This window comes from Pseudomonas sp. fls2-241-TYG-175 (genome assembly GCF_030209155.1).
GTDB classification, from domain to species: domain Bacteria; phylum Pseudomonadota; class Gammaproteobacteria; order Pseudomonadales; family Pseudomonadaceae; genus Aquipseudomonas; species Aquipseudomonas viridiflava.
Genome location: NZ_JARVSO010000006.1, coordinates 1 through 55,931, shown reverse-complemented (window position 1 = coordinate 55,931; position 55,931 = coordinate 1). Strand labels below are relative to the sequence as shown.

Annotated in this window: 56 protein-coding genes and 1 riboswitch (1 of these 57 running past the window's edge); of the genes, 30 read left to right on the top strand and 26 right to left on the bottom strand. The window is 59.5% G+C overall.

What is annotated here, in order from left to right; genetic code table 11:
* The 4 genes in view from QRN20_RS06235 to QRN20_RS06220 are tightly spaced (at most 34 nt apart) and all read left to right on the top strand, a layout consistent with a single transcriptional unit that may run on beyond the window.
* Positions 1 to 209, top strand: partial view of a cellulose biosynthesis cyclic di-GMP-binding regulatory protein BcsB gene (locus QRN20_RS06235; protein ID WP_058432184.1) — the final stretch only. Its footprint begins 2,008 nt before the window's first position; 209 of the gene's 2,217 nt are visible here — the last part of the coding sequence; the start codon falls outside the window, past its left edge; its stop codon occupies positions 207 to 209.
* A gap of 12 nt (positions 210 to 221) precedes the next feature.
* Complete coding sequence (locus tag QRN20_RS06230) at positions 222 to 2,342, top strand: glycosyl transferase family protein (RefSeq protein WP_058432183.1); 2,121 nt, start codon at positions 222 to 224, stop codon at positions 2,340 to 2,342.
* Positions 2,339 to 4,303 (top strand): NfrA family protein, encoded by a 1,965-nt coding sequence (locus QRN20_RS06225; protein WP_285360036.1) that lies wholly within the window; start codon positions 2,339 to 2,341, stop codon positions 4,301 to 4,303. Before QRN20_RS06230 ends, QRN20_RS06225 begins: the two co-directional genes overlap by 4 nt.
* Positions 4,304 to 4,337: 34 nt before the next feature.
* Positions 4,338 to 5,210, top strand: a complete 873-nt coding sequence (locus tag QRN20_RS06220; RefSeq protein WP_025994809.1) for an alpha-amylase family protein — start codon at positions 4,338 to 4,340, stop codon at positions 5,208 to 5,210.
* A gap of 55 nt (positions 5,211 to 5,265) precedes the next feature.
* On the opposite strand, the gene QRN20_RS06215 is transcribed toward QRN20_RS06220, so the two are convergent.
* The gene (locus tag QRN20_RS06215; RefSeq protein WP_004885112.1) at positions 5,266 to 6,285 is read right to left on the bottom strand and encodes a Leu/Phe/Val dehydrogenase; all 1,020 of its coding nucleotides are present in this window, start codon (positions 6,283 to 6,285) and stop codon (positions 5,266 to 5,268) included.
* Between the two features lie 163 nt (positions 6,286 to 6,448).
* On the opposite strand from QRN20_RS06215, the gene QRN20_RS06210 reads away from it, so the two are divergent.
* A complete protein-coding gene (locus QRN20_RS06210) occupies positions 6,449 to 7,252 on the top strand; it encodes a SirB1 family protein (RefSeq protein WP_004885113.1) in 804 nt (267 codons plus the stop codon).
* A gap of 214 nt (positions 7,253 to 7,466) precedes the next feature.
* On the opposite strand, the gene QRN20_RS06205 is transcribed toward QRN20_RS06210, so the two are convergent.
* From QRN20_RS06205 to QRN20_RS06195, 3 genes are all read right to left on the bottom strand, one after another.
* Complete coding sequence (locus QRN20_RS06205) at positions 7,467 to 8,024, bottom strand: hypothetical protein (RefSeq protein WP_004885114.1); 558 nt, start codon at positions 8,022 to 8,024, stop codon at positions 7,467 to 7,469.
* 242 nt (positions 8,025 to 8,266) lie between these two features.
* A complete protein-coding gene (locus QRN20_RS06200; protein ID WP_058432181.1) occupies positions 8,267 to 9,178 on the bottom strand; it encodes an SDR family oxidoreductase in 912 nt (303 codons plus the stop codon).
* A 112-nt stretch (positions 9,179 to 9,290) separates the two neighbouring features.
* Complete coding sequence (locus QRN20_RS06195) at positions 9,291 to 9,743, bottom strand: flavodoxin (RefSeq protein WP_029242258.1); 453 nt, start codon at positions 9,741 to 9,743, stop codon at positions 9,291 to 9,293.
* Between the two features lie 145 nt (positions 9,744 to 9,888).
* Between QRN20_RS06195 and QRN20_RS06190 the strand changes: the two genes are divergently transcribed.
* Together QRN20_RS06190 and QRN20_RS06185 are read left to right on the top strand one after the other, a co-directional pair.
* Positions 9,889 to 10,344 (top strand): PAS domain-containing protein, encoded by a 456-nt coding sequence (locus QRN20_RS06190; RefSeq protein ID WP_004885117.1) that lies wholly within the window; start codon positions 9,889 to 9,891, stop codon positions 10,342 to 10,344.
* Positions 10,345 to 10,421: 77 nt separating this feature from the next.
* Positions 10,422 to 11,027, top strand: a complete 606-nt coding sequence (locus QRN20_RS06185) for a hypothetical protein (protein WP_004885118.1) — start codon at positions 10,422 to 10,424, stop codon at positions 11,025 to 11,027.
* Positions 11,028 to 11,054: 27 nt separating this feature from the next.
* Here QRN20_RS06185 and QRN20_RS06180 read toward each other — a convergent pair whose 3' ends face one another.
* The gene (locus QRN20_RS06180; RefSeq protein WP_122517102.1) at positions 11,055 to 12,017 is read right to left on the bottom strand and encodes a MerR family transcriptional regulator; all 963 of its coding nucleotides are present in this window, start codon (positions 12,015 to 12,017) and stop codon (positions 11,055 to 11,057) included.
* A 235-nt stretch (positions 12,018 to 12,252) separates the two neighbouring features.
* On the opposite strand from QRN20_RS06180, the gene QRN20_RS06175 reads away from it, so the two are divergent.
* From QRN20_RS06175 to QRN20_RS06150, 6 genes are all read left to right on the top strand, one after another.
* Positions 12,253 to 12,822, top strand: coding sequence for a putative antibiotic biosynthesis monooxygenase (locus QRN20_RS06175; protein WP_004885120.1), 570 nt, complete (start codon positions 12,253 to 12,255; stop codon positions 12,820 to 12,822).
* Positions 12,823 to 13,080: 258 nt separating this feature from the next.
* Positions 13,081 to 13,785 carry a dihydromonapterin reductase gene (gene folM, locus QRN20_RS06170; protein ID WP_162877008.1) on the top strand — a complete coding sequence of 235 codons (705 nt, stop codon included), beginning with the start codon at positions 13,081 to 13,083 and terminating at the stop codon, positions 13,783 to 13,785.
* A 21-nt stretch (positions 13,786 to 13,806) separates the two neighbouring features.
* The gene (folE, locus tag QRN20_RS06165; RefSeq protein ID WP_004885122.1) at positions 13,807 to 14,367 is read left to right on the top strand and encodes a GTP cyclohydrolase I FolE; all 561 of its coding nucleotides are present in this window, start codon (positions 13,807 to 13,809) and stop codon (positions 14,365 to 14,367) included.
* 2 nt (positions 14,368 to 14,369) lie between these two features.
* Entirely contained in the window at positions 14,370 to 14,741 is a 372-nt protein-coding gene (gene folX, locus QRN20_RS06160; protein WP_004885123.1) for a dihydroneopterin triphosphate 2'-epimerase, read from the top strand.
* 44 nt (positions 14,742 to 14,785) lie between these two features.
* On the top strand, positions 14,786 to 15,082 hold the full coding sequence (locus tag QRN20_RS06155) for a DUF1244 domain-containing protein (RefSeq protein WP_007252642.1): 297 nt from the start codon (positions 14,786 to 14,788) through the stop codon (positions 15,080 to 15,082).
* Positions 15,075 to 15,416: a HopJ type III effector protein gene (locus QRN20_RS06150; RefSeq protein ID WP_122575688.1), complete on the top strand. Its 342-nt coding sequence runs from the start codon at positions 15,075 to 15,077 to the stop codon at positions 15,414 to 15,416. Before QRN20_RS06155 ends, QRN20_RS06150 begins: the two co-directional genes overlap by 8 nt.
* Positions 15,417 to 15,868: 452 nt before the next feature.
* Here QRN20_RS06150 and trxB read toward each other — a convergent pair whose 3' ends face one another.
* Positions 15,869 to 16,831, bottom strand: coding sequence for a thioredoxin-disulfide reductase (trxB, locus tag QRN20_RS06145; protein ID WP_004885126.1), 963 nt, complete (start codon positions 16,829 to 16,831; stop codon positions 15,869 to 15,871).
* Positions 16,832 to 16,963: 132 nt separating this feature from the next.
* Entirely contained in the window at positions 16,964 to 17,563 is a 600-nt protein-coding gene (locus QRN20_RS06140; RefSeq protein WP_122575690.1) for a peroxiredoxin, read from the bottom strand.
* 288 nt (positions 17,564 to 17,851) lie between these two features.
* On the opposite strand from QRN20_RS06140, the gene cysZ reads away from it, so the two are divergent.
* The 3 genes from cysZ to QRN20_RS06125 all read left to right on the top strand — a co-directional run bounded on the left by cysZ (position 17,852) and on the right by QRN20_RS06125 (position 20,239).
* On the top strand, positions 17,852 to 18,613 hold the full coding sequence (gene cysZ, locus QRN20_RS06135) for a sulfate transporter CysZ (RefSeq protein WP_122606753.1): 762 nt from the start codon (positions 17,852 to 17,854) through the stop codon (positions 18,611 to 18,613).
* A gap of 181 nt (positions 18,614 to 18,794) precedes the next feature.
* Entirely contained in the window at positions 18,795 to 19,151 is a 357-nt protein-coding gene (locus QRN20_RS06130) for a hypothetical protein (RefSeq protein ID WP_029242251.1), read from the top strand.
* A 347-nt stretch (positions 19,152 to 19,498) separates the two neighbouring features.
* The gene (locus QRN20_RS06125; protein ID WP_217384754.1) at positions 19,499 to 20,239 is read left to right on the top strand and encodes a hypothetical protein; all 741 of its coding nucleotides are present in this window, start codon (positions 19,499 to 19,501) and stop codon (positions 20,237 to 20,239) included.
* Between the two features lie 40 nt (positions 20,240 to 20,279).
* On the opposite strand, the gene QRN20_RS06120 is transcribed toward QRN20_RS06125, so the two are convergent.
* Positions 20,280 to 20,702, bottom strand: coding sequence for a flagellar protein FlhE (locus tag QRN20_RS06120; protein ID WP_231500883.1), 423 nt, complete (start codon positions 20,700 to 20,702; stop codon positions 20,280 to 20,282).
* Between the two features lie 326 nt (positions 20,703 to 21,028).
* Between QRN20_RS06120 and QRN20_RS06115 the strand changes: the two genes are divergently transcribed.
* Positions 21,029 to 22,249, top strand: coding sequence for a glycosyltransferase family 4 protein (locus QRN20_RS06115; RefSeq protein ID WP_096768020.1), 1,221 nt, complete (start codon positions 21,029 to 21,031; stop codon positions 22,247 to 22,249).
* On the opposite strand, the gene QRN20_RS06110 is transcribed toward QRN20_RS06115, so the two are convergent.
* The 3 genes from QRN20_RS06110 to QRN20_RS06100 all read right to left on the bottom strand — a co-directional run bounded on the left by QRN20_RS06110 (position 22,218) and on the right by QRN20_RS06100 (position 24,602).
* A complete protein-coding gene (locus QRN20_RS06110) occupies positions 22,218 to 23,321 on the bottom strand; it encodes an NADH:flavin oxidoreductase (protein ID WP_122434127.1) in 1,104 nt (367 codons plus the stop codon). The genes QRN20_RS06115 and QRN20_RS06110 overlap by 32 nt on opposite strands.
* 176 nt (positions 23,322 to 23,497) lie before the next feature.
* Positions 23,498 to 23,986, bottom strand: coding sequence for a glutathione peroxidase (locus tag QRN20_RS06105; RefSeq protein WP_122588105.1), 489 nt, complete (start codon positions 23,984 to 23,986; stop codon positions 23,498 to 23,500).
* 130 nt (positions 23,987 to 24,116) lie between these two features.
* Entirely contained in the window at positions 24,117 to 24,602 is a 486-nt protein-coding gene (locus QRN20_RS06100) for an FKBP-type peptidyl-prolyl cis-trans isomerase (protein ID WP_029242247.1), read from the bottom strand.
* Between the two features lie 13 nt (positions 24,603 to 24,615).
* Here QRN20_RS06100 and QRN20_RS06095 point away from each other — a divergent pair, with 13 nt between their 5' ends.
* From QRN20_RS06095 to yihG, 3 genes are all read left to right on the top strand, one after another.
* Positions 24,616 to 24,921, top strand: a complete 306-nt coding sequence (locus QRN20_RS06095) for a DUF3565 domain-containing protein (protein WP_122414972.1) — start codon at positions 24,616 to 24,618, stop codon at positions 24,919 to 24,921.
* Positions 24,922 to 24,998: 77 nt separating this feature from the next.
* Positions 24,999 to 27,092, top strand: coding sequence for a phosphate acetyltransferase (gene pta / locus QRN20_RS06090; RefSeq protein WP_096768022.1), 2,094 nt, complete (start codon positions 24,999 to 25,001; stop codon positions 27,090 to 27,092).
* A 60-nt stretch (positions 27,093 to 27,152) separates the two neighbouring features.
* Positions 27,153 to 28,052: a 1-acylglycerol-3-phosphate O-acyltransferase, YihG family gene (gene yihG, locus QRN20_RS06085; RefSeq protein ID WP_004885137.1), complete on the top strand. Its 900-nt coding sequence runs from the start codon at positions 27,153 to 27,155 to the stop codon at positions 28,050 to 28,052.
* 98 nt (positions 28,053 to 28,150) lie between these two features.
* On the opposite strand, the gene QRN20_RS06080 is transcribed toward yihG, so the two are convergent.
* The 6 genes from QRN20_RS06080 to rutR form a co-directional block, all read right to left on the bottom strand.
* The gene (locus QRN20_RS06080; protein ID WP_285360035.1) at positions 28,151 to 28,855 is read right to left on the bottom strand and encodes a YiaD family glycine zipper/OmpA-like lipoprotein; all 705 of its coding nucleotides are present in this window, start codon (positions 28,853 to 28,855) and stop codon (positions 28,151 to 28,153) included.
* Positions 28,856 to 28,951: 96 nt separating this feature from the next.
* On the bottom strand, positions 28,952 to 29,878 hold the full coding sequence (locus QRN20_RS06075; RefSeq protein ID WP_029242245.1) for an ABC transporter permease: 927 nt from the start codon (positions 29,876 to 29,878) through the stop codon (positions 28,952 to 28,954).
* Positions 29,878 to 30,993: an ABC transporter permease gene (locus tag QRN20_RS06070; RefSeq protein WP_285360034.1), complete on the bottom strand. Its 1,116-nt coding sequence runs from the start codon at positions 30,991 to 30,993 to the stop codon at positions 29,878 to 29,880. The genes QRN20_RS06075 and QRN20_RS06070 overlap by 1 nt, the downstream gene beginning before the upstream one ends.
* Positions 30,986 to 32,500, bottom strand: a complete 1,515-nt coding sequence (locus QRN20_RS06065; protein WP_122434126.1) for an ABC transporter ATP-binding protein — start codon at positions 32,498 to 32,500, stop codon at positions 30,986 to 30,988. Before QRN20_RS06065 ends, QRN20_RS06070 begins: the two co-directional genes overlap by 8 nt.
* Positions 32,497 to 33,588, bottom strand: a complete 1,092-nt coding sequence (locus tag QRN20_RS06060) for a BMP family ABC transporter substrate-binding protein (protein ID WP_285360033.1) — start codon at positions 33,586 to 33,588, stop codon at positions 32,497 to 32,499. The genes QRN20_RS06065 and QRN20_RS06060 overlap by 4 nt, the downstream gene beginning before the upstream one ends.
* Before the next feature lie 507 nt (positions 33,589 to 34,095).
* Positions 34,096 to 34,839: a pyrimidine utilization regulatory protein R gene (gene rutR, locus QRN20_RS06055; protein ID WP_004885143.1), complete on the bottom strand. Its 744-nt coding sequence runs from the start codon at positions 34,837 to 34,839 to the stop codon at positions 34,096 to 34,098.
* 284 nt (positions 34,840 to 35,123) lie between these two features.
* On the opposite strand from rutR, the gene rutA reads away from it, so the two are divergent.
* From rutA to QRN20_RS06025, 6 genes are all read left to right on the top strand, one after another.
* Entirely contained in the window at positions 35,124 to 36,206 is a 1,083-nt protein-coding gene (gene rutA, locus QRN20_RS06050) for a pyrimidine utilization protein A (protein ID WP_004885144.1), read from the top strand.
* Positions 36,206 to 36,946 (top strand): pyrimidine utilization protein B, encoded by a 741-nt coding sequence (gene rutB / locus QRN20_RS06045; protein WP_122425710.1) that lies wholly within the window; start codon positions 36,206 to 36,208, stop codon positions 36,944 to 36,946. Before rutA ends, rutB begins: the two co-directional genes overlap by 1 nt.
* 10 nt (positions 36,947 to 36,956) lie before the next feature.
* Complete coding sequence (gene rutC, locus QRN20_RS06040) at positions 36,957 to 37,340, top strand: pyrimidine utilization protein C (RefSeq protein ID WP_004885146.1); 384 nt, start codon at positions 36,957 to 36,959, stop codon at positions 37,338 to 37,340.
* A 41-nt stretch (positions 37,341 to 37,381) separates the two neighbouring features.
* Positions 37,382 to 38,161, top strand: a complete 780-nt coding sequence (rutD, locus tag QRN20_RS06035) for a pyrimidine utilization protein D (protein WP_088235898.1) — start codon at positions 37,382 to 37,384, stop codon at positions 38,159 to 38,161.
* Between the two features lie 12 nt (positions 38,162 to 38,173).
* Entirely contained in the window at positions 38,174 to 38,707 is a 534-nt protein-coding gene (rutF, locus tag QRN20_RS06030) for an NADH-dependent FMN reductase RutF (protein ID WP_058431006.1), read from the top strand.
* Positions 38,708 to 39,031: 324 nt separating this feature from the next.
* Positions 39,032 to 40,231 (top strand): cyclic di-GMP phosphodiesterase, encoded by a 1,200-nt coding sequence (locus QRN20_RS06025; protein ID WP_122425709.1) that lies wholly within the window; start codon positions 39,032 to 39,034, stop codon positions 40,229 to 40,231.
* Here QRN20_RS06025 and QRN20_RS06020 read toward each other — a convergent pair.
* From QRN20_RS06020 to QRN20_RS06000, 5 genes are all read right to left on the bottom strand, one after another.
* A complete protein-coding gene (locus QRN20_RS06020) occupies positions 40,228 to 42,960 on the bottom strand; it encodes a winged helix-turn-helix domain-containing protein (RefSeq protein WP_122569578.1) in 2,733 nt (910 codons plus the stop codon). The two genes, QRN20_RS06025 and QRN20_RS06020, sit on opposite strands and share 4 nt — an antisense overlap.
* Before the next feature lie 221 nt (positions 42,961 to 43,181).
* Complete coding sequence (locus QRN20_RS06015; RefSeq protein WP_025996330.1) at positions 43,182 to 44,546, bottom strand: DUF1329 domain-containing protein; 1,365 nt, start codon at positions 44,544 to 44,546, stop codon at positions 43,182 to 43,184.
* A 30-nt stretch (positions 44,547 to 44,576) separates the two neighbouring features.
* A complete protein-coding gene (locus QRN20_RS06010) occupies positions 44,577 to 46,514 on the bottom strand; it encodes a DUF1302 domain-containing protein (RefSeq protein ID WP_004885152.1) in 1,938 nt (645 codons plus the stop codon).
* 362 nt (positions 46,515 to 46,876) lie between these two features.
* Positions 46,877 to 48,559 carry a fatty acid--CoA ligase gene (locus QRN20_RS06005; RefSeq protein ID WP_029242111.1) on the bottom strand — a complete coding sequence of 561 codons (1,683 nt, stop codon included), beginning with the start codon at positions 48,557 to 48,559 and terminating at the stop codon, positions 46,877 to 46,879.
* A gap of 183 nt (positions 48,560 to 48,742) precedes the next feature.
* Positions 48,743 to 49,372 (bottom strand): LysE family translocator, encoded by a 630-nt coding sequence (locus QRN20_RS06000; protein WP_004885154.1) that lies wholly within the window; start codon positions 49,370 to 49,372, stop codon positions 48,743 to 48,745.
* 87 nt (positions 49,373 to 49,459) lie between these two features.
* Between QRN20_RS06000 and QRN20_RS05995 the strand changes: the two genes are divergently transcribed.
* The 3 genes from QRN20_RS05995 to QRN20_RS05985 all read left to right on the top strand — a co-directional run bounded on the left by QRN20_RS05995 (position 49,460) and on the right by QRN20_RS05985 (position 52,441).
* Positions 49,460 to 50,428 carry a 2-hydroxyacid dehydrogenase gene (locus QRN20_RS05995; protein WP_029242109.1) on the top strand — a complete coding sequence of 323 codons (969 nt, stop codon included), beginning with the start codon at positions 49,460 to 49,462 and terminating at the stop codon, positions 50,426 to 50,428.
* 183 nt (positions 50,429 to 50,611) lie between these two features.
* Positions 50,612 to 51,610: a methyltransferase gene (locus tag QRN20_RS05990; protein ID WP_029242108.1), complete on the top strand. Its 999-nt coding sequence runs from the start codon at positions 50,612 to 50,614 to the stop codon at positions 51,608 to 51,610.
* Positions 51,611 to 51,648: 38 nt separating this feature from the next.
* Positions 51,649 to 51,787: riboswitch (yybP-ykoY riboswitch) on the top strand.
* A gap of 69 nt (positions 51,788 to 51,856) precedes the next feature.
* Complete coding sequence (locus QRN20_RS05985) at positions 51,857 to 52,441, top strand: TMEM165/GDT1 family protein (protein ID WP_004885157.1); 585 nt, start codon at positions 51,857 to 51,859, stop codon at positions 52,439 to 52,441.
* A 60-nt stretch (positions 52,442 to 52,501) separates the two neighbouring features.
* Here the strand turns inward: QRN20_RS05985 and QRN20_RS05980 are convergent, their stop codons facing one another.
* From QRN20_RS05980 to QRN20_RS05965, 4 genes are all read right to left on the bottom strand, one after another.
* Positions 52,502 to 53,320 carry a M48 family metallopeptidase gene (locus tag QRN20_RS05980; protein ID WP_029242107.1) on the bottom strand — a complete coding sequence of 273 codons (819 nt, stop codon included), beginning with the start codon at positions 53,318 to 53,320 and terminating at the stop codon, positions 52,502 to 52,504.
* A gap of 155 nt (positions 53,321 to 53,475) precedes the next feature.
* Positions 53,476 to 54,105, bottom strand: a complete 630-nt coding sequence (locus QRN20_RS05975) for an SOS response-associated peptidase (protein WP_029242106.1) — start codon at positions 54,103 to 54,105, stop codon at positions 53,476 to 53,478.
* Positions 54,106 to 54,136: 31 nt separating this feature from the next.
* A complete protein-coding gene (locus QRN20_RS05970; RefSeq protein ID WP_004885160.1) occupies positions 54,137 to 54,400 on the bottom strand; it encodes a putative signal transducing protein in 264 nt (87 codons plus the stop codon).
* Positions 54,400 to 54,582: a CPXCG motif-containing cysteine-rich protein gene (locus QRN20_RS05965; RefSeq protein WP_025996322.1), complete on the bottom strand. Its 183-nt coding sequence runs from the start codon at positions 54,580 to 54,582 to the stop codon at positions 54,400 to 54,402. Before QRN20_RS05965 ends, QRN20_RS05970 begins: the two co-directional genes overlap by 1 nt.
* A gap of 105 nt (positions 54,583 to 54,687) precedes the next feature.
* Here QRN20_RS05965 and QRN20_RS05960 point away from each other — a divergent pair, with 105 nt between their 5' ends.
* Entirely contained in the window at positions 54,688 to 55,851 is a 1,164-nt protein-coding gene (locus QRN20_RS05960; protein ID WP_058431000.1) for a 1-acyl-sn-glycerol-3-phosphate acyltransferase, read from the top strand.
* Positions 55,852 to 55,931 lie beyond the last annotated feature (80 nt).

Genomic DNA, 55,931 nt, shown 5'->3' with positions numbered 1-55,931 from the left:
GCGGCAACGCCACGCTCTTGGCTGACAGCGGTTCGCTGGTGACCTTCGATACCAAGGACCCGACCGGCAGCCAGATGATCGAGGACAACGAACCCACCGGACTGGACGCGTGGCGCACGCCTTCGCTGCTGTGGCTGATCCCCGGCGCAATCGTGGTGTTTCTTCTGCTGTTGCTGGCTGGCCGTCGCGCCCGTCGCAATCGTTCGTAACGGGACGCCACAATGACGTCGCTTTATTGGCCATATTGGCTGGCCCATTACTACAGCGTGCTGGAAGTCGCGACCATCGTCGTCGGTCTGATCATTCTGGTGTCGAGCATCGATGACCTGATCATCGATGTCTGGTACTGGGCCAGACGCCTGTACCGCAAGTTCACCGCCGAACGCCGCTACCGGCCACTGACTGCCGAGCAGTTGATGGCCCGTGACGAACAGCCGCTGGCGATCATGGTGCCGGCGTGGCTGGAATACGACGTCATTGCGCCGATGATCGAGAACATGGTGTCGACCCTCGACTATCAGAACTACGTGGTGTTCGTCGGCACCTACATCAACGATCAGCGCACCATCGATGAAGTGGAGCGCATGCGTCGTCGCTACAAGCAACTGCACCGCGTTGAGGTGCCTCATGACGGCCCGACCTGCAAGGCCGACTGCCTGAACTGGGTGATCCAGGCGATCTTTCTCTACGAGAAAACCCATGCCATGCAGTTCGCCGGGACCATCCTGCATGACAGCGAAGACGTGCTGCACCCGCTGGAGCTGCGCCTGTTCAACTACCTGCTGCCACGCAAGGACATGATCCAGTTGCCAGTCGTGTCGCTGGAACGCAACTGGTACGAATGGGTGGCGGGCACCTACATGGACGAGTTCGCCGAGTGGCACGGCAAGGATCTGGTGGTGCGTGAAAGCATGACCGATACCGTCCCGTCCGCAGGCGTGGGCACGTGTTTCTCGCGTCGCGCCTTGATGGTGCTGGCCGATGAAAACCAGAATCAGCCGTTCAACACCGAAAGCCTGACCGAGGATTACGACGTCGGCGCGCGTCTGGCGAAGTACGGCATGCAGGCGATTTTCGTACGCTTCCCGGTGCAGTTTCGCGTCTTGCGCAAATCCTGGTTTCGCAAGCCGTATGAGTCGACGCTGGAAATGCCGCTGTGTGTTCGCGAGTTTTTCCCGGACACCTTTCGCACAGCGTTTCGCCAGAAGGCTCGCTGGACGCTGGGCATCGGCCTGCAAGGCTGGGAGCAGATGGGCTGGAGCGGTTCGCTTGCCAACCGCTACCTGTTGTTTCGCGACCGCAAGGGCGTGGTGACCTCGTTTATCAGCATCATTGCCTACCTCATTCTGGTGCAGTTGGTGGCGCTGATCGTGTTGCGCGCCAGCGGGCTGTGGAACACCAGTTTCCCGACGCCATTCGAAACCAATGGCCTCATCAAATACCTGCTGGTGGCCAACGGCATTGCGCTGCTCTGGCGCATGGTGCACCGCTTCTATTTCACGACGATTCTGTACGGCTGGCAACACGGCCTGCTGTCACTGCCGCGCATGGTGGTCGGTAATTTCGTCAACTTCATGGCTGCGGCGCGGGCCTGGCGGATGTTTCTGGTGGGCAAGCTGCTCAATCGCAAGCTGGCGTGGGACAAGACCATGCACGACTTCCCGTCCACCGACCTGGTCGCCATCGCGCCGCGTCGGCTGGGCAGCGTGCTGCTGTCGTGGCAAGCCATCAACGACGAGAAACTGCAGACCGCGCTGGTCGAACAACAGACCCGCAGGCTGCCGTTGGGCCGCATCCTGTTGAGCCACGGCTGGCTCGACGATGAAACCCTGGCTGAAGCGATTGCCTTTCAGAGCGACCTGCCCCGGGTGTTTGACATCGCGAGCAAACGCGCTGCCGACTCGCCTCTCGCAGACGAATTCTGTCTGCGCTGGCGCGCCGTGCCGCTGTCTGGCGGCATTCAGGGGCGACAGGAAATCGCCGTTGCCAGCCCGCTGACCGAAGAAGGCCTGCAACAGATCACCGAACAACTGGGCGCAGAGCCTGTGCAGTTGATCGCCCGTGAAAGCGAGATCGTCGCGCAACTGCGCCTGCTGCAAGCCGTCGGTGGTCAGCCGCTGCCTGCCGCCACGCCGTTGCTGGGCGACCTGCTGATCGAGCAGGGATTGCTGGACCGCGACGTGTTCAGCAAGGCCATGCTCGGCTACAAACCGCATGTCCACGGCCGGATCGGTGATTACCTGGTGGACATCGGCGTGCTGCCTCGCGAAACCATCGAGCAGGCAGTGGCACGTCAGCACGACCTTTACCGAACTGACGCACTCCCGGAGCAGCCGCTATGAAGCGCCCGTTGATTCTGTCGCTGATGACGACTGGCCTGAGCCTGTGTTCGCCGTTCAGTCAGGCCGAAATCCTGCCGCTGCCGTTGACCGGCCCTGCCTACGCCGTCGCCAACGAAGCGTATGCCGCCTACAACCGCAAGGATTACGACCTGGCCATCGCCAAGGCCCGCGAAGCCTTGCGTCAGCGTGAGGATGCCGATCAGTTGCGCACGCTGATCGCGCTGGCCGAGCGTGACAAGGAACGACGCGATCACCCGCAACGCTACCCTGCCGCCCGACCAAAACCCGGTTATCTGGAAGGCAATCTCGCCCTGCGCGCCTACGCCAACCGAAACTACGCGGGTTCGGCGCTGCATGCCCGCAAGGCCATCGGTCAGGCACCGAAGAACCTCGATTACCACATGATGCTGATCGAAGCGCTGCAACGTCAACAGCGCCTAGAAGAGGCTCAAGTGGCAATCGACGACGCCGTTCAGGCTGTCGGACCGCAACCGGCGTTGGACCGACGTCGACAGGCGATCGAGGAGCAGCTTGCAGCCAATACGGCTGCCCGTGGCTATGCCGCATTGGCCCGAGACGACAACGAAACAGCGTTGAGCGAAGCCCGTGATGCCGTGCGCCGCTTCCCGCAACAAGTGGCTTATCGAAAACTGCTGGTCAGCGCGCTGATTGCCCAACAGCAATATGGCGAGGCACGTTCTGCGGCGACTGAAGCGCTGGCGCTCAATGGCAACGATGCGACCCTGCTCGTTCAGCGCGGGCAGATGCGCCAGCGACTGGGCGACAGCTCTGGAGCGCGCCAGGATTTTGCCCAGGCACTGGCCGTCGGCAATCTGCCTCTGCGCGAACAGGCTTCGTTGTATGCCGCGATGGGACAACCCAACGAGGCCATGCAGCGAATGCAGCAGGCCCGCGACTCGGGACAGTTGCAACCGGGTGACGAAGTGCAGCTTGCCTACCTGCTCAGCCAGGCAGGCGATGATCGCGGTGCGTTGAACGAGTTCAAGCGTGTGGACCGGCAGGTCGGGCTCAAGCCTAAGGAAGTTCAGGACGCCGCCTACACGGCCATGCGTAACTCGGATGACGCACAGGCGATTGCCTATTTCCGACGCGTGCTGGATTACCAACAGACCGGTGATCTGCAGATGCCGGACCAGCAGGTGTTCGACACCCGCCGGGCGGTGTCCGACCTGTCCCGCGAATGGGGCGTGACCAACACCACGACTTATCGCGGTGCCAGCACTTCCAGCGGCCTGAATGGCGCGCCGAGCAGCAACAGTGACAGCGTGCAGAACAGCACCGAAGTCTTCTGGCGGCCGTTCGGCTACCGCAACGCGCGCTTTGTCGAGCTGTACGGCCGCGTGACCGATACGCTGTGGAGCAAGGAAAGCAGTGCCGACACCGGCGCGGATGCCTTGCAAGGCGCGCTCGGGGTGCGGGTCAAGCCGTTCAGCAGTGTCAACGTGATCGGCGCGCTGGAACGGACCTTTCCGCTTGGCAGTTCCAATATCGACGGCGACTGGCTGGTGCGGCTGGGCTACGGTTCCAGCATCGGCACCGATCTGCGAGTGGATGTGCCGAGTTGGTGGACCTCACAGCTGTACATGGAAGGCGGTCGCTATCTGCAGGACAAGCGCAATTACTTCAACAGCGAATGGCAGGTCGGCCGCAGTTTCCGCATCGACAGCATCAGCCCAAGGCTGGTTGTGTTCCCGCATGTGGTCGCCGCCGTTGACTACGACTCGAAGATGCGCAGCGAAGTCGATGCACTGGGTCGCAACCGCACCTCGTCCGATAATGCGGGCGGGCTGGGTGTCGGCACAGGCGTGCGCTACTGGTTCCGTGAGGACAAGTACAAGGCGCCGCAGTCCTATGTCGACGTCTCCGTGCAGTACCGGGAGAAGGTATTTGGCGATGACCGCGCTCAGGGTGTGTTCGCACGCATGACATTCTCATGGTGATCGTACTGGCGCAAAGTGCAACGAGGAACAATGCTTGAAGGGTCTGATTTCGCTGTTACAGGGAAGGCCCTTGATCAAGACCTCGCTGGTGGCTCTGCTGATCGGTGCGCTCGGTATTGTGACGGGCGAATTGGGTCAGCTGTTTCCTTCCAAAGGCTCGCAGATTGTCGGCATCGTCTGGCAGCCGGACAACGCAACGGTGGACATCGAGGGAGACTGGGACAGGCTTGGCGCACGGGAGCTGCTGGTGCAATGGACGGCGGTGGATAACCAGGCATTCATTCCCGGTACAACGCTGCCCACAGTGCCAGTCCTGCCGGATTGGTCACGCATCGGCAAGGAGCCCTGGGCACAGGATGTGATTCTCGGGCTGGCCGGGCATTTCAGCGAAAACCAGTCGCGGGACAATATCGAGCAACTGGCGGTGCTGTCGGCGCAACTGGCCAAGGTCAAGACGCCACTTAATATCACCGGGTGGTATTTCCCCGCTGAGGTCGATCCAAGCTGGAGCCGCGCCAAAGAACTGCCCGCGCTGCTGGCAAAGCTGCCAAGGCCGTTATGGATCAGCGTCTACGATGGCGCCAACATTGGCCCTGCCGCGACCGCCGACTGGCTGAAAACCTGGCTGCCGGATGACATCGGCGTATTCTTTCAGGACGGCGTGGGCGTATACGCCCGCACCGCCCCGGTCGCGCGCACCTACGCCGATGCCTTGCGCACACGGCTGGGCAAGAACCGGGTGAGAATCATCGTCGAAGCGTTTCGCCCGCAGGTCGGCGGCGGCTTTCGCTCGGCGACGGCTGCCGAGCTAAAACCCCAGTTGGCCGCCTATGACGGCTACCCCTTGTACCTGTTCGACGGCCCGCATTACGTAACGCCTGCGCTGGTCAAGGCACTGAGGAAATAGCCTTTAACTCCCTGCGTTCCAGTCTCAGGTGAGCGAACCCAGACCGTGGGAGCCATCATTCATTCAACAGCCGCTCTGCCAATGCATCGGCAATGCGGGCCGGTGAGCGTTTTTCCGCCTGCGAGTGGGCGAAGACTTCGGTCAGTCGCATCCCGATGCGGGAAAGATGGCGATCGATCGTGCCCTGCCCTTCGCCGTTGTGTTTCAGCGCAACGTAAATCAGCCCTCCCGAATTAATGACGTAATCCGGTGCATACAGGATCCCCCGGGCTTCCAGCTGGTCAGCCACCTGAAGGCTGGTCAACTGGTTGTTCGCCGCACCCGCGACGGCTGCACAACGCAACTGCGCAACGCTCTTGCAGTTCAATACATGCCCCAGACCGCAAGGCGCAAGAATGTCGCACGGCGTACTCAGCAGCGCTTCGCACGCAATGGGGTGCGCATCGAGTTGCGTCATTGCCCGTTGCACCTTATCGCTGTCCAGATCGCTCACCAGTAATTCGGCTCCAGCGGCATGCAGCAGAGCGGCCAGCGGATATCCCACATGACCCAGCCCCTGAATCGCAACGCGCAACCCTTCCAGATTATCGCTGCCCAGACGCGCCATGGCCGTGGCCCGAATGCCGGTGAACATGCCCATCGCTGTGCTGATCGACGGGTCGCCTGCGTCGCTGGTGCTGGTGACATGCCGGGTACTGAGCGCAACACAATCCATGTCGACACTGGACGTGCCGCTGTCGACAGCGGTGATGTAACGGCCCTGAAGGGTTTCGACAAAGCGCCCAAAGGCTTCGAACAATGCCGGCCGTTCGACGCGCTGCGCGGCTCGCATGATCACCGCCTTGCCGCCCCCCATCGGCAGACCGGCGAGGGCCGCCTTGTAGCTCATGCTTCTTGCCAATTGAATGGCATCTTCTATCGCGCTCTCTTCGTCTGGATAGGTCAGGTAGCGGCATCCGCCCAGCGCAGGTCCCAGGCGGCTGCTGTGAATGGCGATAACGGCTTTCAAGCCTGCATCCGGATCGCACACCAGATGCAGCGCCTCGGCACGTGACTGTTGCATGAGAGCGAACATGCGGTGTGCTCCCCCTTCTTATGTCAGGCGAGTATAGGCGCTGGCCCGGAAAAACAATCGACCGCTCAGGCAGATACAAGCGGTGCTGGACGAAATACGTGGGCAGGGCTAAAAGGAATCAGAACAGTACGCTTTTACCCAATCTGTCAGCACGGAGGGGTCGATGACTCCACGTCAGCATTGCCTGGACTGCCTGCAACGCACACCGCCTTCGGTCTTCGAAGCCGCGTTGTGGGTGTCGACCGAACATGACGCGCACTTCCCCCGTCACGAACTCATGGCCGAGATCGATCTCCTGCAACATCGAATTGACGCGGCACTGCCGGTGGCTCCAGCCTGCGAGCTGGCCCAGTTGCTCTTGCGCCAGCTCAGCGCCCTGGGCTTTCAACAGGATGACTGGAACCCGCCCAGGCCCGACTCGGCGTTGCTGCACAAGGTGGTGCAGCGTCGTCGCGGTCAGCCGCTGGGTCTGGCGCTGGTGGCCATGGAGATTGCAAGACGGCTGGATATCGCGCTGGAGGGCGTCAACTTCCCCGGACACTTCCTTCTGCGTGTTCCGGGCGCGGATCACCTGCTCGACCCCTGTGGCGGCCGCAGGTTGTACCCCAGGGATTGCCGCGAGCTGCTGGTGCGTCAGTTCGGACCCACCATGCAGCTGCAGGCCGTGCACATGATGCGGGCCACGCCCGTGAACATGCTGCAGCGGCTGTCGCGCAACCTGAGGCATCTGCACATCATCAATGATGACCTGATCGCGGCTCTCAAGGATGCGGACCGGATCGTCGAACTGGGCCAGGCTACGAGCAGCGATCACATGGCTCGCGCCAGCCTTTATCAGTCACTGGAATGCCCACAGGCCGAGCGCTTCGATCTGCAGCATGCCTTGCTGCTCAGTGACGACCCGATACAGCGACTCAAGCTCACCGAACGCCTGAGCCAGTTGCCGTCTCACCGAAGTGTGCACTGACCGCCTGCCTGACATACGCCGAGGCCTGCGTATTGTTACCGCTCGGGTAACGCTGCATATCCTGTCCGAGGATGTTTCAAACGCGTCAGGGACGCTAACCTTCTCGCCCTTGAAGTCGTTGTTTTTCAGCTCCCCTGAATCAACTTCCATTAACCGCTGCACAGTTTGCTGTGCGGCGGTTTTTTTTTGCGCAGCTTATTATCTGGCCGCACGGTCACCCTTTTATATAATGCTTGCTCTGTTTGGAGCCTTCCTTTTCCAACGCTTCAAACTTGCGCATATCATAACTGTCGCCGGACTGGGCAAACGCCGCGAGGTTTTGAATAATGTGAATGGTTCGAATGTAATCCGGTAATAGCAGTTTGGCGTAGGGGTCCCCCCAAGCGGACTTTTCTTTCATGTCCACAATACGGCCGGCGAAGAATTCCAGTGCATTGATTTCCCTGTCCGGATTAAGCACATTACCTTTATTGTCAAACTCGTCACCGGCGCGGCTCATGAGTTCGGCTGTGTGATTATCGATAAAACCGGCTTTGAACAGCACCATCCCCGCTCTGCTCAAGTCCTTGGGGGTGATCTGCTCCGGGTTGAAGTCCTTGAACATCGGCTTCATCTTGCGTTTTTCCATCGCTAACGAGTTGAGCGCAAGCGCATTTTCCCCGACCTCTCGCAGCACCTGGCTGATCTGAACCTTGGGCGCTTTGATAACGGCGCGCGCTTCGGGCATTTTAACGGTGAAAGGTGGCAAATCACCCCAGATGGATCCGGCCATGGGCTACTCCGATAATGAATACGTTCAACCGTCATATCGGAGTGAAAAGGTATTTATTGATAGAGCCTCAAAAATCCGTACCAAACTTACAACTGCACCGGACAATTCTTACAGAGAACGGTAACTAATCCTCAACTTCAAACTATGGACTTACAAACAATCAACTTTAGAGAAATAAAAAACGGCATCACAGGGCCGAGAAAATAGCTCTGCCCCGCGTGTGAACAAGCTGAATACGGGCGTCACTTCACATATTTCTGCAGATTGGCCATCATCTCTTTCAACGCGTCGATGTTATCCGCAGGATGCGCCGCGTCGTCGAAATTGCCGATGGTTTGCCAGTGTTCGGCGACATCCTCAGGGCTGAAGCCCGCATGCGGATCGAAGCAGGCGCCCAGGCTGCGTTCCCAGCGAACCTTGCCGATCCAGCCGCCCCCCACTTCGAACAGGCTGCCGTTTTCCTGGCAACGGTCACTGCCCAGGTACACCACCAGCGGGCTGACCAGCTCGGGCTTGAGCAGCTCGAATACGTTGGCCGGTATCAGGCCCTCGGTCATGCGTGTGCCGCCGGTTGGCGCGATGGCGTTGACCAGGATGCCGTTCTTGTGGCCTTCCAGTGCCAGCGTGCGGGTCAGACCGTACAGCCCGAGCTTGGCCATCCCGTAATTGGACTGGCCGAAGTTGCCGTAGATACCCGAGGTCGAAGAAGTGAAGATCACCCGACCGAAATTCTGCTCACGCAAGTGCGGCCAGGCGGCATGCGTGACTTTGTAGGCGCCTTCCACGTGAACCCGGTAAACCAGATCCCAGTCGGCATCCTCCATTTTGGCGAAGGACTTGTCGCGCAGAATACCGGCATTGTTGACCACAACATCAATGCGGCCGAAAGCATCGAGGGCGTGCTGCACAATGTGGCCGCCGTCGGTCACCGAGTCGTGATTGGCGACCGCCGTGCCTCCTGCTTCGCGGATTTCTGCCACCACACGGTCGGCCGCCGAGGCGTTGGCACCCTCGCCCTGCGCCGATCCGCCCAGATCATTGACCACCACCCGAGCACCGTGTTTCGCGAACAGCAGCGCGTGCGCACGCCCAAGGCCTCCGCCCGCTCCCGTCACGATGACTACCTTGTCTTCAAAACGCACGGATTCGCTCATAGCTGGCTCCACTGTCAAAGGGATGTAATCCACTGAGTGTTGACCAGCAGGACGCCGTCCACAATGAATACAGCCGCGGCTGAATGGTGCTCAATAACGCAGCGGGATGGATTCAGCCCAGGTGCTTGATGAAATCAGCCAGCCAGGGCTCGGCATCGCTCTCAGGCGTGACGCTTTCGCTGGCATCCAGTTGCAGCATGGCCTGCACTTCACTGACGCCCAACTCGGCAAACAACTCACGCAGTTGCTCACCGCCTGCGCAGAACGTATCGCCGTAACTCGCGTCACCCAAACCGATGACCCCGCCGGGCAAGCCGCGCAGCGCAGCAGGCAACTGGTCACGCAACTGGGAGTAGATCGGCATGATGTTGTCGGGCAGCTCTCCCATGCCGGTGGTCGAGGTCACGGCCAGCAAGGCCTGCGGCTCGAAGGCCAACAGCTCAGGCAGGGTGATGCGAGGGTTGAGCAGCGTCTCGTGACCTGCTGCGCGCAGCAGCCCGCCTGCATGCCGGGCCACTTCTTCGGCCGATCCGTAGACCGAACCGCACACAATCGCGATTCTCATGACTCATCCTCTGGCAGCTTGAAAAAGGGCGACAGTATGCCCCAGAGGCCTTTGGTATTTCAGCCCCGTCAAGTGACACGGCTCGCACTGAAGCGACGACAGGCCCTAGAATGCGACGGTGAAATCTGCTCGGGAATGCCACGTGATGATCAACGCAAAATTGCTGCAACTGGTCATAGATGCATCGACCGACGGTATTGTCGTGGCCGAGCAGGAAGGCGACGACAACATCCTCATCTATGCCAACAAGGGTTTTGCCGCCCTGACCGGCTACAGCGTGGAAGAAGTGCTGTATCAGGATTGCCGGTTTCTACAGGCCACCGACCGTCAGCAGGAAGCACTCGAGGCCATTCAGAAAGCCATACGCAGTGGCCAGGCATGCCGTCAGATACTGCGTAACTATCGCAAGGACGGCAGCACGTTCTGGAATGAGCTGTCGATCACGCCAGTGCGCAACGAAGCCAACCAGCTCATGTATTACATCGGGATTCAAAAAGATGTCACCGTTCAGGTCCAGAATGAGCAACGGATCAAAGAACTTGTGGACCAGTTGGCAGAGGCCAAGGCAGAAATTGAAGCATTGAAATCGGGAAATAGCTGAAAATACGACGAGCGGCAGGAACGCTGTGCAGATCAAAAGGTCTTCTTCATCAATTGCCTGTTAGTTCGAGTCTCCTCATGCAACCTGATTCCCTATTGACGCAAGCTGAGCTGGATTTCATCCAGAGCATGCATCGCAACCCCAAACTGAACGTGCGTGACAGCACGCGCAGTCTGCTGGTCAATGGCGGCGTACAGATTCAGGATTTGCTGACCCGGCTGGCAGCCCACGAGCAGGTCACGATCCACGCCCAGTTCGAAAATCAGCAAATGAATTTTCCGCTGCACCTGGTCGAAGACGAGTTCCACGCCCTGCACCTTGAACTGGGTGCGCCCAGCATCTTCGAAGAAGGTCCGCAGATTCGTCCCTGGCGTCTGGTCCTGGAAGAGCCGGTGCCCCTGGAGACTGAAAAAGGCTCGCTGACGTCCCTGTGGGTTCACGAGCTGTCGTTCAAGGGCGTTCTGCTTGAGAGCAGAAAGCAGGGCAAGCTGCCCAAGCACTTTGCCGCCTGGTTCAATCCGGTGGGACAAGCGCCTATCGCCATGCGCGGCAAGCTTGAGCGATTGAAGGACAACAATCTGGGTGCCTACCGCCTGAGCCAGCACAGCAAGGAAGATTCGGAGCGCCTGCGTCAATACATCCTGCAGGAACATCGGCGCATGCACCCTTCCCTGCATCAGTGACGCCTGGTCGTTACCCGGGACACGCTGTCAGCTGTCCATCTGCCCCGCCAGAAACTGCTTGAGCAAACGATTCATCGAACGACCATCACTGCCAAGGCAGGCGATTGTAGATCCGGCAAGCCCCTCCTGAACGAAGTGCGACACTTCCCCTGCAAGCAGTACCGGGCATTCCAGCGTCAATGCCAGTCTGTTCAGACGCTTTGGCAGATCAACGGCAAATGACGTGCTGGAAAACAGCACCAGCGCCAGAGACCCGACCCGTTCGCAGACCAGACTCAGCTCGTCAAAAGGCTGACCGATAGCCAACACTCTAATGGCAATCTCCGCACTCCCCATGAACAATCCTGCAACCGACAACTCAAGCTCCCGGTCCTGAGAAGACAGAGCGGCCAGCACCACCACGCCCTTTGCCGAATCGTTGGCCAGTTGCAGCCGCTGCAGCACCCTGCCGCGCATAAATGTATCGAAGAACAACCCTTCGCTGGTATGCCCGAACGTAGCCTGATTGACCATCACCTCCCGCCACAGCGGCATCAGAATATCTTCGAACACCACCACGAGTGAGTAGGTCGAGAAAATCTGCCCGTAGAGTTGCTCCAGGCGACGCTCGTCGAACATGCCGATGGCCTGCCTCAACTGACTCTGCCACTGCGTCCAGTCCGCTCGGGACAGCGGATTCTCCGGCGGTGACGACTGACTGCGAGTACTTTCGCTGCGGGCCAGGATCTTGCCGATCTTGCTGACAGCCACGCCCCGCTCTATCCAGTCGAGAATGCTGCGTACGGTTTCGATGTCGGACTGCGAATACAGCCGGTGCCCACTCTCGGTGCGCGTTGGCTGAATCAGGCCGTACCGACGCTCCCACGCGCGCAGCGTGACCGGGTTGACGCCGGTCAGACGGGCAACCTCGCGAATCGGATAAAGCTCTTGTTGCCTGAAATCCTCGTCGGGATCCTTCCGGACAAGGTGGTGATCAATAGGTTGGGTCATGCCGGGTTATCACTTGTATTTGTGCGACGCATTGTAAACAGCGCCGTCGAACGGTCTATAGCGCCGGGCGTCAGAAATTGAGGCCAGCGAGCGATTACAAAGTTCTACTTGTTTTAAACGGATTCAGGAATAATCCTTGCTTGCTTCTGAGTGAAGCTGACGCGGCCCACCACCCCGGTGCCGCGCCATGTGACCTCCCTACCCGGGAATCTCACGCCTCTACCGGAGATACACAATGTCTACCTCACCCGTCACCTTGATGGTTGCACGCCGTGTCGCCCATGGCCGCTATCAGGAAATGATGGCCTGGCTGCACGAAGGTGAACAACTGGCCACCGACTTTCCCGGCTATCTGGGTTCCGGCGTACTCGCTCCGCCGCCTGGCGATGACGAATTCCAGATTATTTTCCGCTTTACTGATGAGCAGACCATGCACGCCTGGGAGCATTCTGCATCTCGACGCTCCTGGCTGGTGCGCGGCAGCGGGCTGTTCGCGCAACCCTCGGAACATCGTGTGAGTGGCATAGACGGCTGGTTCGGAGCTGCCGATCAACGCCCGCCGCGTTGGAAACAGGCTGTCGCCATCTGGCTGGCATTCTTTCCGGTTTCGCTGATTTTCAATTTTCTGCTGGGTCCGCTGCTCAATCATCTCGACCTGCTGCCGCGCATCATGATCAGCACTGCAATCCTGACGCCGCTGATGGTCTATCTGTTCATACCGCTGTCCACGCGCCTTTTGGCGCCCTGGCTACAGACTTCGCCAACCGCAGCGTCACGCCGAACCCACTCCGCATCCTCCCGATAACCCGACAAGACCTGTACAAAACCCTTCAGACGGTACAGGTCTTGCTCGCGCGCAAAAATCGATCAAGCGGCTTGTTTTTCCCATATTAGAGACCCCGCCCGCTCGATAGATATGTGATTCGCGATGATCAGGGTTGTACAAAAAAATCCTCTGGTATAAGTTTGCTGTCAGCCTGAACAACACTTTGATGTAGGTCGTTTCCTCAGGCTGGTTAGCAAACACCCTCTTACCGACATGATGCGTGAACTGCCGATGGACATCTCTTCTGCACCGATCCTGATCACCGGCGCCAGTCAGCGAGTGGGCCTGCATTGTGCGCAGCGTCTGCTGGAGCAGGGCCATCCTGTGATCGTCAGCTATCGCAGCGAGCGGCCCGGTATCGATGAATTGCGCCGGGCAGGTGCTCTCGCCCTGCAAGGCGATTTCTCCAGCGAAGCGGGCATCATGGCGTTTATCGAAGCACTCAAAGACCACACCGACAGCCTGCGGGCCATCGTGCACAACGCCTCCGAGTGGCTCGCTGAAACACCAGGCGATGAAGCCGGGCAGTTCAGCAGGATGTTCAACGTACACATGCTTGCGCCCTACCTCATCAACCTGCACTGCGCGCCACTGCTGCACGCCAGCGAGGTGGCCGACATCGTTCACATCAGCGATGACGTCACTCGCAAGGGCAGCAGCAAGCACATCGCGTATTGCGCCAGCAAGGCAGGCCTGGAAAGCCTGACCCTGTCGTTTGCCGCGCGGCTCGCACCGCGCATCAAGGTCAACGGCATTGCTCCGGCATTGCTGATGTTTCAACCCACGGACGACGCAGCGTACCGCGCCAACGTCCTCGCCAAATCGGCGCTGGGCATAGAGCCGGGTGCAGAAGTGATCTACCAGAGCCTGCGTTACCTTCTGGACTCCACTTATGTCACCGGCACCACACTGACCGTAAACGGTGGACGGCACGTCAAGTAGGCCGCCCCGAGGATCAATCTGATGAGCTTATCCCTGCCACAGCATTATCGAGACATTCTGGTCGGCCTCGGTGAAGACCCGGAACGCGAAGGCCTTCTGGATACTCCCAAGCGCGCCGCCAAGGCGATGCAGTATCTGTGTCATGGTTACACGCAGAGCGTTGAAGAAATCGTCAATGGCGCACTGTTCGCGTCCGACAACGACGAAATGGTCATTGTCCAGAACATTGAGCTGTATTCGCTGTGCGAGCATCACCTGCTGCCGTTCATCGGCAAGGCGCACGTTGCGTACATTCCGACCGGCAAGGTACTGGGTCTGTCGAAGATCGCCCGCATCGTCGACATGTTCGCCCGACGCCTGCAGATCCAGGAAAACCTGACCCGCCAGATCGCCGAAGCGATTCAGGAAGTGACCGGAGCTTCCGGCGTCGCCGTGGTGATCGAAGCCAAGCACATGTGCATGATGATGCGCGGCGTCGAGAAGCAGAATTCGACCATGAACACGTCCGTCATGCTCGGTGCTTTCCGCGAGTCCAGCACGACGCGCATGGAGTTTCTGCAATTGATCGCAAGGAGCAAATAACGATGGCCCGACTGGAACCCGGAACCGCGCGCATTCGCGTCAAGGACCTGCGACTGCGCACGTTCATCGGTATCAATGAAGACGAGATTCTCAACAAGCAGGATGTACTGATCAACCTGACGATTCTGTATGTCGCCCAAGAAGCGGTGCGCGACAACGACATCGAACATGCGCTCAACTACCGCACCATCACCAAGGCGATCATTCAGCACGTCGAAGGCAATCGCTTCGCGCTGCTTGAGCGGTTGACCCAGGAAGTGCTGGATCTGGTCATGAGCCATCAGGCGGTGACCTACGCCGAAGTGGAAGTCGACAAGCCGCACGCGCTGCGTTTTGCCGAATCCGTCTCGATCACGCTCGCCGGTCAACGCTGAAACTCTTATCATGACGTCACTTTACTGACCGAAAAGAGCCCGTCATGACCGAGCAAGAACGCCTCGAACTCGAAGCCGCCGCCTTTCGCCGACTGGTGGCGCATCTGGACAGCCGCAAGGACGTCCAGAACATCGACCTGATGAACCTGTCCGGCTTCTGCCGCAACTGCCTGTCCAAATGGTACAAGGCCGCGGCCGACGAGAAACACATCGACATCAGCCTCGATGACGCCCGCGAAGTGGTCTACGGCATGCCGTACAGCGAGTGGAAAGCCCAGTACCAGAAAGAAGCCAGCGCCGAGCAACAGGCTGCCTTCGCCAAGGAACCCAAGCATGACTGACCTGAACTCCCTGCGCACCCGTCTGCGCAGCGGCGAACACGCCTTTGCCGACACCCTCGCCTTCATCGCCAACACCTACGACTACCAGCCACAGGCGTTCCGTAACGGTGATGTCGACAACGCGGCGGGCCAGAACGAAGGTTCGTGCAAGACCCTGGGCATGGCCCTGCTGGAAGGCCTGAGCGATGAAGAGGCACTGCTGGCGTTCGGCGAACACTACCGTTCCGTGCAGGCCACACCCGATGGCAGCGACCACGGCAATATTCGTGCGCTGATCAAGCATGGTCTGGCGGGCGTGACGTTCGAAGGCGAGCCGCTCAAGCGCAAGGGTTGAAGTACGTCGGGGGTCTTTCTCCCGACACGCTGCCTCTTATCAAACAACACGTAATCTGCTGGATGAACACGTTTTTGTGGGAGGCGCCACCACGTCTTCGACGTAGCGCTGTCGCGCAGCAAACCTGGTGGGAGCGGACTTGTCCGCGAAAAGGCCAGTACATCCGACGAATATTCATCGGCTGAACTACAGCATTCGCGGACAAGTCCGCTCCCACAAAAACGCGTTTCTTCAGTGGGTTGCAGGTGTTTGATAAGAGCGGACTTGTCCGCGAAAAGGCCAGTCATCCAACGCATATGCAGTGACTGGAATACTGCATTCGCGGACAAACGGAACGCCGCTCGGTCCGCTCCCACGAGGTCCGGTGTCTGCTGCGCGACAGCGCCTTGTCAGAGATAAAGCCCACAAAAAAACCGGCACAAGGCCGGTTTTTTCATGTCTGCAGAACGCAATCAGAACGAGGCGTTGGCCAGGCCGTCCAGATAACGCTCAACGTCCAGTGCAGCCATGCAGCCTGCACCCGCCGAGGTGATTGCCTGACGGTACACGTGGTCTGCAACGTCGCCCGCTGCGAACACACCCTCGACGCTGGTGGCAGTTGCGTTGCCTTCACGGCCACCCTGCACAACCATGTAGCCGTCTTTCAACGCCAGCTGGCCGTCGAACAGCGAGGTGTTCGGCGTGTGGCCGATGGCGATGAACACGCCGTCGACTTTCAGCTCGTCGCTGCTGCCGTCGTTGTTTTTCAGGCGGGCACCGGTCACGCCCATGTTGTCACCCAGCACTTCGTCCAGCGTTGCGTTGAGCTTGAGCTCGATCTTGCCTTCGGCGACGCGCGCATGCAGCTTGTCGATCAGAATCTTCTCTGCGCGGAACGTCTCACGACGGTGAACCAGCGTTACCTTGCTCGCGATGTTGGCCAGATAAAGCGCCTCTTCAACAGCGGTGTTACCGCCACCGACCACCGCCACTTCGCGGTTGCGATAGAAGAAACCGTCGCACGTAGCACAGGCTGACACGCCCTTGCCCATGAACGCTTCTTCCGATGGCAGACCCAGGTAACGAGCGCTCGCACCGGTTGCGATGATCAACGCGTCGCAGGTGTAGGTTGCGCTGTCGCCCTGCAGGCTGAACGGCTTGCCTGCCAGATCGACCGAGTTGATGTGATCGAACACGATCTCGGTCTCGAAACGCTCGGCGTGCTCGCGCATGCGCTCCATCAATACCGGGCCGGTCAGGCCATGCGGGTCGCCCGGCCAGTTATCGACTTCAGTGGTCGTGGTCAGCTGACCGCCAGCCTGCATGCCGGTGATGAGCAGAGGCTTCAGGTTGGCGCGCGCGGCATACACCGCAGCGCTGTAACCGGCAGGGCCGGAACCGAGAATGATCACTCGGGAATGACGTACGTCTGACATGACACACTCCTATCGACCGGCCGTTTACGCCGCGGTCGGAACGGCTGGATAAGTAAGGATGGCCGAAACCGCTCGGCCGTCCTGAGAATTCTGATGCGGCGACCTGACGCTGAGCCAGGCCGCCGCCATCGATTACAGGCTCTTGGCGTTGGAAGCCAGGTAGTCGGCGACGCCCTTTGCGTCGGCCTTCATGCCTTTCTGGCCTGGACGCCAGCCTGCCGGGCAGACTTCGCCATGCTCTTCGGTGAACTGCAGCGCTTCGACCAGACGCACCATGTCGTCAACGTCACGACCCAGCGGCAGGTTGTTGACCACCTGGTGCTGGACAACGCCAGCCTTGTCGATCAGGAACGATGCGCGCAGTGCAACGCCGTCGTCGTGTTCGATGCCATAGGCGCGAGTGATCTCGTGTTTGACGTCGGCCACCATGGTGAACTCGACCTCGCCAATGCCGCCTTTTTCTACCGGAGTGCTGCGCCACGCGAAGTGGGTGAATTGCGAATCGATGGAAACGCCAACCACTTCAACACCCAGCTCGCGGAATTTGGCGATGCGGTTGTTGTGGGCAATGATTTCCGAAGGGCAGACAAAGGTGAAATCCAGAGGCCAGAAGAACAAGACCACGTACTTGCCGCGCAGGGAGGACAGTTTGAAGCTGTCGACGATGGAACCATCACCCAATACTGCTGCTGCGTCGAAATCCGGGGCTGACTTGTTTACCAGTACGCTCATTGATAACTCCATGAAAATTGTAAGGACAGGTCCTGAAATTGGTGACAAGCCTATCGGGGTGGCAGAGAGTAAGGAAATATCGTTTCACAATCCACCTTATAGGCCGCTTCTATACAACCCAGAGGCCATTCTGATCCTGTGTCTGTGGCGATGTTCAGATTATCCCTCGCAAAAGGCGACGGATTGGCCACAAGCCGGATCAGCCCTGCCAGACCGGCTTCAAGCCTCCTCTTTCAAGGCCATCGCAAAGCCGGTAAGGTCACGCCTTTCAAGCTTTCGGAGGCTGCCATGCCTGCTCCTGCCCTTACCGGCCCGCAATACCTCAAGGAAGGCCTGAAACTGGTCCTGAGCCCTGGACTGCGCCTATTCGTCCTGCTGCCGTTGAGCATCAATCTGGTGCTGTTCTGCGGCGTGATCTATCTGGCGATACATCAGTTCGAACTCTGGGTCGACGCGTTCATGCCCACGCTTCCCCACTGGCTGAGCTTTCTCACCTACATCCTCTGGCCGCTGTTCGTCGCGCTGGTGCTGCTGATGGTGTTCTTCACCTTCACCATGGTCGCCAACATCATTGCTGCGCCGTTCAACGGCTTTCTGTCAGAGAAGGTCGAAGCCGTGGTGCGCGGCGTGGATGATTCCCCGGACTTCAGTTGGGCCGAGCTGGTTGCCATGGTACCCCGCACCCTTGCCCGCGAGGCACGCAAACTGGGCTACATGCTGCCGCGCATGCTCGGGCTGTTCATCCTGTCATTCATACCCGTGGCCAACATCATCGCCGCCCCGCTGTGGCTGCTGTTCGGCGTGTGGATGATGGCCATCCAGTACATCGACTACCCGGCCGACAACCACAAGCTGGGCTGGAACGAGATGCTTGCCTGGCTCAAGTCCAAACGCTTGCAGAGCCTGAGTTTCGGCGGCATCGTGTATCTGGCGCTGCTGATTCCGGTGGTCAACATTCTGATGATGCCGGCAGCAGTGGCCGGGGCGACATTGTTCTGGGTGCGTGAGCGCGGGGCTGATGCCTTGCCGAGCCGGGTTACCGGTGCCTGATGAACAGGGACATGCTGCCGGAAGCCCCGCTTCCGGCAGCCCTGTAAAAAATCACTGCGTGTAATTATCTACAACTCGCGCAATGCAAAAGGCATGTCTAATAGGCTTTCAATCAATCTGTTCATGCAAGGCTGCAACGCAGCCACAGGAAGACACATGAACTTGACAAGGAAGTTAGATCATGACGACGCAACACAACCCAAACGTACTCGCCAAGCAAGGCAATGCCGAAGACCTCAAAGCGCAGATCAGGGAGTTTCTGGTCGGCCAACTGTCCGAGTGGGGCATCGATCCGGACGAAGCGTTCATCAATGGCATGGGCACCAGTGTCGGAGAAAGGATGGTCATCTTTTCCCGCTCCATCAGCGAAGACGCGTGGCACCGCGTCTATGAAAACGATCAAGTTGAGTACGCCGACGGGCCGGATAGCGGACTGTTCAGCGTTCAGTATTCATTTGCCGACGAACACCGCATTGCCGAGCCAAGCCTGGATAAGGTGGCTGAACTGATCAATCAACTGGTGGCCGACTTCGGCTGATACATGCCTGAGACCACTGCCCGGGTTACACTCCGGACAGTGGTCTTATAGAGATAACAGGACATCAGTGATCTTCGGCTCTTCAGTAAATTCGGCAATCAGAACAATCTTACCGCTCATTGTACAAACTCTTACACCCAATCACCCTCATATATAGAACTGCGGCAAACTTTTACCCAAAGCGGAAAAAGTCTGCCTCCCGCCGAAAATCACTACGTGTAGGCATTGTATGTAGGACGATTATAGTTAACTCAATTTTTCCTGCCCCGTTCTTGTAGGACCTTAAAGAAACTCCAAAACTGGCATTCGACTTGCTCTGCATCCTGAACCACACGGAGGGCAACGCCATGGAAACTCAAACACTATCGGCCGCATCACAAAGCGGCAAAACACGTCAATCTGCGGGAATGGAAAAAGCTGCGCCATCTCGACCAGGCCAGTTTTCTCAGATATTGAAGCGTGCGGAGTCATCCAGACAGGAACGCTCGATAACGCCTGCCTCCGCGACGCTGAGTCGCCCGGTTCAACCGCGCTCCTCGTTCTTTATGCAGAACATGAGTATTGAGCAGCGCAGGTCTGCAGTTGAAGAGAAGGGCTTTTCGGCAAGGCCTGCGGCGATGGAGAGAGTCTCTGCGTCCATGGCGGTTCAGGCTGGAAGGTCAAAGGAGGCAGGAGCAGAACACAGTCATCCCCCAGGACTTGCACTGGGAAGTACGCTACACAAGCCCTACGCGTCGGGCCATGAGTTTGAAACGAACGGAGCAGCTCAGAAGCATCGGGTAAAAGAGGCAATCAATGACTCCGCGGAACTTAAAGTGCTTATTCACGATTTTATGCACAGAACAATGAACCTCGAACTGCTTGACCTCTCGGACTACCCTGTCATTCGATACTACTCTACAGGCGAGCCTGTAACGAGAGAATCAAAGGCGTATTTTTCAGACATGCTACACTCGGTCAGAGAAAAACGAAATCAGCTGTATGAGACAGAAGTCTTAAAGGGAACATCCGACTTGGAACTGCTAAAAAAGCTAATAGATTTCAGCGACGGCCTGCCTGATCGTTTTAAAAAGATGACCAACTGGTAAACCGCACCCCGCCCGAGCGCATCAGGGCGGGGCTAAAAGACTACCAACTCACCGTGACAGTACCTAAATGCCCAGCGACGGGTGTACGTCCAGCGGCCCCGATCCTGAGCTTAAACGAAAGGAGCTGGGCTGCAAATCGTCCATTAAAACTGACCGTCGAACCTCGCCTCTGACGAGAGATGTCCACACACGGACTGGGAACCTGACACAGATAAACCTCCAGCCCTTGAGGCCAGCCCGTCACATTCCAGTTCCAGCTTACATTTTTAATCACCGCACCCGGTGGCACACCTCTGCCAACGGGCAAATCAGCCTTGTATAAATAATCTTTCGAATGTATCACAGGCAACCTGACCGACGACTGATAGCTGCCCGCGACAGTCGTTCCTGAAAAAACGCAGAGTGCCAATGCAATTCCTGCGGCCGAGCGAGTACGCTTCAATTTTTTGAAGTCAAATTTCATTTATTCAATCCTTGAGTAATTTCCCTAACAGCCGAACGGACACTGCCGAACCACTGCGTAGCGGTAGACGGATATAAAAATCCGATAACCAGACGTTACTCAAAAAATGAACAAATAAGAGTTTAAATAAATACCACAACGAACTTAACGAAAAAACTCACCTTTTCTTAAGACGAAGATTAACGTCATGTAGTCCCTGCAACAGACTTGGCTTGAACATGGCATCTGAAACCACAACCTGACACACACCCGCCCCGAAGCACCCGATCACAAATCCATCACAAACCCGCCACATAACCGACATGTCTACGGTCGAAACTCTTCCTATGAGCCAATCCCTGCATGTCACGCTTATCACTGAAACCTTCAGCCCCGAGATCAATGGCGTTGCCAACACCCTGGGGCGGCTGTGTGACGGCTTGCGCTTACGCGGGCATCGGGTCGAGCTGATCCGGCCGCGCCAGAGCGAGGACGCTGTATCGAGCGCAGCCGATGATCTGATGCTGTGCCGGGGCTGGCCGATTCCGGGCTATCCGGGATTGCAGTGGGGGCAGTCTTCGATGCACAAGTTGTTGCGCCGCTGGCAGCGCAAACGGCCGGATGTGCTGTATATCGCCACCGAGGGGCCGCTGGGGCTTTCCGCGTTACGAGCCGCCAGACGACTGGGCATTGCGGTGGTGAGCGGCTTCCACACCAATTTTCCTCAATACACACAGCAATACGGCATGGGCTTCATCACTCGCCTGATCACCCATTACCTGCGCTGGTTCCACAATCGTTCGCGGATCACGCTGGTGCCCAGCGTCAGCCAGAAAGTGGAGCTGGAGCGGCGCGGTTTCGAGCGCATCGAGTTGCTGTCGCGGGGCGTGGACAGTCAACTGTTTCACCCTTCACGGCGTTCACAGTCCTTGCGCGAAAGCTGGGGTCTGGGGGCGAATGACACGGGGGTAATTCATGTCGGCAGGCTCGCACCAGAGAAGAATCTGGGGCTGCTCAAGGCCAGTTTCGAGACGCTGAAGGCGAGTTACCCGCAACGCAACCTCAAGCTGATCATTGTCGGCGACGGGCCTCAGCGAGCCTGGCTGGAACAACAGATTCCAGAGGCAATCCTCTGCGGCACGCAACGGGGCGAGGCGCTGGCGACGCACTATGCGTCAGGCGACATGTTTCTGTTTCCCAGCCTGACTGAAACCTTTGGCAACGTGGTGCTGGAAGCATTGGCGTCCGGTCTGGGCGTGGTTGCCTACGATGAAGCGGCCGCCGGGCAGCATATTCGTCACGGCCACAATGGCGCGCTGGCCATGCCAGGCGATGAAGCGGCGTTCATAGACGCCGCGCACTGGCTGCTGGAAGACAGCGAAACCCTGCGCCGCGTGCGCCTGAATGCCAGGCAGCACGCAAGTCGTCAGGGCTGGGCGGCAATCATCGATCAGTTCGAACGGCAGTTGCTGGAAGTCTCCCCGCCCCGGGAAAGCGTGACCGAGGTCGAAGTCGCGAAGGTTGCTCGGCAGACCATCAGACCAACGTCGTCAGTGCCTCTCGACTGAATGGCAGAATGTCCTGCTCGCGCCCTTCGCGCACCTTGACTGCCCAATCGGGATCGACCAGCAGTGCACGCCCTACGGCGACCAGATCGAACTCGTCGTTGCCCAGCCGCTGCAACAGATTTTCCAGGCTGGCCGGCTGGGCCACCTTGTCGGTGTTGACCATGAATTGCAGGAACTCGCCGTCCAGGCCAACGCTGCCGACGGTAATGGTCGGTTTGCCGGTCAGTTTGCGCGTCCAGCCTGCCAGGTTCAGATCGGAGCCTTCGAATTCCGCTTCCCAGAACCGACGTGTCGAGCAGTGAAAGATATCCACACCGGCGTCCGACAGCGGCTGCAGGAACTCACCCAGCGCCTGCGGCGTTTGCACCAGACGTGCGGTGTAATCCTGCTGCTTCCACTGTGAGAAACGGAAGATGATCGGGTAATCCGGTCCGACCGCAGCGCGTACAGCCTGAATCAACTCGATGGCAAAGCGCGAACGGTTGGCAAGGCTGCCGCCGTATTCGTCGGTGCGCTGGTTGCTGCCCTCCCAGAAAAACTGGTCGATCAGATAGCCGTGAGCACCGTGGATCTCCACGCCATCCATGCCGATGGCCTTGGCATCCGCTGCTGCCTGCGCGAACGCAGCCACCACTTCATCAATGTCCTGCTTGCTCATGCCGTGGACCAGCACTTGCCCGTCCTTGACCTTTTCCATCGGCCCGTAGGCAGGCACGCTGCCGTCCGGCTCGGTGCCGAGACGACGTACCGCGCCGACATGCCAGAGCTGCGGGGCGATCTTGCCGCCTTCGGCATGCACGGCATCAACCACGTTCTTCCAGCCGGCCAGCGGCGCTTCACCGAAGAACTGCGGGACGTTGGGATAGCCATTGGAAGCCTTGTGGTTCACCGTCGTACCTTCGGTGATGATCAGACCGACGCCTGCGGCTGCCCGACGCCGGTAATATTCGACGACCTTCGAGTTCGGCACATGGCCGGGCGAGAACGAGCGCGTCATAGGCGCCATGACCACACGTGACGATAATTCCAGGCTGCCCAGATGAAAGGGTTTGAACAAGGCTTTTACCGGCATGCGCGGGTCTCCGACGAGAGTTGAGGGATAGCGATTCGGCGAAGAATGCCGGATCAGAGGCGCAGCATAGGGCTGACCGGGAGCGCAGGCCCAGTACTATTGATTTGACTGATTTGAGTACAGAAGCGGTAAAAACATGGGGTGGCCAAAGAGTCGGAGGCCACCCGGAAGGTTGATCAGTTCAGACCCAACGCTTTTTCGATTGCCAGAATGACGGCAGGATCATCAGGCGCTGTACGCGGCGAGAAGCGTGCGATGACTTCGCCGCTCTTTCGAACGAGAAACTTTTCAAAATTCCAAGCGATATCACCGGGAAACTCGGCACCCTCACCCGCCAGCAGGCGATAGAGCGGATGACGATGCGGACCGTTGACCTCAAGCTTTTCGCCCAGAGGAAAGGTCACGCCATAATTGAGCTCGCAGAACTCGGCAATTTCCTGTTCGGTGCCCGGCTCCTGGCCCGCAAACTGGTTGCAGGGCAGTCCCAGAATCATCAGGCCCTTGTCCTTGTATTGCTGGTACAGGTTCTCGAGCGCTGCATACTGCGGTGTGAGACCGCACTTCGAAGCGACATTGACAACCAGAACCGCCTTGTCCTTGAACGGAGCCAGTGACAGCTCCTGACCATCCAGCGCTTTCAGCTTGATGTCGTGAAAAGCACTCATGAAGAACCCCCTTGAAACCCGAGCCTTGCGCCAGAACCCGAAAAGGCGCAATGACCGTACGCGAAACGAAAGTCGTCATCGCAGAACGGCCAGAGCGCCTTTGTCAGTGATCTGAGCTTAGCAGCACAAATCAGTGATGATGGCCGCCTTCGCCATGAACGTGGCCATGAGCTATTTCTTCTTGGCTGGCATCACGAATGTCCACGACTTTCACTTTGAAGTTCAGACGCTGACCGGCGAGCGGGTGGTTGCCGTCGACAGTGACGTCGTCGCCGTCCAGATCGCGAATGGTCACGATCTGCATGCCGCCGTCAGGGCCGGAAGCATGAAACTGCATGCCGACCTGAAGCTCGTCAACGCCTTCGAACATGCTGCGGCTCAGGGTGCTGACCAGTTCGGCGGAGTATTCGCCGTAGGCTTCTTCCGGCTCGATGGCGACATCCAGCTCGTCACCGACATCTTTACCTTCAAGGGCCTTTTCGAGGCCCGGAATGATGTTGCCAGCACCTTGCAGGTAAACCAGCGGCGCGCCACCGGTGGAGCTGTCGATGACCTCACCAGCGTCGTTGGTCAGGGTATAGTCAATGGAGACAGCCTTATTGGCGGCGATCGGCATGGGGACAAGACCTTTGCTTAAGATTGAAGAACGAGCAAGTTTAACCAAGCCATCGCCCGAAAGCGAACGCAACTCTGACAGACGGGCCCAATTGGAAAAGTCAACGGTCATCGATTTCCGGCAGGACGAAGAAGGACACTGGGTTGCGATGCTGTCCTGCGGCCACACGCAGCATCTTCGTCACCAGCCGCCGTGGCAATCGCGGGCATGGGTGCTGGACCCCGCTCAACGCCAACAGAAAATAGGTCAGGGCTTTCACTGCGGCTGGTGTGCGAAAGCTGCGGATAACGATAGTCTTGGCAAAGAGGATCCGCATTAGACGGTTCCCGGTCCTTTTACGGTTGTCGGCTGTTCATCTTCGCCACATACCTTGCACTGCTCAATCGAGAAGCCAGTATGCAGACGTTCTTCATCGCCCCCACGGATTTTGGCGTGGGGTTGACCTCCATCAGCCTCGGGCTGGTGCGCACTCTGGAGCGCGCCGGCCTGAAAGTCGGTTTTTTCAAGCCGATTGCCCAACCGCATCCCGGCGATCTGGGCCCGGAACGCTCTACCGAACTGATGGCCCGCACCCACGGCCTCAAACCGCCCAAACCGCTTGCTCTGGCGCACGTCGAACGCATGCTGGGCGACGGGCAGCTGGACGAGCTGCTTGAAGAAATCATCAATCTTTACCAGCAGGCAGCCGTCGGCAAGGATGTGCTGGTGGTCGAAGGCATGGTGCCGACACGCAGCGCCAGCTATGCCGCGCGGGTCAACCTGCACCTGGCCAAGAGCCTGGATGCCGAGGTGATTCTGGTGTCCGCGCCGGAAAACGAGGTGCTGACCGAACTGTCCGGACGGGTCGAATTACAGGCTCAGTTGTTCGGCGGCCCCAAGGACCCGAAGGTGCTTGGCGTCATTCTCAACAAGGTGCGCACCGACGAAAGCATGGAAGTCTTCGCCGCTCGTCTGAAGGAGCACTCACCACTGCTGCGCAATGGCGATTTCCGTCTGCTGGGCTGCATCCCCTATCAGGCCGAACTCAACGCGCCACGTACCCGTGACGTCGCCGAATTGCTGGGCGCTCAGGTGCTCAACGCAGGCGATTACGAACAGCGTCGCATGTCGCGGATCATTATCTGTGCGCGAACCGTGCTCAATACCGTGCCTCTGCTCAAGCCAGGCGTGCTGGTGGTGACGCCGGGCGACCGCGACGACATCATTCTCGCCGTAAGCCTGGCCGCCATGAATGGCGTGCCGCTGGCGGGCCTGTTGCTGACCAGCGATACCGTCCCCGACCCGCGCATCATGGAATTGTGCCGCGGCGCGTTGCAGGCAGGACTGCCGGTTCTGTCAGTGAGCACCGGCTCCTACGACACGGCCAACCGCCTCAATCAGCTGAACAAGGAAATCCCCATTGATGACCGCGAGCGTGCGGAAATCATCACGGATTTCGTCGCCAGCCATCTGGACGCCAAGTGGCTGCATCAGCGTTGTGGCACGCCGCGCGAGTTGCGTCTCTCGCCTGCCGTGTTCCGTTATCAGTTGATCCAGCGTGCGCAGGCAGCCAACAAGCGCATCGTGCTGCCGGAAGGCAACGAGCCGCTGACCATTCAGGCGGCCGCGATCTGTCAGGCCCGCGGCATTGCGCGCTGCGTGCTACTGGCCAAGCCTGAGGAGGTGCAAGCGGTTGCACAGGCCCATGGCATCGAGCTGCCACCGGGGCTGGAAATTCTCGACCCTGACCTGATTCGCGAACGTTACGTTGCGCCGATGGTGGACCTGCGCAGAAGCAAAAGCCTGAACGCGCCCATGGCCGAGCAGCAGCTTGAAGATCCGGTGGTGATCGGCACAGTGATGCTGGCGCTGGATGAAGTCGACGGGCTGGTGTCAGGCGTCGTTCACTCCACTGCAAACACCATTCGCCCTGCTCTGCAACTGATCAAGACCGCACCGGGCTGCACGCTGGTGTCGTCGGTGTTCTTCATGCTGTTTCCCGAGCAGGTGCTGGTCTATGGCGACTGCATCATGAACCCGCACCCGAGCGCCAGCGAACTGGCCGAGATTGCCTTGCAAAGCGCCGACTCCGCCATCGCGTTCGGCATCTCGCCTCGCGTGGCGATGATCAGCTATTCGAGCGGCAATTCGGCCAGCGGCGAAGAGGTCGAGAAAGTCCGCGAAGCCACGCAACTGGCCCGCGAAACCAAGCGTGATCTATTGATCGACGGACCGCTGCAGTATGATGCCGCCGCCAACGAGCACGTCGCACGGCAACTGGCGCCTGACAGCCCGGTCGCGGGACGCGCCAATGTGTTTGTGTTCCCGGATCTGAACACCGGCAACACCACGTACAAGGCTGTGCAGCGCAGTGCCGACTGCGTGAGTCTCGGGCCGATGCTGCAAGGCCTGCGCAAGCCGGTCAACGATCTGCCTCGTGGCGCTCAGGTCGACGACATCGTCTACACCATTGCGTTGACTGCCATTCAGGCCGATACACTGGCTTCATAAATACCCAGATGCCGCAGGCCAATCTGCGGCATCCCACTTTTCTGCGGAGCTTTATCCTTCATGGATTTCCTGCCTGCCCCATTGCGCGGCGTCCTCGCCTCGCTGCTGTTGGCACTGAACACCGTCGTCTGCTGCACGGTGCTGTTCGTGGTCACGATCTTCAAGATCTGCCTGCCCTTCTCTGCCGCACAACGCCTCACCGACTGGATGATGAGCCACATTCAGGAAACCTGGATCGGCAATAACAATGCGTGGATCAGACTGCTGTGCAACACCCGCTGGCACCTGACCGGCCTCGAGGGGCTGGACTACAAGCACTCGTATCTGGTGACCAGCAACCATCAGAGCTGGGTCGACATCATGGTGCTGCAGTACGTGCTGAACCGCCGTATCCGACCGTTGAAGTTCTTCCTCAAGCAGGAGCTGATCTGGGTGCCGGTGATTGGTCTGGCATGGTGGGCGTTGGGCTTTCCGTTCATGAAGCGCTATTCCAAGGCGTACCTGGCCAAGCATCCCGAGAAAAAGGGCAAGGACCTGGAAACCACCCGTCGCACGTGCGCGAAGTTTCGTCACAACCCGGTGGGTATCTTCAACTTCGCAGAAGGCACGCGCTTCACGCCGGGCAAGCATGCCGAGCAGAACTCGCCGTTCCGCCATTTGCTGAAACCCAAGGCGGGCGGCATTGCTTTCGTGCTGGATGCGATGGGCGAGCAGCTTGAGTCGATCATCAACGTGACCATTCACTATCCCGCTGGCCGGCCGGGCTACTGGGACTTGCTGTGCGGCAGAGTGAAAGACGTGGTCGCCCACTTCGAAGAGATCAGAATCCCGCAGCAGTTCGTGGGCAAAAACTACGATCAGGACGGCGAATACCGCCTGGAATTCCAGCAGTGGATCAACGCGCTGTGGGAAGAGAAAGACCAGTTGCTGGAACGGATGCACGAGCAGTATCGCGGTTGATTCATGATCGTACCCATGCTCTGCGCTCATCGCTACACACAAGTCGGCCTCGACACTGATCGTGCCCAGAGCATGGGCACGATCATCAGTAAAGGAGCTTACTGCTGGTATTGCTGATATTGCTGACCCGGAATCGGCTTGAGGTTGACCTCTACGCGACGGTTCTGGGCGCGGCCGTTGGCGTCGGCGTTGCTCGCGATTGGCTGATCGGGACCGGCACCGCGTACCGACAGGTGAGCCTGATCAACCCCTTGGGAAGTCAGGTAAGTTGCGACGCTCTGTGCGCGCTGCTGCGACAGGTCCATGTTGTGCTGACGGCTGCCGGTGCTGTCGGTGTAGCCGATGATTTCAATGTTGCTCTGGTTGAATTGCTTGAGCGAGTTCGCCAGGTTGTTGAGCGGGGAAAAGAAGCTGCTGGCAATCGCCGACGAGTCGGTGGCGAATGTGATGTTGCCCGGCATGATCAACTTGATCTGATCACCCTGACGCTGCACCTCGACACCGGTATTGGCCATGCTCGCACGCAACGCCGCTTCCTGTTTGTCCGCGTAATAGCCGTAGCCTGCGGATGCAGCACCTACCACGGCAGCGCCGATCAATGCACCTTTGCCGCGATGGTTATGGTCGATGGCGGCACCGGCCACCGCACCAGCCAGGGCACCCAGCCCGCCGTATTTGGCAGTCTTGTTCATGCCACCGGAGCTTTGAGCCTGGCCCTGATTGTCATAGGGATTGGACGTCGCACAGCCGGAAAGCATGGCCACAGCGGTGGCTGCAATAATCAAACGACGAGACATGAACATTCAGAAGCTCCTGGGTTGGACGAACGCTAATGACCGATTAGAGCATGGCGCCCGTCAAAAATTCCTTAACCCGGCCTGAACCGTCCGCCTGCTGAGTCATCGCCGCTCTTCACGAATATACGGCTCACCCAGCGCACCCGGCTGGCTTGAGGACTGTCGCCTGCCAGCGGCGACCCAGACCATCACCAGCAGGGTGACGGCATAGGGTGTCATCAACACGAAGTACTGCGGCAGCTTCACGCCGGTTGCTGCCAGTTGCGGAATCAACGCTTCGATGCCGCCGAACAGCAGCGCCCCGGCCAAGGCACGCCAGGGCGACCAACGCGCAAAGATGACCAGTGAAACGGCGATCCAGCCGCGCCCGCCAGTCATGTCGGCGATCCACATCTTGGTGCTCAGCACCGCAATGAAACCGCCTGCCAGGCCCATCAGCGCCGAGCCAGCCACAATGGCCGCCAGCCGATAGCCCAGCACCGAAATGCCCGCCGCGTCGGCCGCCTGTGGGTTTTCGCCAACCGCGCGCAAACGCAGACCGGTGCGCGTGCGCTCCAGCAACCAGACCACGGCGAAGAAGATCAACACGGTCAGGTACACCAGCGGATTCTGGACAAACACCTTGCCCACCACGGGCAACTCCGACAGCGGCCACAACTCCACGGCCTGCAGACCGCTGACCGGACGATTGGTCCAGCCCAGCAGCGTACCCAGCAAACCGGTCAGCCCCTGGCAGAAAAACACCAGCGCCAGCCCGGCGATCACCTGATTGATCCGCAATACCAACACCATCAAGGCGAACAGCAAAGACACCACGCCCGCCGCCGCCATCGAGGCCAGCAGCGAAATGCCGGGCGAGCCGACACTCAATTGCATGCCGATGCCCGCCAGCGCGCCCACCAGCATCATGCCTTCGACGCCCAGCGCGAGCACGCCGCTACGTTCGATCAGGATCAGGCCGAGCGCGGCCAACGCAAAGGGCACTGCAAAATCCGGCGCGCTGCCCAACCAGTGAGAAAGAAGGTCCATCAGCGTGCTCCTGCCTGAATGCGTCGCAGGCGATGACGAATGAAGAAGTCGGACGAGGCCACGCAGATCACCAGAATCGCCTGGATCAGTTGCACCATCGAAAACGGGATCTGATAGAACACCTGCAGGTTGCGCCCCGCCACGAACAGCATGGCGATCAGCAGCGCCACAATCGTTGCCGCCACCGGATTGTTGCGCGCCAGAAACGCGATGAGAATCCCGGAAAAGCCATAACCCTGATAGAACGACTGGGTCAAACGACCCTCCTGTCCCGAGGTCACGACAAACCCCGCAAGCCCCGCCAGTGCGCCCGACAGCAGCACAGTGCCCATGATCATCTTGCGCACCGGCACGCCTACCGCACCGGCCACTTTCGGGTTGGCATCGACAAAGCGCAGGTACAGACCGGCCCGGGAAATGCCGATGAACCACAACGTCAGCAGCATGACCAGCAGCGCCAGCACGATGGCCGCGTTGTATCCGGCAAACAGGTCCGGCAGGCGCTCGAAACTGCGCAACGCAGGCGAATACGGAAAGTTGTCCCGTGGATCTTTCCAACTGCCGTAGACCAGATGCAGCAGAAAATTGGCGGCGATGTAATTGAGCATCAGGGTCGAGATGATTTCATTGACCTGCCACTTCAGCTTCAACAGGATCGGCCCCAGACTCCAGAGCATCGCGCAGACGATGGCAGCCGCCATCATCAATGGCAGGCGCAGCATGTCCGGCCCCACGTCAAACAGCGAAATGGCCGTGGCACCGATGGCGCCCCAAATCATCTGCCCCTCAAGCCCCAGGTTCCAGAACCTCGCCCGGAATGCCATGCAGCCTGCCAGACCGACCATGATCATGGGCGAGGCCTGAAACAGCACGGCCTTGAAGTTCTGTGCATCGAATACGGTCTGCATGACGAACTCATTGAGCAGCTCATCCGCAGGAACGCCCGCCATGATCAGAATGGCGGTGCAGATGGCCAAGCCGACCAGCAACGCCAGCACAATGATCAGCGCTTGCAGCGGCCAGCCTGTTTGCTGGCGTATTTCCAATGTGTAGCGTCGCGACAGCAAGGGGCTTCGCGGCGCACTGCCTGCGTGCAAAACAGTCGATTCAGTCATGACTCACCATCGCTTTGCCTATGGCCTGACGGTCGGCGGGATGCTCGAACTCGGCGACGATGCGCCCGCCGTTCATTACCCCGATCCGGTCAGACAGGGTCAGAACCTCGTCCAGGTCTTCGCTGATCACCAACACGGCTGCGCCTGCATCACGCGCCGCCCGTAGCCGGTCATGCACAGCCTGTGTGGCGCGAACATCCAGGCCCCGGCTGGGGCTGTGGACCAGCACCAGTTGCGGGTCGCGGCTGAACTCTCGAGCGATCACCAGCTTCTGCGCATTACCACCCGACAACAGCGCGGCTTTCTGATCGAGCGAACGCACGCCCTGCACATCGAAATCCACGACGGCCTTTTGCGCGTCCTGCTTCAGACGCGAGTAGCGCATGCGCCAGAACGAGCCGTACTGGCCGCCATGGATATTGCCCACGCCAAAGTTCTCGGCCACCGACAGCGAACCGGCCAGCGCCGCGCCGTAGCGATCTGCCGGGATCGAGGCGATACGCAGCTGACGCCGTTGCTCGGTCGATGCGGTGCGCAGATCACCGAACTGCGCCAGATGAATCTCGCCTTCGGTGGGTTGGGGCAGCCCCATCAGCGCGTTGGCCAGTTCCGCCTGACCGTTGCCGCCGACGCCTGCGATGCCGTAGATCTGCCCGGCACGCAGGGTCATGTTTACGCCGTTCAACGCGTTATTGCCCTCAGCGCTGTGCAGGTCTCTGACCTGCAGACGGACCTCGCCGGGCATGGCCGGACTGCGCTCGCTGACCGGTGCGGAATCGCCCACGGTCAGTTGCACCAGTTGCTGAACGCTGACGCTTTGCGGGTCGAGGGTCTGGATCGTTCTGCCGCCGCGCATCACGGTCACCCGGTCGGCGTAGCGCTTCACGTCGGCCATCTTATGCGTCACCAGAACCACTGCTGCGCCCTGTCGGGCAAAGGTCTGCACGGTCATCAACAGACGCTCGGCCTCCTGATCGGTGAGCACGGCCGTGGGTTCGTCAAGAATCAGAATCCGCGCACCGGCCAGCAGCACCTTGAGAATCTCCACACGCTGCTGTTCGGCGACCGACAGGCTGTCGACGTTGCGGGTCGGGTCGAGCACGAAACCCAATTCCTCGGCCTTGGCGGCAATCTCCTGCTCAAGCGCCCGCAGACGCTTGCGATAACCACCCTCGCCCGGCTGTTCACGCAGCCCCAACAGAATGTTCTGCGCCACCGTGAACGGCTTCACCAGCTTGAAGTGTTGATGCACCATGCCAATCCGGTAGCGGCTCGCATCCTTGGGGCCTTGCAACTGGACCGGATTGTCGTCGATGAGCAACGAGCCGGTTTCAGGCGCATACAGCCCGGCGGCAATGTTCATCAGCGACGATTTGCCCGCACCGTTCTCGCCCAACAGCGCATGGACCTCGCCCCAGTGAGCGGTGAAGTCGGCGTCGATCAGCGCCTTGAAGCCGTCGAACGACTTGCTGATCCCGGTGAGTTGAAGCGCATTGACCTGACTCATTGCTGAGTCATCACGCCTTCGACGAACCAGTCCATTTTCCACAAATCAGGGTCAGACAAATGCTGCCCGACGGCGATGCGCTCCTTGCCGTCTCGATCCGCCATCGGGCCGCTGTAGATGATTTTTCGACCAGCCAGCAGTTCGGCGCGCTCGGCTTCGATCTTCTGCCGGTTGTCCGCAGAAATAATAGGGTCCTTGGTCAGGGTGATGTCAGTGCCGCCCTGCTCCATAGACAGCAGGGCGCCATTGGGCGCGGGCGTCCAGTTGCCTGCGATGACTTTCTTGAGCTCAGGCCCCAGGAAACGGTCCCAGACCCAGACCGACGAACAGACGGTGGCCTTGGGCGCGAACTCGCTGAGGTCACGGTGGTGACCGGTGCCGTGAATGCCGCGCTCCTGGGCGACGATCTGCGGTGTGGGACTGTCGACGTGCTGACCGACCACATCGACCCCGTTGTCGATCAGCGCCATGGTTGCCGCACGCTCCTTGACCGGGTCGTTCCAGGCACCCGTGTAAACGACCGCGACCGTGGCCTTCGGGTTGATCTGCTTCGCACCCAGCTCGTAGGCATTGATGGTCCAGTTGACCTGCCCGAACGGGTTGGCGGCCACGAAGCCCAGCTTGCCGGTTTTCGACGCGGCGCCTGCTGCCATGCCGCACAGGTACTGGCTTTCATAGGTGCGACCGTAGAACGACTCCAGGTTGGGCGCGTTGGTGGTGCCCGAGCCGTTCAGGAACGCCACTTCAGGGTATTTTTTGGCCAGTGTCAGGAAGGTGTCGGAGTAACCGAAAGCCGTACCGACGATGATGTTCGCGCCACGTGCGATCAGACGGTCAACGACCGGCGTGATGGCAGCCGCGTTTTCAGGAACGCTTTCGACGTACTGGATTTTGGTGTCCAGATCCTTTTCCAGTTTTTGCCGCGCTTCGTCGAATGCCTGGGTCCAGCCGCCGTCGTTGCGCGGACTGATGTACACCATGGCGATTTTCGCCGGGCCTTTGAGGGTCAGCCCTTCCGCCTGGGCAAGGCTGCCCATCCCGAACGCAACAGCCGCACACAAAGTCCCGGGCAACAGTTTCTTGTACATAGACGTTTTCCTGAGGGTAATGGCCTGCAAGAACAGCGCGGGGCCGACCCAGCAGGCCATAGCAGCATCCATGCCACTGCAGAAAAGACGTTATGAAACAATGGGCTGTAGAAAACAGCATGATCAAAACGGATCAGATGGTCCGATTCAGAGCACTTGGTTTGTGCAGAGTGACCGGTTGCTGCTCAGCCGGGGTGCGTACGGCAAACATCGGACTGTGGGAGGCGGCTTGCCGGCGAGGCATTTTCCCAGGCAACACATCAGCGACTGGACTGATGCCATCGCCGGCAAGCCGCCTCTTATCAAACAACCTATAAACCACTGAAGAAACTGGATTTTGTGGGAGCGGACTTGTCCGCGAATGCTGCATTTCAGTCGCTGAACTTACATCGGCTGTACCACCTCTTCGCGGACAAGTCCGCTCCCACGGTCCGGTGTTTGCTGCGCGACAGCGCTACGTCGAAGACGTGGTGGCGCCACCACATTGGATAGCGTTTCGTCAGAGGCTCAAGGCTTTTTTGACGAAGCACCACGCGGCAGGATGCCGTCCAGGATCATGCTGCGCAGACTCTCCAGAACCTCGTCGAAGAATTCGGGGTCATCCAGGGTTCTACCCGTCACCGCCTCGACCTGCGTGCGGAAGTCTGCGTAATGCTGGGTGGTCGCCCACAACGAGAAGATCAGGTGATGCGGATTGATCGGCGCCAACTGGCCGCTGTCGATCCAGTGCTGAATGACCGCGACCTTGGTCTGCACCGTGTCGCGCAACGGATGCTGCAGTTCGCCCTGTATCAGCGGCGCGCCCTGCATCACTTCCATGCAGAACAGCCGGGACTCGGCCGGATGATCGCGGGACATTTCCAGCTTGGCCTTCAGGTATGCACCGATGGCCTGCTGCGGGTCCTTGTCGGCAGTGAAGTGCAGCAAGGGGCTGAGCCACACTTCCAGCAACTGGCGCAGAACGTTCAGATACAGGTCGTCCTTGCTGCTGAAGTAGTACAGCAGGTTGGTCTTGGACACGTCCGCCAGGCTCGCCACCTGATCCAGGCTGCTGCCATGCACGCCGTAACGGGAAAAGATTTCCAGCGCAGCATCGAGAATCACACTGCGCTTGCCTTCCATGAGCCGCAGGCGTCGCTTGAGGGCGGATGCACTGGGCTCGCGGGTCGCCTTGACTGCCTTGTCGGGCTTGACCTTGCGCACGCGTTTGCTCGCGGGCTCTGTCACGGGAGGTTTCTTGTTCACGCACATCCATCCGGTGATGCCGAAATAAGCAGGCATCTTAACGGGCGGACACACTTTGTCGATATGGATGCGAACCGCGCCGCGCATTTATCCGCCGCATGCCCCATCAGCGTGCGCCCTGCACAAACCAAGTGCTCTAATCCAGACCAAATGGTCCGAAATAAACGAATTAATTTCCTAACCACTTGAATAAAAACAACAAACCAAAGCTGGCCCGCTCCATGCAGGTTCGGTTCAAGTGCCGCCCGTTGTCCCTGGGGCACGCATCGACTATCGCAGAGAGGCCTCATATGGACATCGGTATCTTCATCCCCATCGGCAACAACGGCTGGCTGATTTCCAGCAACGCACCTCAGTACATGCCCACCTTCGACCTCAACAAACAGATCGTGCAGAAGGCCGAGCACTACGGTTTCGACTTCGCGCTGTCGATGATCAAGTTGCGCGGCTTCGGCGGCAAGACGCAGTTCTGGGAACACAATCTGGAGTCGTTCACCCTCATGGCCGGACTCGCCGCCGTGACCAGCAAGATCCAGTTGTTCGCCACGGTCGCGACCCTGACCATTCCGCCCGCGATTGCCGCACGCATGGCGTCGACCATCGACTCGATTTCCAATGGCCGCTTCGGCATCAATCTGGTCACTGGCTGGCAGAAACCCGAATACGAGCAAATGGGTCTGTGGCCGGGCGATGAGTTCTTCCACACCCGCTACGAATATCTGGCCGAATACGCACAGGTGCTGCGTGACCTGTGGGCCACCGGCAGCAGTGACTTTCAGGGCGAACATTTCAGCATGCAGGACTGCCGCGTCAGTCCCCGTCCGAAAGCCGACATGAAGCTGATCTGTGCCGGGCAAAGTGAAGCTGGCATGGCGTTCTCGGCCCAGTACGCCGACTACAACTTCTGCTTCGGCAAAGGTGTGAACACCCCGACCGCGTTCGCGCCCACCGCGCAGAAGCTGATCGAGGCCAACGAACAGACCGGGCGCAACGTCACCTCCTGCGTGCTGTTCATGATCATCGCCGACGACACCGACGAAGCCGCACGCGCTCGTTGGGAGCACATCAAGGAAGGTGCCGACGAGGAAGCCATCGCCTGGTTGAGCGACAAGGGCTCGGCCGACAAGAGCGCAGGCTCGAACCTGCGGCAGATGGCCGACCCGACCTCGGCGGTCAATATCAATATGGGCACGCTGGTCGGCTCCTGGGCCAATGTGGCGAAGATGCTCGACGAAGTGGCCAGCGTTCCTGGCACTCAGGGCGTGATGCTGACCTTCGACGATTTCGTGAAGGGCGTCGAAGATTTCGGTCAGAAGATTCAGCCACTGATGAGCAGCCGCAGTCACATCCTGCCGCTCAAGGAGGTGGTCTGATGAACGCGCCTGCAACGATTGCCGGTGTGGATTTGCCGCCCGATCTGCAACCCGCCCGCGACCTGCCCGCCCGCCCCGAAGCCCTGCGCATGAAAGCTGGCGAGACGGCGCTGGTGGTGGTCGACATGCAGAACGCCTACGCCTCGCTCGGCGGCTACCTGGACCTGGCCGGGTTCGATGTCAGCAGCACGGGACCGGTCATTGCCAACATCAAAAAGGCCTGCGCCACCGCACGTGCGGCCGGTATCCCGGTGATCTTTTTCCAGAACGGCTGGGACCCGGCCTACGTGGAAGCAGGCGGCCCCGGCTCACCCAACTGGCACAAGTCGAATGCGCTGAAAACCATGCGCAAGCGGCCCGAACTTGAAGGTCAGTTGCTGGCCAAGGGCGGCTGGGACTATCAGCTGGTCGATGAACTGAAGCCTGAACCCGGCGATATCGTGGTGCCGAAGATTCGCTACAGCGGATTCTTCAATTCCAGCTTCGACAGCGTGCTGCGCAGCCGTGGCATTCGTAATCTGGTGTTCACTGGAATCGCCACCAACGTCTGCGTCGAATCGACCTTGCGTGACGGCTTTCACCTGGAATATTTCGGCGTGGTTCTGGCCGACGCCACTCATCAGGCAGGCCCCGAGTTCGCTCAGCAGGCCGCCCTGTTCAACATCGAAACCTTCTTTGGCTGGGTCTCCAGCGTCGATGATTTCTGCACCACCTTCAGCCCGGTCGGGCAACCTTTGTGAGGATCTGAGCATGACCAAGAAAGCGATCATTCCTGCTGGCACCACCAAGCCGATTGCCCCATTCGTACCGGGCTCGATGGCCGATGGCGTGCTCTACGTGTCTGGCACCCTGCCCTTCGACAAGGACAACAACGTGGTGCATGTCGGCGATGCGACTGCACAGACCCGTCACGTGCTGGAAACCATCAAGAGCGTGATCGAAACCGCAGGCGGCACGATGGATGACGTCACCTTCAACATGATCATGATTCGCGACTGGGCCGATTACGCCAAAGTCAACGAAGTGTATGCCGAGTACTTCGCGGGCGAGAAACCGGCGCGCTATTGCATCCAGTGCGGCCTGGTAAAGCCAGAAGCACTCATTGAAATCGCCAGCATCGCCCACATCGGCTGAACCTCGAACGTGGGCGCTCGCCGCCCACCTGGAGCGCCTGCATGTTCCATGAACTTCACGCTTCGCAAACAGCCGACGCCCCGACACTGGTGCTCAGTTCGGGCCTCGGCGGCTCCAGCCGATACTGGGCCGACGACCTGCTGATCCTGACCCGTGACTATCAGGTGCTGGTCTACGACCATGCGGGCACTGGACGCAGCCCCGCCGTATTGCCGCCGGATTATTCGATTCGCCACATGGCGCTCGAACTGCTGGAACTGCTCGACTCGCTCGACATTCAGCGCTGCCACTTCATGGGTCATGCACTGGGCGGGCTGGTCGGGCTTGAGCTGTCGCTGCTGCGCCCGCGACTGCTGGACAGTCAGGTGCTGATCAACGCCTGGAGCAGCCCGAATCCGCACAGTGCCCGCTGTTTTTCGGTGCGCAAGAAACTGCTGTTGAACAGCGGGCCTGAAGCCTATGTGCAGGCCCAGGCGCTGTTTCTTTATCCGGCCGACTGGATCGCGGCGAACACCACGCGGCTTGCCAGCGACGAGGCGCACGCGCTGGCGCACTTCCCCGACACCGACAACCTGCTGCGGCGCATTCATGCGCTGGAAAGCTTCGACATCGAGGCGAACCTTGCGGACATTCGCACCCCGACGCTGCTGATCGCCAATCGCGACGACATGCTGGTGCCATGGCAGCGTTCACAGCATCTGGCCGACACGCTCCCCGACGCCAGGCTGGTGCTTCTGGAATACGGCGGTCACGCCTCGAACATCACTGACCCTCATCCCTTTCACCGAGCCCTGCTCGACTTTCTCAGCGCCCAGGCCTGAAGGACCGTTGCCATGCACACTCAATCCGCAATACGCCCAGCCGAAACCACTGCCGTCACCCAGCTTCAATTTCGCGACGCGATGTCCAGCCTCGCTGCCGCAGTCAACGTGATCACCACCGATGGCCCGCACGGCAGGGCCGGATTCACCGCGACCGCAGTCTGCAGCGTGACCGACCAGCCACCGACGCTGCTGGTCTGCATCAACCGCAGTGCATCGGTGTACGAGGCCTTCGTGGGCAATGGCACGTTGTGCGTGAACACGCTGGGTCACGAGCAGCAGGCGCTGTCCAACCTGTTTGGCGGCAAGAACTCTCAGGCCGAGCGCTTCGCTGGCGGCCAATGGCTGGAAGGTCTGACCGGCGCACCGTTACTCGATGGCGCCAAGCTGGCATTGGACTGCCGAATCAGCCAGTCAGTGAGTGTCGGCACCCACGACATTCTGTTCTGCGAGGTGCAGGACATCCGGCATGAAAGCCAATCGGACGCGCTGGTGTATTTCGGACGTCAATATCATCCGCTGCCCGGTGTCCTGCCGACGATTTGAAAGACCGGTCGGCGCTCTCGGCCGCCGACCACTCTGTCACGGTCATTGATTGTTTTTATCAAGCGCTGGAGGCACAACCCATTAAAGCTACAAGCCATTGATCTAAAACAACAAAAACAGAATCAGCAACTTATTGACGTCAGTTAAATACACAAGATCTTTTCCTGAACTGCTGCTTATACTGGCGTTACGAGATCAGGATGATCCTTGCAGTCAATAAGGTGAAGTCATGTCGATCCATCGCCAGACCACACAATCCAAAGGGGCCGTTGCGCCCTGCTCACGCACAGGCTGCTCCATCGAGCCAGATCTGGGTGGCTGGGCATGCTGAAAAAGATCCCCGTCTCCGAACTCAGCCTTGGCATGCACATCCATAAGTTCTGCCGCCCTTGGAACAGTGATCCTTTCTGGGTCGCTCACGTCGAAACCGTTCTTCACGATACCGATGTGCTCAAACGCATTCAGTCTTCCGATACCCTCGAGGTCTGGATCGACACGCAACAGGGCCGTGATCACACGCCGCAACCCACACCGGCCTCGGCGCATGACGACACTGCAGCGGTCAGCCTGGAACAGGAGGTCAAGCGCGCCAGAGCCATTTGCGGCAAGGCCCGCGATGTCGTGATGAACATGTTCAGCGAGGCCCGGATGGGGCACGCCATGAAGATGGACAATGTGGACCTGATGGTCGAGGAAATTTCCAACTCGATCCTGCGCCATCCGCACGCCCTGATCAGCCTGTCCCGCCTCAAGACATCGGATGAGTACACCTACATGCATTCGGTTGCCGTCTGCGCGTTGATGGTGGCGCTTGCCCGGCGGATGGGCATGAACGATGAGCAGGTCCGTGAGGCCGGCGTAGCGGGACTCATGCATGACGTCGGCAAAATGATGATTGCACCGGAAGTCCTCAACAAACCCGGCAGGCTGACCGTCGAAGAATTCACCCTGATGAAAACCCACCCCGAGCAGGGTCTGAAAATTCTCGAGGAGAATCTGCCAGTCGCGGCGCTGGTGATGGATGTCTGCCTGCATCACCATGAGAAGGTCGACGGCTCGGGCTACCCCGATGGATTGCAAGGGTCGGACATCAGCATCTTCGCCAGAATGAGTGCGGTCTGCGACGTGTATGACGCGATCACCTCGGACCGGCCGTACAAGAAGGGCTGGGGTGTTGCCCATTCGATCCGTGAGATGGCTTCCTGGAAAGGTCACTTCGATGACGTGGTGTTCCAGAGTTTCGTCAAGACCGTGGGCATCTATCCGGTGGGTGCGCTGGTGCGCCTGGAAAGCGGACGGCTGGGCGTAGTCATGGAGCAGAGTGAAACGTCGCTGCTGACGCCCAGGGTCAAGGTTTTCATGTCCGCACGCACCCGCAAGACCTTCGCGGCGCAGATCATTGACCTGGCGAGCAACGAAGACCGGGACGCCATTATCAAGATTGAACTCCCCGCCGACTGGGGGCTGGACCGCGTCGATCACCTCTGGTCAGGCATGGCGCCGGATCAGTCCGTCTCGGGTTAACTCAACAGCCCCAGCGCCTTGGCCCTCGCCACCGCCTGGGTCCGGCGTTCCACGCCCAGCTTGCTGTTGATGTGGCTGGCGTGGGTCTTGACCGTGTGCAGCGAGATGAACAATTGCTCGCTGATTTCCTGATTCGAACAGCCTTGGGCGATCAATCTAAGCACGTCCAGTTCACGTACGCTCAGGCAGTCGCTGCCGTGCACCATCTCTGCGACAGTAGTCACCGGACACGCCGGAAGTTGATCAAGCAACGCATTACGCACCGCGCAAGGAGGTGCCTGAAGCAACTGCTCACGAAGCCATTGCGGATGTTCGTCGAGCAACGCACGAAACGCAAACAGCGCACCACCAGCGGCGGGCTGCAGGCTACGCATCAAGCGTTCCCGGGCTTCGTCATGGCGGGCGGCGTCAAGCAACAGTCCGATATGTTGAGTCATGGCCATAAGGCCCACCAATTGCGCGCCGATCCGCAGGGACTGCTCTTCAAGCGCCAGAAGACGTTTCTCGCTGGCACAATGATCGCCGTTGATACGGTCCAGCATGGCGCGCTGCAGTTCGATCTGCTGCGGTAACTGTGGGTGGCATTCAGGCGCGCCAGCGGCCAGCTCGCCGGTGTAGGTCTGAGTGAGGCGCAGCAACCATGACTCGGCCAGGTCGATGCGTCCCTGCACCAGCCAGAGTTCACATTTGACCAGCGTGATCATGGCCAGGTAATAAATCGGCGGGACATCCCAGATGTGCATCAACCGTTCGGCCTCGGCCAGCTCCGCAAAGGCTTCGGCAAAACGCCCTGCACAGCCTTCCATCGTGGCAATCACACAATGGCCGATGAGCACGCTGATATCGCGACAGGCATGGGCTTCGGCCAGACCGGCTAGCAGTTTTGCCCGCCCCGCATCGACCTGCATGCACAGCGTCAGCAGATAGCCTTCATACAAGGTCAGACGCGCCCGTACCGCATACAGACGAGACGAGGACAGTCCTTTGAGGCGCTGTTGACCCTGACGCACCTCTTCGAGCGCCCGCAGGACCTCGCCCCGAGCCTGCAAGGCTCTGGCGCGATCATAGTGGGCGAGCGCTTCGAACAATGGATTTGCGACCCGTTGCGCCAGCTCCAGCGCATCGCGATTCAATGCGCGGGCGCGCCACAGATCGCCTTGGGCGATGGCCAGATTGGCAAGCGTCGAAAGGCACACCAGGCGCTGCCCGTAACGTTTTTCGGGCAGGCTGAGCAGGGCTTCGCTGCAATACCGCAGCGTCCTGTCGCTGTCGCCCCGACCACGAGCAATCACGCCACTCAGCGCCAACCACTGGGCCAGCATGGATTTTTGTGCGGTTGCCGACGGCGCGGGCAGGAAGCGACTCAACTGATTGGCCAGTTCTTCAGCCGCATCCAGCTGGCAGGCCAGTCCCAATGCCCAGGCATACAGCACGATCAAACGCGGGGTGCTGGTCAGCAGGCTGTCAGGCAAGTCCATCTTCCAGCGCAGCAACATGCCGACGTTCTGCTCAGCCAGCAGCTGCTCTTCGGAGAGGTTCTGCACCAGATTGGCTGCGACATCCAGATGTCCGGCGCGCAGGGCCTGCTCAACGGCTTCATCAAGCAGGCCCTGGCCGCTGAACCAGCGACAGGCATTCAGGTGCAGGCGTGTCTGCTGCGGGCCACTGGCCTGACGGGTGCGCAGCAGGTCTGAGAACAAATGGTGATAGCGAAACCAGTGGCCCTGCTCGTCGAGCGGCACCAGAAACACCTGATGCGCCTGCAGGTAGCGCAGCATCTCGGCGCTGTCGTGGGTATCGCGGGCCGCGTCGCACAGGGCGCTGCAAAAGCGTTCCAGGCACGCCGTTTCATAAAGAAACGCCTGCGCCTCGGCAGGCAGGCAGTCGATGACTTCTTCGAGCAGGTACTCGCGAATCATCACCTCGCCGCCATGCAGGGCCTGAGGCAAAGCGTTGTCATCACCAGCTTCGGCAGCCGCCAGCAGCCAGAAACGCAGCCCCGCCACCCAGCCCTCACTGCGCTCAATCAACCGTTGCAGCGCTTCGTTGTCGAGCGAGCGGCTGTGCCGGTCCAGCAATGCGATTGACTCGTCATGGGTGAGCCGCAGGTCATGTTCGTTGATTTCGAGTAACTGGCGTGAAAGACGCAGGCGGGCCAGATGCCAGTCAGGTCGCTGACGGCTGGTGACCATTACCACCAGCCCCGCCGGCAAATGGTTGAGCAGAAACTGCAGACAACGATCAAGCACGCTGCCCTGCGCCAGATGGTAGTCGTCGAGTACCAGCAAGAGCGGCTGACTGAGCATCAGGTGCACGGCCAGTTCGTCCAGCAGCCCGTCGAGCCAGGGTTCAAATGCAAACGGCTGATGGCGCTGGCGCATCTTCAGCAACCCCATCGCCTGCCCGCCCAATTGCGGAAGGAACTGCTGAAGCCCTGCCAGCAGACGTTCCAGAAAACGTCCAGGATCCTGGTCTCTGGAACTCAGCCCCAGCCACACGCTTTGCCATTTGTCCGGTAACGCCTGACAGAACTCGACCGCCAGAGAGCTTTTTCCAAACCCGGCCGGAGCACAGACCAGCAGCAATCGCCCAGACAAGCCTTCGTGAAGGCGCTGGCACAATCGGGGTCTGAGAACATGGCCATCGGGCAGTGGCGGTCGGAAGAATCGCCCTTCCAACGCAGGAATCGCGCTGTCTGCGAACCCTTGCATACGGGACAGATCAGTCATGGCCGGCTCTTGTATGAATCGATTTGTTCGGCTTGGCAGTGCTCGGAGACTAGCGGGTTAGCGGATCGTTTTGAAGGTCATCATTGAAAAGACTGTAACAAAATTCCTACGACTTATAAGGCCTGCGGCCAGACGCAAAAAAGCCCCGCGGACGGGGCTTTGCTGTTCAAGCGTTTTCCACAGAAGCGCTTCGTGTATCCGCAAGCGCTACAAACCGGTGATTAACGAACGCCCTCCTGACGCAGAGCGTTTGGCGTGAAGTCGCTGGTGCCCGCCGTGAAGCCGAACTCGTAGGCACGTTTCTCTTCGTTCTTCATGCCCAGCGCCACGTAACGGCCCGACTGCAGGTCGTAGAGTGTTTCAATGGCGTACCACGGCACTTGTTTGTCGTAGTAGTTCTCGGCATGCGCTTCGGCGACGCGCCACAGTTGGCCGCGGCCGTCGTAGTGGTCGATCACTGCCGCCTGCCAGGTGTCTTCGTCGATGAAGAAGTCACGCTTGGCATAGATGTGGCGCTGACCTTCCTTCAAGGTCGCAGTCACGTGCCAGACACGACGCAGCTCGTAACGGGTCAGGTCCTGATTGATGTGACCGGCCTTGATGATGTCGGCGTACTTGAGCGTCGGGTCGTCCAGCTTGTGGCTGTTGGAGGCGATGTACATCTCCTGCTTGCCGATCAGTTTCCAGTCGTAGCGATCCGGCGCACCGTTGTACATGTCCAGGTTGTCGGAGGTCCGCAGGCCGTCCGAGGCAGTGCCCGGACCGTCATACGAGACCTGCGGCGCCCGGCGCACACGTCGCTGACCGGCGTTGTACAGCCAGGCCGAACGCGGTTCCTTCACCTGGTCGAGTGTTTCGTGGACCAACAGTACGCCACCGGCCAGACGTGCTGGCGCAGTCACTTCCTGCTTGAAATAGAACAGCACGTTGCCCGGATTCTTCGGATCGAAATCGCGCATCTTGTCGCGGAACACGAACTGATCGGCGAAGTACACGAGGCTGTAGGAACCGTTGGGCTGCGGAGTGGCCTGGGTCACCAGACGCTTCACGCTGCCGCCACGGTAGCGGGTGATGTGGTTCCAGATCACTTCGACGCCATTGGCCGGGATTGGAAACGGGATGGCCGTCTCGAAGTTCTCCAGCCCGCTGCCGCCGCCGACCAGTTTGGTGGTCGTCGCGTTACGCTTGATGGCTGCGTAGACATCGTCCGGTACGGTTGCACCACGATGTGTCGGGTACACCGGAATCCGGTAACTGTCCGGGTAACGCTTGAACATCGCGTATTGGCCGGGCGCCAGCTTGTCCTTGTACTGCTCGACGTTGGCCGCCGTGATGGTGAACAACGGCTTTTCGCTGGCATAAGGATTGGCCAGGAACCCCTTGCTGTCGACTGCGCCGGCGTTCTTCGGCATCGGCGTCCAGGCCGAAATGGTGTTCGCTGCGTTACCCGCCTTTTCTGCCCCCATGGGCGTCAAAGACGTCCCCAGTTTTGCCGCCTCGGATTCAGACACCGCCGCCATGACGCTGGTCGCCAACAGCGACACGCTCAACAGACCGGCTTGCAACAGACCCTTTGTTATTTTCATATTTATTGTCATCCCGAAAAAACCGTGTTCTTAGAAGTTCATGCCGAAGCTGAGCGCAACGAAGTCGCGGTCATCAACCGTGGTGTACTTCCCATCGAAGAAGTTGGTGTAGGAAAGGGCTGCGGTATAGGTGTTCTGGTACTCGGCATCCAGACCGAGGCTGACCGCCTTGCGTCCTTCTTCGAAGTTGCCGCCCGGGCCTGGCGAGTAGCCCTTGACGTCATGCGACCACGCCACGCTCGGGCGCAGGTTCACACCGGCGAAGAAGCTGTTGTAGTCCCAGATGGCGCGAGCGCGGTAGCCCCAGGAGTTGGAGGTGGTGAAACCATCGTTCTCGCAGTAGCGGGTCAGGTTGTTCTGGTCGGCACCGGTGAGCGTACCGGCGTTGAGCGTGGCGCATTGGCCACCAGGCAATGGGCCTGGCCCGTAGACCGGGTCACGGCCGTAGCGGATCTCGGACGTGCTTTCCAGACCACCAACGTGCGTGAAGCCGACCTCGCCCACCAGGGTCAGACGCTCGGCACCCATGACCTGATCGAAGAACTGGGTGAAGGTGGTCTGCAGTTGGGTGATTTCCTTGCGGCGATAACCCGGCTGGTCGGTGTTGGGCTGGCCGTTCAGCAGCGACACGTTCGGGTTGAGCGGCGAAATGCCCGAATACAGAATGTCGGTGGTGTTGACCTGAACCGGCGCGTTCGGACGGTAGCTGATTTCACCACTCCACGCAGTGCCGGTAGGCAGTGTGGTGGAGAAGCTCAGGCCATACAGGCGAATGTCTTCAGGGTATTCAACGTAATAGCTGGAGTTACCGGCCACCACGACAGGCAGCAAGGTCGGCGCCAGACGCGCGGCCGTGGCTTGCGGAATGCCATTGCGCACCAGCGAACCTACCAGCCCGGCCGGGCTGAAAGAGGCTGCCGAACCGCCGCGTCCGCTGAAGATCGGCGCACGACTGTGGTAGTTCATCATGTAGGCACCGAACTCGGTGTCCAGCGGCTCATAGTTGTAACGCAGGGCGAAACCGAACTGGCCGCTGTCACGCGCATCGCGGTCAGGGCCACGGCGCACGACCGCGCCTTCGTCAGGATTGCCGAACACCACGCCCTGCTGGCTCAGCGAGTTGAACACGGCGCCGCGCGCGGCAGCCGGCAGACCTGCTGCGGCCAGCGAGGTGTTCAAACCGCTGCGGCTGCGCAGTACGGCGAGGTTGTTGTCACAGCCGTCGGAGATGACGTCGGGCTGGGAGAAGAATGTGCCGCAGTTGTCGGTAACCGTCTGGTCCCACTCGAGCTGGTAGAAACCTTCGGCCGAGAGGTTGTCGGTCAGACTCTGCGACAGATAGAACATGTTGACCGGAATCAGGCCTTCCTTGATTTCCGAGCCAGGCCGACGGAACGCGGACACGTCGATAGGGTTGACGCTGTTGATGCCGCCACCGATGAAGGTGCTTTCACCCCAACTGATGACCTGCTTGCCGAAACGGACCGAGCCAGGCTGATCAGCGATCGAATAGTTGTGATACACGAAGGCATCGAGCAACTGGAACCCAGACGACTTGGCGCCTTCCTTGCGGTTCGAATCGCTGATGTCCTTGAATTCTCGCCCTTCGTCCTTGAGTTCGAAGTCATACCAGTACTTGCCACGCATGAAGACGCCGGTGTCGCCGTATTTCAGCTCCAGGTCATGAATGCCCTTGAAGATCTTCGAGAACGTCTCCCCACGCTTGAAGTTCAAGTGGCCATCGTCTGACGTCTGGGACAGCCCGCGCCCGCCATTGTTGGCGCCGATAAGGTTCTTGTTGGCCTTTTCGGTCGACCAGCTGGCGCCCACGGAGAGCGAGGAGTCGAAGCTGCCTTCAATCTCGCCGATGTTGAAGGAAACGCCGAAAGCAGGACCGGCGAGCGAAGAGGCAAGACTGACAGCCAGAGGCAGTTTCGCCCGGCGCCAGAAGGGGTTGGTGGTTGTCATCGACGCTACTCCATGTGCTTTTATTGTTATGGCAGGGGGAAAATCCAAAAACGACTCAGCAGTCGAATCAAAAACTGACTGGCAACACTCATCAGGCAGCCTGAATGGCTCCAACACAAAATGTACTTCCGCTCTTGCGCATTCCCTATGCCGACTATATCCAGCGGGCGCTGATGCTTGATCCCTCTAAAGTGTGATTTGCAGCATCAACGCCTCTGGCCCGCCTGTTCCCGAGGAACTGCGTGACAGGCCTGGAGGGGAGAATGGCTTAAATTGGCGATTTGGCAAGGCGCAGCGCGGTGTCCTCGACGCAAGCACCTGCCGCACTGACTCGCACGGCGGGCGCACAGCGTTCAAATCAGTCACAGCGTGGAGAGAAATGCACTGTTGCTGCTCTGCCACTGGACGATATCCAGACGCATCTTCTTCTTGTCGAGCTTGCCGACGCTGGTTTTGGGAATTTCAGTAACAAGCGCGATCTGGCTGGGAATGGCCCACTTGTTGATGTGTCCCTGCTCGACGAAAGGCTTGAGATGCTCCTTCAGAATCCGCGCATCCAGCTCATGCCCTTCGCGCACCACCAGCAACGCAAAAGGCCGCTCGCCCCACTGCGGGTCAGGAACCCCGACCACGGCCACTTCGCGTACGGCGGCGTGCCGACTGCACAGGTCTTCCAGCGCGAGAGAGGAAATCCACTCGCCGCCGGTCTTGATCACGTCCTTGATGCGGTCACGAATGTCGATGAAACCCATGCCGTCCAGCGTTGCCACATCACCAGTGTGCATCCAGCCGCCCGCCCACATCTCGGCACCCTTTTCAGGCTCTCGGTAGTAACTCTCGCTCAGCCAGGGCGCACGCAACACCAGTTCGCCCTGGGTTTCGCCATCGGCTGGCAAAAAGTTGCCGTGTTCATCGACAATCGCCGCGTCCACCAGCATGCCCGGCACACCCGCCTTGATCCGGTACGTGATGCGCTCGTCTTCACTGCCCGCTTTCAGTTCTTCGTTGATGTGCGCCACGGAAATCAGCGGCCCGGTTTCGGACATGCCGTAAGCCGCCGTGAGCTGAATCCCTTTCGCCTTGGCCGCCTTGTACAGCGTGCGCGTGAGCGAACTGCCGCCGATGATGATCTTCCAACCGCCGAAATCAATGTCGGCAGCAGACTTGGCGTTGAGCAGCATCTGCATGATGGTCGGCACACAGTGGGAGAACGTCACCTTCTCCTTGCGCCACAGCTCGACCAGCAGTTCAGGATCGTAACGGCCGGGATACACCTGTTTTAGCCCGAGCATGGTCGCGGCGTAGGGGACGCCCCACGCATGCACGTGGAACATCGGGGTGATCGGCATGTAAACGTCATCGGTACCCAGCAGCCGCACGCTGTCGATGCAGCCCATGATGGTCGCGACCCCCATGGTGTGCAGGACCAGTTGCCGGTGGGTGAAGTACACACCCTTGGGGTTACCCGTCGTGCCCGTGGTGTAGAACATGGTGGCGACCGAGTTTTCGTCGAAATCCTCGAATTCGTATTCGGGACTCGCCGCCGCCAGCAGTTCTTCGTATTCACCGACCAGGTTCGGCAAATCGGCCGTCTTTTCCGGCAGATCGGTCAGCAGCAGGGTTTTCTCGACGGTGGTCAGGTGCCCGGCAATAGCGTTGTAAAGGCCCACGAACTCGCTATTGACCAGCACGACCCGGTCGTCAGCATGGTTGATGGTGTAGGCAATCTGCTCGGGCGAGAGTCGCACGTTGACGGTGTGTATCACCGCACCAATCATGGGGATCGCAAACATGCACTCAAGATACCGGTGGCTGTCCCAGTCCATGACTGCCACCGTATCACCAGCCTTGACGCCTGCCGCTGTCAGCGCATTGGCAAGGCGACAGATACGTTCATTGAGTTCGACATAGGTGTAGCGAACTGAATCCCGGTAAACGATTTCACGCGTTTTTTCATAGCGACTGCCAGACATCAGAAGCCGTTTGAGCAACAGAGGGTACTGATAAGCGCCATCGGCTGGCGGAAGAACGCGAGTCTGTAACATATGAGTCCCTTTCCAAAGTTCACAGGCCAAGCCTGAAATATGGACTCTAGAGCACTGCCTCGCCAGCCAAATCAGCCAAAATGATGATTTGTTCATCCGAGCCATGCAGGCGTCTGGCCAGCCACTCTCCGCTGAACCTGCTCTCGTCTGTCACGCGAACCTGCACGTTCATTTCTCTGTCACTCAGTGCACCTCGGTCAGCGCAAGCTTCACACCCAGTGCGATCAACACCCCGCCCATCGCCCGGTCGAACCAGTGGCCCATACGCGCAAAACCGGCGCGCACCCGCGCCTGGCTGAACAGACGAGCGACCAGGCAAAACCACAACGCGGTCGCCGCCGCGAGGTAGACACCGTATCCGCCCTGTACCAGCAACGGCGTGTGCGGGTTGATCACCACGGTGAACAGCGACAGGAAAAACAACGTGGCCTTGGGGTTGAGGCCATTGGTGACGAAACCACTCACGTAAGCGCCTTTCGCGGTGCGCTCGCCCGCCGGGGCCTTGATGACGTCATCCGACGCGCTGGCAGGTTTGGCCCGCAGGGCCTTGAAGCCAATGTACAGCAGGTACGCCGCTGCCGCCCATTTCAAGGCGTTGAACAGCACGATGGATTGCGAAACGATGATCCCGATGCCCAACAGCGAATAGCCCACATGCACGAAAATCGCCGAACCGACACCCAGCGCCGCCCAGGTACCGGCCTTGCGACCGTGGGTAACACTTTCGCGCACTACAACGGCGAAATCGGGGCCGGGGCTGGCGACGGCCAGCAGATGGATCAGTGCGACGGTGAGAAATTCTGGCCAATACATGATTGGTTCTCCTGGAATGTTGGCAAGCCTGGGCTCTGATAGGCTGATCACACTACGCTTTTCCATTTCTCCGCAAAAGGTACAGCTATGAGCAATCCCGGCAGAGCAGTTTTCCTCGACCACACGTCGCTGGATCTGGGCGATCTGGATCTGGGAACACTGCGTGAAAGTGTTGGTGAACTGGTTCTGCACGCCAGTACGACAGCTGAGCAGGTGGCCGAACGCCTGAAGGGTGCTCAGGTTGCAATAAGCAACAAGGTCGTGATCGATGCCGGCACGTTTGCAGCCTGTCCGGACCTCAAGCTGGTTCTGGTCACTGCGACGGGCACCAACAATGTCGACCTGATCTCCGCACGCGAACATGGCGTGACGGTGTGCAATTGCCAGGGTTACGGCACGCCATCGGTGGCCCAGCACACGCTGCTTCTGCTGCTGGCTCTGGCGACGCGCCTGCCGGATTACCAACAGGCTGTGCACCAGGGTCTGTGGCAGAAATCGAAGCAGTTCTGCCTGCTGGATTTTCCGATCGTAGAGCTGGAAGGCAAGACCCTGGGCCTGCTGGGCCACGGCGAACTGGGCGGCGCGGTGGCACGGCTGGCCGAGGCGTTCGGCATGCGTGTGTTGCTGGGGCAGATTCCAGGTCGGCCAGCGCGCGCGGATCGCCTGCCGCTGACAGAACTGTTGCCCCAGGTCGATGCGCTCACCCTGCACTGCCCGCTCAACGACAACACCCGCGACATGATCGGCGCGTACGAACTGAGTCTGATGAAACCTCATGCATTTATCGTCAACACCGCGCGCGGCGGGCTGATCAATGAACAGGCCCTGGCCGACGCACTGCGCAACGGCCATCTGGGCGGCGCAGCGTCGGACGTGCTGAGCGTTGAGCCTCCGGTCGCAGGCAATCCCCTGCTCGCAGGCGACATTCCGCGCCTGATCATCACCCCGCACAGCGCCTGGGGCGCCAGGGAAGCGCGTCAGCGTATCGTCAGCCAGATCACCGAAAACGCCCGGGCATTCTTTGCCGGTGCGCCGGTCAGGGTGGTGAGTGGCTGATCCTTTAAGGCGGCGCAGCGTGCAGGGACGCGGAGCGTCCTGAGCGGCATTCCCACGCGTGAGGAACGATCAGCGTGAGGCAGACCTGATCGCTGGAGGTTCAGGCACTGCGATCCTGCGCCTTTCTCCAGAATGCCCGTTCGCCAATCCTGTTAAACTGCGCGCTTTTTCAGGAGCCATTCCATGGACCCGCGCAGTGAAGTGTTACTCCGTCAGGCCGAGCTGTTTCAGGGCTCGCTGTTGTTGGCCGGATTGCCTGCCGACGACCTGCTCGGGAAACTGCAGCAGGCCCGTGGCTGGTGCTGGCATGCCGGTGATCAGGCTGCGCTGGATGCACGCTTCGAAGGACGCACGCACTTTGGTGTCGAGGCGCCGGAAGAGCCATTCGAGGCCGCCGTGCTGTTCCTGCCCAAGGCCCGCGACCTGACCGATTACCTGCTCAACGCACTGGCCTCGCGCCTTCAGGGTCGCGAGCTGTTTCTGGTCGGTGAAAAACGCGGCGGTATCGAAGCCGCCGCTCGGCAACTGAGTCCGTTCGGGCGTGCTCGCAAGCTGGACAGCGCGCGTCACTGTCAGCTCTGGCAGGTCACCGTCGAGACAGCTCCGCAGGCAGTCAGCCTGGAAAGCCTCGCCAAGCCTTATCAGATTGACCTGCAGGACGGCCCGCTCACCGTCATCAGCCTCCCCGGCGTATTCAGCCACGGTCGTCTGGATCGAGGTTCAGCGCTTCTGTTGGAAAACATCGACAAGCTGCCAAGCGGCAATCTGCTGGACTTCGGCTGCGGCGCGGGCGTTCTCGGTGCTGCTGTGAAGCGCCGCTACCCGCACAACGAAGTCGTAATGCTGGATGTGGACGCATTCGCTACGGCCAGTTCGCGCCTGACGCTGGCGGCCAACGGTCTTGAGGCACAGGTTTTGACCGGTGACGGAATCGATGCGGCGCCCATGGGATTGAACACGATTTTGAGCAATCCGCCGTTTCATGTCGGTGTTCATACTGACTACATGGCCACCGAAAATTTGCTGAGAAAAGCACGCCAACATCTGAAATCAGGTGGCGAACTGCGCTTGGTCGCGAATAATTTCCTGCGCTATCAGCCACTGATCGAAGAGCATGTCGGGGCCTGCGAAGTCCGTGCCCAAGGCAATGGGTTCAAGATCTACAGCGCCAAACGTTCTTGAAATAAGAGCTTGCCGAAAGGATTCTGCAAGGGCAGAATCCGCTCCGTCCTAGGGGAGTAGTCTCCCACGAGCCTCACGCTCGTCCGGCACGTATCAACATACTTGGTCCTCAGACCATGGTGCGTGCGACCCAGAATCCGCTCAGACGGATCGGTGGTTTGACAAGACCTATGACACGAACACCTTACCCGGGGCGGGAAGGCTGTACGTGTCATAGCCGTGTCGACCCGCCCCTTAGGAAACCTGATGCTGGAATCACTCTTAATCCCTACCGCAGTCGTTGCGCTCGCCGAGATCGGTGACAAGACGCAATTGCTCGCGCTCATCCTCGCCGCACGCTTTCGCAAACCCTGGCCCATCATCGCCGGCATCGTCGCCGCGACCCTGGCCAACCATGCGGCCGCCGGCGCAGTAGGGGCCTGGTTCAGCAGCTTCCTTTCCGACGCAGTCCTGCACTGGATTCTGGCCGCAAGCTTCACCGCTACCGCGCTCTGGACTCTGGTTCCGGACAAGATGGACGATGACGAAGCCAGCACGGCACGTAAATTCGGCCCGTTCATGACTACCCTCATCACCTTCTTCATCGCTGAAATCGGCGACAAGACCCAGATCGCGACTGTCATGCTGGCCGCGCAGTATTCGCATCTGTGGCTGGTGATCATCGGCACCACGGTCGGCATGCTGATCGCCAACGTGCCGGTGGTGCTGGCGGGTAATTTCGCAGCAGACAAACTGCCGCTGACCATGATTCGTCGACTGGCCGCCTGTGCCTTCTTCGTACTGGCGCTGGTCGCGGTGTACAAGGCCATGCAGGTCAGTGGCTGGGTTTGATATTTGACGGGATCAGGCGCGTTGCAGGTTGTCAGGCAACGCGCCGTTCATGGAGGTCGATCAGGACTTGGGAGCGCTCTGATACAGCGGCATCACCTTGGGAATCGCAGCCTGCAGAGAGGCAATGCGGTGTTCCGAAGCCGGGTGAGTGCTCATGAACTCAGGCTGGGAACCGCCCGAATTCTGAGTCATTTTCTGCCAGAGGGTGATCGCCGCGTTGGGGTTGTAACCGGCGCGCGCAGCCAACTCAAGGCCCAGTAGATCCGCTTCGTTTTCGTTGCTGCGGCTGTTGGGCAGGGTCATGCTGTAATTAACCGCGGTGTCGGCGAGCGCCATGGTGTCCTGACCCAGACCGAGCAAAGCGCCAGCGCCCTGTTTGGCCATTGCCACGCCGTAAGCCTTGGACATCGCTTCACGTCCGTGTTCACGCAAGGCATGGGCGATTTCATGGCCCATGACCGCAGCGATTTCGTCGTCGGTCAGCTTCAGGGTATCGATCAGGCCCGTGAAGAAAATGATCTTGCCGCCAGGACCGCAGTTGGCGTTCAGGTCATCGCTCTTGATCAGGTTCACTTCCCACTGCCATTGCGCCGAATCGGGACGCAGCTTCGGCGCCTGCGCGATCAGTCGTTTGGCAATCGCATTGACGCGCTTGGCGTCTGAACTGGTGGTGTCCAGCACGCCTTTGCTGCTCGCCTCGCCTACCGTCTGCTGGTAGGACTGGGCGTACATTTTGTTCACTTCATCCGTGGACAGCATGCTGAACATGTACTGCTTGCGCTCGACACCTACCGAATCACCGGTCGTGGTATTGACGGCCTGACACCCGCCGAGCAGTAACGCAGCGCTCAAGGCACAGAGGGCAAATGACTGACGCATGGGTGGATCTCCTTGTTCGTGAGGCGGTCATCCTAGGGCGTGAATACGCCCAGCGCCAGATACCAGCCAATTGCCATATTGGTACATGCCAGTGGTAAATGGTTCCTTGGGTATGCCAGGCGTGTATCAGGCGCGTGTCAGCTTATACACATTTATCAACTCAGCGGCGTCAGACACTCTGGCGCATTGAGCTTCGGGTCGTTCACCAGATTGGCCAGTGGCCGTTCACGCAGCGCGACCTGCGGGGCAGCCAGCAAGGCTTGCAGTTTGGGGAGCGGCGTATCGGGCGACAGCCAGGCTTTCTGACCTTCAGCATCCAGAATCAAGGGACGGCGCTGAGTGGCGGCGGCCTGAGTCACCACTGCGACACTCAGGTAGGTATGACCCTGAACCGGATAGGCTTCCCAGATCGCTGCAAAAAACAAGGCTGAGCCTTCCCCCGGAGTGAGCCAGAACGGACGCTTGCGCGAGGTGCCGCGCCATTCATAGAAGCCATTGGCGGGAAGCAGGCAGCGCCGCTGCTTGAAGGCTTCGCGAAACATGGGCTGTTCGGCCACGGTTTCAGCGCGTGCATGAGCCGGGGTTTTCGACAGATCCGTCAGCCAGGCCGGGGTCAGGCCCCAGCGGGCACGCACCAGTTCGATGTCGCCGCCCTCTTCGGCGGCGCGCATGATCAACACCCAGTCCGCCGGAGAAATATTCCACTGGGCCTGCTGGTCAGCCGGAAAACCGGGCAAGGCCGCGAAGGCGGGGGTCCAGCGAAACAGGGCATAACGTCCACACATGAGGGGTAATCGGACTCTTTAAAGACGGCGTTCAGCACACCAGTACATCGGGAAAACTGTCCGGCTCATCGCCACCGGACAAAGGCGAAGCGGCATTGTACGCAGTGATCAGTTCCCGTGCGCGCTCGACCTTGTCGTCGTCGACAGTGATCCACAGCAGGCCGAACACCGGCAACTCACCCATGCCACCCAGAAGATCACGGCCCGTGAGGCCCGCTTCGATCCCTTCACTGGCCAGCATGCCTTGCAGCAACTCGCCTTCCATGAGGTTTTCCGGCTCGTAGATTCTCTGCATCACTCGTTCTCGGTGCGTACATCCAGCGTCCATTGCTCGCCGTCGGTCTGGAGGTCGAATACGATCGGGCGGCAGCAGACCTGACAGTCTTCAATATACTGTTGATCACCGCCGGACAGATCCAGTAACGCTTCGACGGGCTCGCCGCAGTAAGGGCAGTCGTAACTCTGTAATTCCTGCATCGCGGTCTCCGGGATCAGTTGTGCGTATAATTGCGCCATTCTTTGAAGGTTGTCGTGAAAAACCTGCCTTCTTTTTACCCTATCCGATTCCAACAAGAGAGCATGATGGGCGAATTCGATGCCATCCGACCTTACAACGATTCAGAAGTCCCAGCCGTTCTGGCACGTCTGCTGAGTGATAAAGCCTTTCTCGCGATTCTGACCAAATTCCGTTTTCCTCGTCTGGCGCCTGCGTTCGGCTGGTTTCTGCAACCGACCCTGGCCCGCAAGCTGCGCCGTGAGTTCGCCGGTATCGATTCGGTCGCCACACTGCAGGACAAAGTCGAGTACTACGTCGACCACACCATCGAGCGCGCCACCGACGGCGTCACCTATACCGGCGTCGAGCAACTCAAGTCCGGCTGTGCCTATCTGTTTCTGGCCAACCACCGCGATATCGTGATGGACCCGGCGTTCGTCAACTACGCCGTGTACCACGCAGGCCTGCCGACGCCGCGCATTGCGATTGGCGACAACCTGCTGCAGAAGCCCTTTGTCAGCGACCTGATGCGCCTGAACAAGAGCTTTATCGTGCATCGCTCGATCATCGGGCGACGCGAGAAGATGGCGGCCTATCAGTTGCTGTCGGCGTACATCAATCACTCGATCACCAAGGACTGCCAGTCGATCTGGATTGCCCAGGCCGAAGGTCGCGCCAAGGACGGAGATGACCGTACCGAGTCGGCGATCCTCAAGATGTTTCACATGAGCCGCAAGGATGAGCCTTTCGGCGATGTGATTCGTTCGCTGAACCTGATTCCGGTGTCCATCAGCTACGAATACGATCCCTGTGATCAGGCCAAGGCGCGCGAGCTGTATATCCGCGCCACCACCGGCGTCTACACCAAGACGCCGGGTGAGGACGACGTGAGCATCGCACTGGGCATCACCGGCTATAAAGGTCGCGTGCACGTGAACTTCGCGCCGCCGATCACCGAGCATTTCGAAGACACCAAGCAACTGGCCATCGAAATGGACCGTCAGATCCTCGGCGGCTATCGCCTGTTCCCGGTGCATTACCTGGCGTACGCGCAGTGGACCCATGCCGACCCGGCCCTGAACGTGCCGCTGGCTGCCGACCTGTTCCCTGTCGATGAGCTCAATCGTGCAAAAGATGAATGGGAAAGCAGACTGGCAGGCGCGCCCGCCGAGCACCGTCCTTATCTGGTGCAGCAATATGCGATGCCCGTGCGTAATCAATACCGGGTCAAGGCAGGCCTGGCGCTTTGAGTCGCCGGTGATCGTATCAATCTGATCACGGCCGGACGCGGAGCGTCCTGAGAGGCGTTACCACGCTGGAGCGTGGGAAC

Bases quoted from the DNA above. Each gene is read 5' to 3' on its own strand.
- QRN20_RS06020 (WP_122569578.1), bottom strand. From the start codon at position 42,960: ATGACTGATCTGTCCCGTATGCAAGGGTTCGCAGACAGCGCGATTCCT.
- QRN20_RS06155 (WP_007252642.1), top strand. From the start codon at position 14,786: ATGACCGAGCAAGAACGCCTCGAACTCGAAGCCGCCGCCTTTCGCCGA.
- yihG (WP_004885137.1), top strand. From the start codon at position 27,153: ATGGATTTCCTGCCTGCCCCATTGCGCGGCGTCCTCGCCTCGCTGCTG.
- QRN20_RS06230 (WP_058432183.1), top strand. From the start codon at position 222: ATGACGTCGCTTTATTGGCCATATTGGCTGGCCCATTACTACAGCGTG.
- QRN20_RS06185 (WP_004885118.1), top strand. From the start codon at position 10,422: ATGCAACCTGATTCCCTATTGACGCAAGCTGAGCTGGATTTCATCCAG.
- QRN20_RS06070 (WP_285360034.1), bottom strand. From the start codon at position 30,993: ATGACTGAATCGACTGTTTTGCACGCAGGCAGTGCGCCGCGAAGCCCC.
- QRN20_RS06005 (WP_029242111.1), bottom strand. From the start codon at position 48,559: ATGTTACAGACTCGCGTTCTTCCGCCAGCCGATGGCGCTTATCAGTAC.
- QRN20_RS06210 (WP_004885113.1), top strand. From the start codon at position 6,449: ATGACTCCACGTCAGCATTGCCTGGACTGCCTGCAACGCACACCGCCT.
- QRN20_RS06180 (WP_122517102.1), bottom strand. From the start codon at position 12,017: ATGACCCAACCTATTGATCACCACCTTGTCCGGAAGGATCCCGACGAG.
- QRN20_RS05990 (WP_029242108.1), top strand. From the start codon at position 50,612: ATGGACCCGCGCAGTGAAGTGTTACTCCGTCAGGCCGAGCTGTTTCAG.
- QRN20_RS05960 (WP_058431000.1), top strand. From the start codon at position 54,688: ATGGGCGAATTCGATGCCATCCGACCTTACAACGATTCAGAAGTCCCA.
- QRN20_RS05975 (WP_029242106.1), bottom strand. From the start codon at position 54,105: ATGTGTGGACGTTATGCCCTGTTTCGCTGGACCCCCGCCTTCGCGGCC.
- rutA (WP_004885144.1), top strand. From the start codon at position 35,124: ATGGACATCGGTATCTTCATCCCCATCGGCAACAACGGCTGGCTGATT.
- QRN20_RS06065 (WP_122434126.1), bottom strand. From the start codon at position 32,500: ATGAGTCAGGTCAATGCGCTTCAACTCACCGGGATCAGCAAGTCGTTC.
- QRN20_RS06130 (WP_029242251.1), top strand. From the start codon at position 18,795: ATGACGACGCAACACAACCCAAACGTACTCGCCAAGCAAGGCAATGCC.
- rutR (WP_004885143.1), bottom strand. From the start codon at position 34,839: ATGTGCGTGAACAAGAAACCTCCCGTGACAGAGCCCGCGAGCAAACGC.
- QRN20_RS06000 (WP_004885154.1), bottom strand. From the start codon at position 49,372: ATGTATTGGCCAGAATTTCTCACCGTCGCACTGATCCATCTGCTGGCC.
- QRN20_RS06200 (WP_058432181.1), bottom strand. From the start codon at position 9,178: ATGAGCGAATCCGTGCGTTTTGAAGACAAGGTAGTCATCGTGACGGGA.
- QRN20_RS06120 (WP_231500883.1), bottom strand. From the start codon at position 20,702: ATGAAATTTGACTTCAAAAAATTGAAGCGTACTCGCTCGGCCGCAGGA.
- QRN20_RS06075 (WP_029242245.1), bottom strand. From the start codon at position 29,878: ATGGACCTTCTTTCTCACTGGTTGGGCAGCGCGCCGGATTTTGCAGTG.
- rutF (WP_058431006.1), top strand. From the start codon at position 38,174: ATGCACACTCAATCCGCAATACGCCCAGCCGAAACCACTGCCGTCACC.
- QRN20_RS05965 (WP_025996322.1), bottom strand. From the start codon at position 54,582: ATGCAGGAATTACAGAGTTACGACTGCCCTTACTGCGGCGAGCCCGTC.
- QRN20_RS06205 (WP_004885114.1), bottom strand. From the start codon at position 8,024: ATGGCCGGATCCATCTGGGGTGATTTGCCACCTTTCACCGTTAAAATG.
- QRN20_RS05985 (WP_004885157.1), top strand. From the start codon at position 51,857: ATGCTGGAATCACTCTTAATCCCTACCGCAGTCGTTGCGCTCGCCGAG.
- trxB (WP_004885126.1), bottom strand. From the start codon at position 16,831: ATGTCAGACGTACGTCATTCCCGAGTGATCATTCTCGGTTCCGGCCCT.
- QRN20_RS06175 (WP_004885120.1), top strand. From the start codon at position 12,253: ATGTCTACCTCACCCGTCACCTTGATGGTTGCACGCCGTGTCGCCCAT.
- folE (WP_004885122.1), top strand. From the start codon at position 13,807: ATGAGCTTATCCCTGCCACAGCATTATCGAGACATTCTGGTCGGCCTC.
- QRN20_RS05995 (WP_029242109.1), top strand. From the start codon at position 49,460: ATGAGCAATCCCGGCAGAGCAGTTTTCCTCGACCACACGTCGCTGGAT.
- pta (WP_096768022.1), top strand. From the start codon at position 24,999: ATGCAGACGTTCTTCATCGCCCCCACGGATTTTGGCGTGGGGTTGACC.
- rutD (WP_088235898.1), top strand. From the start codon at position 37,382: ATGTTCCATGAACTTCACGCTTCGCAAACAGCCGACGCCCCGACACTG.
- QRN20_RS06100 (WP_029242247.1), bottom strand. From the start codon at position 24,602: ATGCCGATCGCCGCCAATAAGGCTGTCTCCATTGACTATACCCTGACC.
- QRN20_RS06190 (WP_004885117.1), top strand. From the start codon at position 9,889: ATGATCAACGCAAAATTGCTGCAACTGGTCATAGATGCATCGACCGAC.
- QRN20_RS05970 (WP_004885160.1), bottom strand. From the start codon at position 54,400: ATGCAGAGAATCTACGAGCCGGAAAACCTCATGGAAGGCGAGTTGCTG.
- QRN20_RS06060 (WP_285360033.1), bottom strand. From the start codon at position 33,588: ATGTACAAGAAACTGTTGCCCGGGACTTTGTGTGCGGCTGTTGCGTTC.
- QRN20_RS06025 (WP_122425709.1), top strand. From the start codon at position 39,032: ATGCTGAAAAAGATCCCCGTCTCCGAACTCAGCCTTGGCATGCACATC.
- QRN20_RS06015 (WP_025996330.1), bottom strand. From the start codon at position 44,546: ATGAAAATAACAAAGGGTCTGTTGCAAGCCGGTCTGTTGAGCGTGTCG.
- QRN20_RS06115 (WP_096768020.1), top strand. From the start codon at position 21,029: ATGAGCCAATCCCTGCATGTCACGCTTATCACTGAAACCTTCAGCCCC.
- rutC (WP_004885146.1), top strand. From the start codon at position 36,957: ATGACCAAGAAAGCGATCATTCCTGCTGGCACCACCAAGCCGATTGCC.
- QRN20_RS06140 (WP_122575690.1), bottom strand. From the start codon at position 17,563: ATGAGCGTACTGGTAAACAAGTCAGCCCCGGATTTCGACGCAGCAGCA.
- QRN20_RS06010 (WP_004885152.1), bottom strand. From the start codon at position 46,514: ATGACAACCACCAACCCCTTCTGGCGCCGGGCGAAACTGCCTCTGGCT.
- QRN20_RS06225 (WP_285360036.1), top strand. From the start codon at position 2,339: ATGAAGCGCCCGTTGATTCTGTCGCTGATGACGACTGGCCTGAGCCTG.
- QRN20_RS06150 (WP_122575688.1), top strand. From the start codon at position 15,075: ATGACTGACCTGAACTCCCTGCGCACCCGTCTGCGCAGCGGCGAACAC.
- QRN20_RS06080 (WP_285360035.1), bottom strand. From the start codon at position 28,855: ATGTTCATGTCTCGTCGTTTGATTATTGCAGCCACCGCTGTGGCCATG.
- QRN20_RS06110 (WP_122434127.1), bottom strand. From the start codon at position 23,321: ATGCCGGTAAAAGCCTTGTTCAAACCCTTTCATCTGGGCAGCCTGGAA.
- QRN20_RS05980 (WP_029242107.1), bottom strand. From the start codon at position 53,320: ATGCGTCAGTCATTTGCCCTCTGTGCCTTGAGCGCTGCGTTACTGCTC.
- rutB (WP_122425710.1), top strand. From the start codon at position 36,206: ATGAACGCGCCTGCAACGATTGCCGGTGTGGATTTGCCGCCCGATCTG.
- folX (WP_004885123.1), top strand. From the start codon at position 14,370: ATGGCCCGACTGGAACCCGGAACCGCGCGCATTCGCGTCAAGGACCTG.
- QRN20_RS06195 (WP_029242258.1), bottom strand. From the start codon at position 9,743: ATGAGAATCGCGATTGTGTGCGGTTCGGTCTACGGATCGGCCGAAGAA.
- QRN20_RS06105 (WP_122588105.1), bottom strand. From the start codon at position 23,986: ATGAGTGCTTTTCACGACATCAAGCTGAAAGCGCTGGATGGTCAGGAG.
- QRN20_RS06125 (WP_217384754.1), top strand. From the start codon at position 19,499: ATGGAAACTCAAACACTATCGGCCGCATCACAAAGCGGCAAAACACGT.
- QRN20_RS06215 (WP_004885112.1), bottom strand. From the start codon at position 6,285: ATGTTCGCTCTCATGCAACAGTCACGTGCCGAGGCGCTGCATCTGGTG.
- cysZ (WP_122606753.1), top strand. From the start codon at position 17,852: ATGCCTGCTCCTGCCCTTACCGGCCCGCAATACCTCAAGGAAGGCCTG.